General features: G+C 57.0%; 45 protein-coding genes (2 of these 45 only partly in view). 20 read left to right on the top strand and 25 right to left on the bottom strand.

The genetic code is table 11. The annotated features are described in order from the left end of the window. From tkt to EU556_RS13110, 7 genes are all read left to right on the top strand, one after another. On the top strand, window positions 1–1,029 hold the 3' portion of the coding sequence (tkt, locus tag EU556_RS13140) for a transketolase (RefSeq protein ID WP_135434549.1). The gene continues 1,023 nt to the left of window position 1, outside the view; only the last 1,029 of its 2,052 coding nucleotides appear in the window; its start codon lies off the left edge, out of view; the stop codon is at window positions 1,027–1,029. A gap of 180 nt (window positions 1,030–1,209) precedes the next feature. Continuing rightward, window positions 1,210–2,373 (top strand): MFS transporter, encoded by a 1,164-nt coding sequence (locus tag EU556_RS13135; protein ID WP_135434548.1) that lies wholly within the window; start codon window positions 1,210–1,212, stop codon window positions 2,371–2,373. Between the two features lie 186 nt (window positions 2,374–2,559). After that, complete coding sequence (locus EU556_RS13130) at window positions 2,560–3,132, top strand: RNA polymerase sigma factor (RefSeq protein ID WP_317128714.1); 573 nt, start codon at window positions 2,560–2,562, stop codon at window positions 3,130–3,132. Then, window positions 3,107–4,039 (top strand): zf-HC2 domain-containing protein, encoded by a 933-nt coding sequence (locus EU556_RS13125; protein WP_135434547.1) that lies wholly within the window; start codon window positions 3,107–3,109, stop codon window positions 4,037–4,039. The genes EU556_RS13130 and EU556_RS13125 overlap by 26 nt, the downstream gene beginning before the upstream one ends. Continuing rightward, window positions 3,987–4,883, top strand: a complete 897-nt coding sequence (locus EU556_RS13120; RefSeq protein ID WP_135434546.1) for a DUF4097 family beta strand repeat-containing protein — start codon at window positions 3,987–3,989, stop codon at window positions 4,881–4,883. The genes EU556_RS13125 and EU556_RS13120 overlap by 53 nt, the downstream gene beginning before the upstream one ends. Continuing rightward, window positions 4,880–5,713: a DUF4097 family beta strand repeat-containing protein gene (locus EU556_RS13115; RefSeq protein ID WP_135434545.1), complete on the top strand. Its 834-nt coding sequence runs from the start codon at window positions 4,880–4,882 to the stop codon at window positions 5,711–5,713. Before EU556_RS13120 ends, EU556_RS13115 begins: the two co-directional genes overlap by 4 nt. A gap of 325 nt (window positions 5,714–6,038) precedes the next feature. Beyond that, entirely contained in the window at window positions 6,039–8,606 is a 2,568-nt protein-coding gene (locus EU556_RS13110) for a DUF5916 domain-containing protein (RefSeq protein ID WP_135434544.1), read from the top strand. A gap of 211 nt (window positions 8,607–8,817) precedes the next feature. Here the strand turns inward: EU556_RS13110 and EU556_RS13105 are convergent, their stop codons facing one another. The 11 genes from EU556_RS13105 to EU556_RS13055 all read right to left on the bottom strand — a co-directional run bounded on the left by EU556_RS13105 (window position 8,818) and on the right by EU556_RS13055 (window position 28,075). Beyond that, window positions 8,818–10,674, bottom strand: coding sequence for an NPCBM/NEW2 domain-containing protein (locus EU556_RS13105; protein ID WP_210116275.1), 1,857 nt, complete (start codon window positions 10,672–10,674; stop codon window positions 8,818–8,820). Between the two features lie 89 nt (window positions 10,675–10,763). Further along, a complete protein-coding gene (locus tag EU556_RS13100) occupies window positions 10,764–12,536 on the bottom strand; it encodes a family 43 glycosylhydrolase (RefSeq protein WP_167855566.1) in 1,773 nt (590 codons plus the stop codon). A gap of 164 nt (window positions 12,537–12,700) precedes the next feature. Next, complete coding sequence (locus tag EU556_RS13095) at window positions 12,701–14,404, bottom strand: sodium:solute symporter family transporter (RefSeq protein WP_135434542.1); 1,704 nt, start codon at window positions 14,402–14,404, stop codon at window positions 12,701–12,703. Window positions 14,405–14,634: 230 nt separating this feature from the next. Then, window positions 14,635–16,125 (bottom strand): L-arabinose isomerase, encoded by a 1,491-nt coding sequence (gene araA, locus EU556_RS13090; RefSeq protein ID WP_135434541.1) that lies wholly within the window; start codon window positions 16,123–16,125, stop codon window positions 14,635–14,637. Between the two features lie 302 nt (window positions 16,126–16,427). Continuing rightward, window positions 16,428–17,129: an L-ribulose-5-phosphate 4-epimerase gene (locus EU556_RS13085; protein WP_135434540.1), complete on the bottom strand. Its 702-nt coding sequence runs from the start codon at window positions 17,127–17,129 to the stop codon at window positions 16,428–16,430. Beyond that, the gene (locus EU556_RS13080; RefSeq protein ID WP_135434539.1) at window positions 17,126–18,832 is read right to left on the bottom strand and encodes a ribulokinase; all 1,707 of its coding nucleotides are present in this window, start codon (window positions 18,830–18,832) and stop codon (window positions 17,126–17,128) included. Before EU556_RS13080 ends, EU556_RS13085 begins: the two co-directional genes overlap by 4 nt. Before the next feature lie 68 nt (window positions 18,833–18,900). Beyond that, window positions 18,901–20,118, bottom strand: a complete 1,218-nt coding sequence (locus tag EU556_RS13075; RefSeq protein ID WP_135434538.1) for an aldose epimerase family protein — start codon at window positions 20,116–20,118, stop codon at window positions 18,901–18,903. A 323-nt stretch (window positions 20,119–20,441) separates the two neighbouring features. Next, on the bottom strand, window positions 20,442–22,157 hold the full coding sequence (locus EU556_RS13070; protein WP_135434537.1) for a family 43 glycosylhydrolase: 1,716 nt from the start codon (window positions 22,155–22,157) through the stop codon (window positions 20,442–20,444). 44 nt (window positions 22,158–22,201) lie between these two features. Then, window positions 22,202–23,275, bottom strand: a complete 1,074-nt coding sequence (locus EU556_RS13065; RefSeq protein WP_135434536.1) for a glycoside hydrolase family 43 protein — start codon at window positions 23,273–23,275, stop codon at window positions 22,202–22,204. Between the two features lie 104 nt (window positions 23,276–23,379). Next, window positions 23,380–24,894, bottom strand: a complete 1,515-nt coding sequence (locus EU556_RS13060; RefSeq protein WP_135434535.1) for a RagB/SusD family nutrient uptake outer membrane protein — start codon at window positions 24,892–24,894, stop codon at window positions 23,380–23,382. Between the two features lie 64 nt (window positions 24,895–24,958). Next, window positions 24,959–28,075 (bottom strand): SusC/RagA family TonB-linked outer membrane protein, encoded by a 3,117-nt coding sequence (locus EU556_RS13055; protein ID WP_135434534.1) that lies wholly within the window; start codon window positions 28,073–28,075, stop codon window positions 24,959–24,961. A gap of 537 nt (window positions 28,076–28,612) precedes the next feature. On the opposite strand from EU556_RS13055, the gene EU556_RS13050 reads away from it, so the two are divergent. Beyond that, entirely contained in the window at window positions 28,613–29,041 is a 429-nt protein-coding gene (locus EU556_RS13050) for a response regulator (RefSeq protein WP_135434533.1), read from the top strand. Between the two features lie 351 nt (window positions 29,042–29,392). Here EU556_RS13050 and galB read toward each other — a convergent pair whose 3' ends face one another. Next, window positions 29,393–31,885 (bottom strand): beta-galactosidase GalB, encoded by a 2,493-nt coding sequence (galB, locus tag EU556_RS13045; RefSeq protein WP_135434532.1) that lies wholly within the window; start codon window positions 31,883–31,885, stop codon window positions 29,393–29,395. A gap of 240 nt (window positions 31,886–32,125) precedes the next feature. Here galB and EU556_RS13040 point away from each other — a divergent pair, with 240 nt between their 5' ends. From EU556_RS13040 to EU556_RS13025, 4 genes are all read left to right on the top strand, one after another. Continuing rightward, window positions 32,126–32,473: an ArsR/SmtB family transcription factor gene (locus EU556_RS13040; RefSeq protein ID WP_135434531.1), complete on the top strand. Its 348-nt coding sequence runs from the start codon at window positions 32,126–32,128 to the stop codon at window positions 32,471–32,473. A gap of 29 nt (window positions 32,474–32,502) precedes the next feature. Next, window positions 32,503–33,075, top strand: a complete 573-nt coding sequence (locus EU556_RS13035) for an ArsI/CadI family heavy metal resistance metalloenzyme (protein WP_135434530.1) — start codon at window positions 32,503–32,505, stop codon at window positions 33,073–33,075. 52 nt (window positions 33,076–33,127) lie between these two features. Further along, window positions 33,128–33,655 carry a GNAT family N-acetyltransferase gene (locus EU556_RS13030; protein ID WP_135434529.1) on the top strand — a complete coding sequence of 176 codons (528 nt, stop codon included), beginning with the start codon at window positions 33,128–33,130 and terminating at the stop codon, window positions 33,653–33,655. An 86-nt stretch (window positions 33,656–33,741) separates the two neighbouring features. Beyond that, the gene (locus EU556_RS13025) at window positions 33,742–34,170 is read left to right on the top strand and encodes an arsenate reductase ArsC (RefSeq protein WP_135434528.1); all 429 of its coding nucleotides are present in this window, start codon (window positions 33,742–33,744) and stop codon (window positions 34,168–34,170) included. Window positions 34,171–34,196: 26 nt separating this feature from the next. Here the strand turns inward: EU556_RS13025 and dgt are convergent, their stop codons facing one another. From dgt to EU556_RS12995, 6 genes are all read right to left on the bottom strand, one after another. Next, the gene (gene dgt, locus EU556_RS13020) at window positions 34,197–35,612 is read right to left on the bottom strand and encodes a dGTP triphosphohydrolase (RefSeq protein WP_135434527.1); all 1,416 of its coding nucleotides are present in this window, start codon (window positions 35,610–35,612) and stop codon (window positions 34,197–34,199) included. 75 nt (window positions 35,613–35,687) lie between these two features. Then, on the bottom strand, window positions 35,688–36,383 hold the full coding sequence (locus tag EU556_RS13015; protein WP_135434526.1) for a DUF1361 domain-containing protein: 696 nt from the start codon (window positions 36,381–36,383) through the stop codon (window positions 35,688–35,690). A 67-nt stretch (window positions 36,384–36,450) separates the two neighbouring features. Continuing rightward, window positions 36,451–38,052 carry a TolC family protein gene (locus tag EU556_RS13010; protein WP_135434525.1) on the bottom strand — a complete coding sequence of 534 codons (1,602 nt, stop codon included), beginning with the start codon at window positions 38,050–38,052 and terminating at the stop codon, window positions 36,451–36,453. Continuing rightward, window positions 38,049–39,452, bottom strand: a complete 1,404-nt coding sequence (locus EU556_RS13005; RefSeq protein WP_135434524.1) for an HlyD family secretion protein — start codon at window positions 39,450–39,452, stop codon at window positions 38,049–38,051. The genes EU556_RS13010 and EU556_RS13005 overlap by 4 nt, the downstream gene beginning before the upstream one ends. Window positions 39,453–39,561: 109 nt before the next feature. After that, on the bottom strand, window positions 39,562–41,289 hold the full coding sequence (locus EU556_RS13000; protein ID WP_135434523.1) for a peptidase domain-containing ABC transporter: 1,728 nt from the start codon (window positions 41,287–41,289) through the stop codon (window positions 39,562–39,564). 66 nt (window positions 41,290–41,355) lie between these two features. Beyond that, window positions 41,356–42,021: a TetR/AcrR family transcriptional regulator gene (locus EU556_RS12995; protein WP_135434522.1), complete on the bottom strand. Its 666-nt coding sequence runs from the start codon at window positions 42,019–42,021 to the stop codon at window positions 41,356–41,358. A 472-nt stretch (window positions 42,022–42,493) separates the two neighbouring features. On the opposite strand from EU556_RS12995, the gene EU556_RS12990 reads away from it, so the two are divergent. The 5 genes from EU556_RS12990 to EU556_RS12970 all read left to right on the top strand — a co-directional run bounded on the left by EU556_RS12990 (window position 42,494) and on the right by EU556_RS12970 (window position 48,350). Beyond that, window positions 42,494–44,500, top strand: a complete 2,007-nt coding sequence (locus EU556_RS12990) for an ABC transporter substrate-binding protein (protein WP_167855564.1) — start codon at window positions 42,494–42,496, stop codon at window positions 44,498–44,500. A 99-nt stretch (window positions 44,501–44,599) separates the two neighbouring features. Then, the gene (hemL, locus tag EU556_RS12985) at window positions 44,600–45,922 is read left to right on the top strand and encodes a glutamate-1-semialdehyde 2,1-aminomutase (RefSeq protein ID WP_135434520.1); all 1,323 of its coding nucleotides are present in this window, start codon (window positions 44,600–44,602) and stop codon (window positions 45,920–45,922) included. 194 nt (window positions 45,923–46,116) lie between these two features. Next, window positions 46,117–46,989 carry a hypothetical protein gene (locus EU556_RS12980; protein ID WP_135434519.1) on the top strand — a complete coding sequence of 291 codons (873 nt, stop codon included), beginning with the start codon at window positions 46,117–46,119 and terminating at the stop codon, window positions 46,987–46,989. A gap of 77 nt (window positions 46,990–47,066) precedes the next feature. After that, complete coding sequence (gene dcd, locus EU556_RS12975) at window positions 47,067–47,603, top strand: dCTP deaminase (RefSeq protein ID WP_135434518.1); 537 nt, start codon at window positions 47,067–47,069, stop codon at window positions 47,601–47,603. Window positions 47,604–47,831: 228 nt separating this feature from the next. Next, window positions 47,832–48,350 carry a hypothetical protein gene (locus EU556_RS12970; protein ID WP_135434517.1) on the top strand — a complete coding sequence of 173 codons (519 nt, stop codon included), beginning with the start codon at window positions 47,832–47,834 and terminating at the stop codon, window positions 48,348–48,350. Between the two features lie 72 nt (window positions 48,351–48,422). Here EU556_RS12970 and gldC read toward each other — a convergent pair whose 3' ends face one another. Continuing rightward, window positions 48,423–48,761: a gliding motility protein GldC gene (gldC, locus tag EU556_RS12965; protein ID WP_135434516.1), complete on the bottom strand. Its 339-nt coding sequence runs from the start codon at window positions 48,759–48,761 to the stop codon at window positions 48,423–48,425. Between the two features lie 92 nt (window positions 48,762–48,853). Then, on the bottom strand, window positions 48,854–49,978 hold the full coding sequence (gene dnaN, locus EU556_RS12960) for a DNA polymerase III subunit beta (protein ID WP_135434515.1): 1,125 nt from the start codon (window positions 49,976–49,978) through the stop codon (window positions 48,854–48,856). A gap of 253 nt (window positions 49,979–50,231) precedes the next feature. Here dnaN and EU556_RS12955 point away from each other — a divergent pair, with 253 nt between their 5' ends. Next, complete coding sequence (locus tag EU556_RS12955; protein WP_167855563.1) at window positions 50,232–50,675, top strand: BLUF domain-containing protein; 444 nt, start codon at window positions 50,232–50,234, stop codon at window positions 50,673–50,675. A gap of 283 nt (window positions 50,676–50,958) precedes the next feature. Here the strand turns inward: EU556_RS12955 and gldG are convergent, their stop codons facing one another. The 4 genes from gldG to EU556_RS12935 all read right to left on the bottom strand — a co-directional run bounded on the left by gldG (window position 50,959) and on the right by EU556_RS12935 (window position 55,240). Then, window positions 50,959–52,677: a gliding motility-associated ABC transporter substrate-binding protein GldG gene (gldG, locus tag EU556_RS12950; protein ID WP_135434513.1), complete on the bottom strand. Its 1,719-nt coding sequence runs from the start codon at window positions 52,675–52,677 to the stop codon at window positions 50,959–50,961. Between the two features lie 72 nt (window positions 52,678–52,749). Next, the gene (gene gldF, locus EU556_RS12945) at window positions 52,750–53,475 is read right to left on the bottom strand and encodes a gliding motility-associated ABC transporter permease subunit GldF (RefSeq protein WP_135434512.1); all 726 of its coding nucleotides are present in this window, start codon (window positions 53,473–53,475) and stop codon (window positions 52,750–52,752) included. An 81-nt stretch (window positions 53,476–53,556) separates the two neighbouring features. After that, complete coding sequence (gene gldA / locus EU556_RS12940; RefSeq protein ID WP_135434511.1) at window positions 53,557–54,465, bottom strand: gliding motility-associated ABC transporter ATP-binding subunit GldA; 909 nt, start codon at window positions 54,463–54,465, stop codon at window positions 53,557–53,559. Between the two features lie 82 nt (window positions 54,466–54,547). Further along, window positions 54,548–55,240 (bottom strand): SDR family oxidoreductase, encoded by a 693-nt coding sequence (locus EU556_RS12935; RefSeq protein ID WP_135434510.1) that lies wholly within the window; start codon window positions 55,238–55,240, stop codon window positions 54,548–54,550. Between the two features lie 12 nt (window positions 55,241–55,252). Between EU556_RS12935 and EU556_RS12930 the strand changes: the two genes are divergently transcribed. Beyond that, on the top strand, window positions 55,253–56,035 hold the full coding sequence (locus EU556_RS12930) for a GIN domain-containing protein (RefSeq protein ID WP_135434509.1): 783 nt from the start codon (window positions 55,253–55,255) through the stop codon (window positions 56,033–56,035). A 94-nt stretch (window positions 56,036–56,129) separates the two neighbouring features. Here EU556_RS12930 and EU556_RS12925 read toward each other — a convergent pair whose 3' ends face one another. After that, window positions 56,130–56,846 carry an SDR family oxidoreductase gene (locus EU556_RS12925; RefSeq protein ID WP_135434508.1) on the bottom strand — a complete coding sequence of 239 codons (717 nt, stop codon included), beginning with the start codon at window positions 56,844–56,846 and terminating at the stop codon, window positions 56,130–56,132. 115 nt (window positions 56,847–56,961) lie between these two features. On the opposite strand from EU556_RS12925, the gene EU556_RS12920 reads away from it, so the two are divergent. Further along, on the top strand, window positions 56,962–57,671 hold the 5' portion of the coding sequence (locus EU556_RS12920; RefSeq protein ID WP_135434507.1) for an MlaE family ABC transporter permease. It continues 22 nt past the right edge of the window; the window shows 710 of its 732 coding nt (coding positions 1–710); the start codon lies at window positions 56,962–56,964; its stop codon lies off the right edge, out of view.

Below are 57,671 nucleotides of genomic sequence, written 5' to 3'. Positions count from 1 at the left end.
GGCTGGGATGCCTCGCTGCCCGTCTTCACGCCCGCCGATGGGGCCATGGCTACCCGCCAGGCTTCCGGCAAGGCGCTTACTGCGCTCAAGAAAAGCGTACCCTTCCTGTTCGGGGGCTCCGCCGACTTGGCCAGCTCCAACGAGATGCCCACCGGCGGCGACGCCAGCTTCCAGCCCGGTGCTTATGAGCACAACAACATTTGGTTTGGGGTGCGCGAGCACGCCATGGGCGCGGCCATGAACGGTATGGCCCAGCACGGCGGCGTGCGCACCTACGGTGGCACCTTCCTCACCTTCTCCGACTACATGCGCGGCGCCATCCGCCTCACGGCCCTGGCTGAGTCGGCGGCCACGTTCGTGTTCACCCACGACAGCATTGGCCTGGGCGAGGATGGCCCAACTCACCAGCCGGTAGAGCAAGTAGCAGCCCTACGCACTATCCCGAACATTGTGGTGATTCGCCCCGCCGACGCCAACGAGACCGTAGAAGCGTGGCGCATTGCCATGACCACGCCGAAGTCGCCGGTGGTGCTAGTGCTTTCGCGCCAGAAGCTGCCCACGCTCGATCAGGAGAAGTACGGCTCGGCCCGCGAAGGTGTGGCCAAGGGTGGCTACATCCTCAGCGAAGCCGAAGGTGGCAAGCCCGAGCTGATTCTGCTGGCTACCGGCTCAGAAGTAGCCTTGGTGATGCAGGCGCAAGATCAACTCCAGCAGCAGGGCGTGCCTACCCGCGTGGTAAGCCTGCCTTCGTGGGAGCTGTTCGAGAAACAGGACAAGGCCTACCAGCAGCAGGTGCTTCCTTCCGATGTGCGCAAGCGCGTGGCCGTGGAAGCCGGCTCGCCCATGGGCTGGCACAAGTACGTGACCGACGAAGGAACCGTCATTGCCATGAACCGCTTCGGCGAGTCGGGCCCCGGTGAGGCTGTGCTGGAGTACTTCGGCTTCACAGTTGAGAACGTGGTGAAGCAGGCCAACTGGGTGCTGCAAGGCCAACCCGCTGACATCGAGAAGAAAGAGGTTCTTTCATAAATATCTAAGAGAACGTCATGCTGAGCTTGTCGAAGCATCTCTACCTCTGGCTAATCACTGGCCTAGCATTGAAGCGGTAGAGATGCTTCGACAAGCTTAGCATGACGTTACTTTTCATTGACACTGATAGTACTAGCGGGGAGCCATACTGTGGCTCCCCGTTTCATTTACCGCATTCTTATGGCTGAAATTACGCCTGCTCAGCGGCGCGTAGCCGTTAGTGCTCTGTTCTTTGTAGCAGGGTTGTGCTTTGCTTCCTGGGCCTCCCGCATTCCGGATATTCGTCTGAAGTTAGGGCTCAGTGAGGGCGAGCTAGGCCAGTTGCTGTTGGCCTTGCCGGTGGGCTCTATGCTGGCCCTGCCTGTGGCGGGGTGGATGGTGCATACCTACGGCAGCCGGATAGTGGTGGTGCTGGCCACCAGTTTGTACGCCATCTTCTTGCCGCTGCTGGGGTGGGCGCCGGGATTTTGGAGCTTGGCGGGTAGCCTCGTGCTGTTCGGATTTGCCGGTAACCTGCTCAACATATCCGTGAATACCCAGGCTATTGGCGTGCAACAGGCCTACGGTAAACCCATTATGGCCTCTTTCCATGGGCTCTGGAGCCTAGCGGGTTTTTTGGGCGGCGCGCTGGGCACCTTGCTAATTCGGTGGCAGCAAACCCCGCTCCGGCACTTCCTGTTGGTAATGGCGTTAGGCCTATTGCTGACGGTGTTGGCTCACCAGCGCACCTTGCCTCAGGATACCGGCGCTGAAGCCGGCGGCTCCGGTTTCCGTCGCCCCGAGCCTTACCTTTTGCGCATCGGGCTGATTGCGTTTTGCGGGATGCTCTGCGAGGGCTGCATGTTTGATTGGAGCGGCGTATACTTCCAGAAAGTAGTGCGCCCCGATGCTACGCTGGTTACGGCCGGCTACGTGGCGTGCATGAGCACCATGGCCCTCGGACGCTTCATCTCCGACTATTTCACGCACCGCTTCGGCACCAACCGCATGCTGCAGATCAGCAGCGCCCTCATTGCGCTAGGCCTACTCACGGCCGTGGTATGGCCGGCGTTTGTGCCGTCGGTAGTAGGGTTTCTGCTGGTAGGATTTGGTATTGCCTCTGTGACGCCCCTGGCCTACAGCGCCGCTGGGCAATCCACCACCGTCTCGCCGGGCGTGGCGCTGGCCATGGTTTCTACTATTGGGTATTTTGGGTTTCTGCTGGGTCCACCCCTTATAGGCTTCATTGCGGAGGTTTCCAGCTTGCGGGTGTCGTTTGCGCTGGTGGCAGGCCTAGGCGCGGCTATTGGAATATTAGCGGCCCTCCCCGCCGCTACCGCAAAGCCAGCTAAACAAGTGGCCTAGCGCACATTCTTTCGGGTTTACTCTTCGATGCAGCTGCTTCAGTTCCCGCTAATACTGCGTGAATTGAAGCAGCTGTTTTGCTTTATGCGGTAGACCTAAAAAAATATTTCGCCGGAAGCTGTAACCTTACCCAAAAGGCGAAGTTTCCACCGCCGAATACGCTCCCACACCTCACCGACCAAACGCTTGAACTCGCTTACTGACAACTCGCTCATGCTGCAAGTGAAGGCCGGCCAGGTCGAGAAGATGGGCCTGCTGTTCGAGCGCTACCACCGGCCGCTGTTTGCGTTTTTCTACCACTCCAACGGAAACGCCACGGCCAGTGAGGATCTGGTGCAGAACGTATTCTACCGGATGCTGAAGTACCGCCACACCTTCACCGGGGAGGGCGAGTTCAGAACCTGGATGTACCACTTGGCGCGCAACGTGCTAGCCGACGCCGCCAAGAAAGACAAACCCTCCCTCCACCACAAAGACGTGGCCGACTTAGCCGAGAAGATTGCCGGCGGCACCCCCGCCGACGGCAGTTTGCAGAAGTCGCAGGATGTGGAGCTGCTCCACCGGGCCATGGCCAAGCTAAGCCCCGACCAACGGGAAGTGCTCGTGCTGAGCCGCTTTCAGGAGCTGAAATACGAGCAGATAGCGCAGCTGCTCGACACGACGGTAGGAGCCGTGAAGGTGCGCGCGCACCGGGCTCTCTGCCAACTCAAGGATATTTATTTGAAACTGGAAAATGGAAGCAAAGTTCGTGAACTGTGAGGGTGTGCAAGAGGAGCTGATGGATTGGTTGGCGGGCACGTTACCAGCTGCCCAGCACCAAGCCGTAGAAGCCCACTTAACCCAATGCCCCGGCTGCCAGCAGGAGCTGGCCACGGTGCGGGCCCTCTGGACCAACATGGGCGAGCTGCCCGTACCCGACCCCAGCGAGCAGATGCGGCCCCGCTTCTACTCTATGCTGGCCGAGTTTCAGGTGGAGGAGCAGCGCAAGCAACGCTGGTCGGTGAGTGGCCTGCTGGAGCGGGTGCGCGAGTGGTGGCAGCCCGCCTACGGGGTGCGCCTGGCCTACAGCCTCGCCCTGTTGGTGGTAGGCCTAGTGGCTGGCTACGGATTGAAAGGCCGTTCGGAGACGTCTGAGCTAGCCGTACAGCAATCCGCGGCCAGTGCCCCTACTCCTACTGAGGATGACGTGCACCAGACCAACGTATTGGCCTTGCTAAATAACCCCTCGGCCGTGCAGCGCCTGCGGGCGGTGAGCTACGCCGAGGAGGTGGCGCCCTCTAATGAACGAGTGGTGGCGGCTCTGCTCAGCACCCTCAACCAAGACCCGAACGTGAACGTGCGCCTCGCTTCGCTGGAGGTACTCAGTGGGCTCTCCCAAGACCCCATGGTGCGCCAGGGCCTCGTTCGTTCCCTTCCCCTGCAGGAGTCACCCCTGGTGCAATCGGCGCTGGCCGATGTGATGGTGCGCCTGCAGGAGCGCCGCTCGGTGCGCCCCCTGCGCAAGTTGCTCCAGCAGGACAACCTGAATAAGCAGGTGAAAGACAAAATCGAGCAAAGCATTGAGACCTTGTCGAATGACCAGGCTCCCCAACCCTCTACTCCCTCGACCTACCATGAAACGCCCCCTCCTACTCAGCCTGATCTGGGCCCTTCTGTGGCTGCCTAGCTGCTCCCTCAAAGCCCAGGACCGCGAGGCCACCGAGAAAATCAACAAAGAATTTACCCTCACCGGTAGCGCCGGCAGCAGCACACTGGCCCTCTACAACATCTTCGGCTCCGTGACGGTGCAGGGCTACAGCGGCAAAACCGTGGTAGTGGAAATCACCAAGACCATAAAAGCGCCCAACGCCGACTTGCTGGAGCAGGGCAAGAAAGAAGCCCAACCCGGCTTTGAGCAGCACGGCGACAGTGTACTGCTGTACGTGGCTGGCCCCCAAGACTCGCGCCCCAACCGCGACCAACGGCGGAATGGCCGCTTCCAGGACAACTGGAAAAACAATGAGCGCCCCCACTACTCCTACCAATTTGATTTTGTAGTGAAAGTACCGGCCGGTATGGAGGTGCGCGCTTCCACCGTAAACGGCGGCAAAATGCTGGTGCAAGACGTAACAGGCCCCTTGCAGGCCCGCAACGTGAATGGGCCCGTCACCATCAAAAATGCCCAGCAAGCCACCGTGGCCCATACCGTGAATGGCGATGTAGATGTGACTTACGCCGTGGCACCTACTAAAGCGGCTTCCTACCACACCATTAACGGCAACATTCTGGTGAGCTACCCCGCCAACGTATCCGGCGACTTGTACTTCAAGAGCATGCATGGCGAGATGTTCACTGACTTTCCCAAAGCCGAAATACTCCCGGCCCGCGTGACGCAAAATCAGCAGCGCGATGGCCAGAATATCAAATACAAACTCAGCAAAGAGACGGCCGTGCGCTTGGGCAAGGGCGGAACCGATTTCCGCTTCGAGACCATCAACGGCAACGTCACCATCAAACAGCAAATCCGATGAACAAGCTCCTCTATAGAACCCTCTTGACCCTGCTCGCTCTGGCGTGGGTCCGGCCCACCGTGGCGCAACAGGCAGGTAAAGAACAACTCACGGTGGCCCTGAGCTCACCCGGTAAGCCCGGCACGCTTCACCTGAAACTAGTGGGCGGCTCCATTAAAGTAGAGGGCACCAGCGGCAAGGAAGTAGTCATTGACGTGGCCAACCGCGAAGGCCGTCGCGCCTCCAGCTCCTCTGATGAGCCCGGCCCCGGTGGCATGCGCCGCATTTCGCGGGTAAATGGCCTCGACGTGACGGCCCAGGAAAAAGATAACCACGTGTATATCAAAACGCAGTCGTGGCAGAACCCGGTGGATTTTGTGATTAAAGTACCCCGGCAGTTTTCCCTCCAGATTGGTACCGTAAACGACGGCAACATCTCGGTGCAAAACGTGGCCGGTGAGCTGGAAATCTCCAACGTCAACGGCTCTATTACGCTCGAAGATGTAGCCGGCTCCGCGGTGCTGAACACCGTCAATGGCAACATTATCACCGACTTTAAAGACATTACGAGCGGTGTGCCCATGGCTTTCTCCAGCGTGAACGGCAAGATTGACGTGAGCCTGCCCGCCAAAGCCAAGGCCAATATGAAGCTGAAATCAGACCGCGGCGAAATCTACAGCGACTTCGACCTGGCCGTGGACAACAACGCGCCCAAAGTAACCCGCACTGCTAAAGACGGCACCTACCGCGTGAGCGTGGATAGCTGGACCAGCGGCAAAATCAACGGCGGAGGCGCCGAGTTTATGATGAAGACACTTAACGGCAACATTTACATCAGGAAGGCGAAGTAAGTGAAGCCGCCTGCGGGGCCTCTAGCTGCAACTGGAGGCCCCACTTTTTTAAGAGCAGATTATACCTCCGATACCCTATTCCACAACTCTACAAAGCGTATCAAGCTGCCCATTTGCAGGTCAGCGTAGTGCCCTATTTCGTGGCTAGGCCAGTCAGTGCAGCATTTTTCACTTTGTCCCCCTGACGGCTGTAACGAATAGCCTTTTACCGAGTACTCCCCCAGCTTCCGGTATTGCACCCGCAGCGCGGCTTTAGCCGCTGCCAGGCCTCCCCTTGCCCAAATTTTTGGGTTCCCCCATCCATCCCTCCCACACCTCTAGGCGTATGTATCCTACTTCTATCCTGCGTTTCACCCTGGTGATACTTGGACTTATCAGTGGCCTAGGCCTAGGCCTAGCACAAGCCCAGGCACCGACCACACCGCCAGCCACCACGGGAGCCTCAACTGCGGCGCCTAAACGGCAGCTGCAAACCCTGCGCATCACGGAAGCCATCAAGCTGGATGGGGTGCTGGATGAAGCCATATGGCAGCAGGCGCCTATTGCCACTGGCTTTACGCAGCAACGCCCCAACCCCGGCGTGCCGGAAAAGCAAAAGACCGAAGTGCGCGTGCTCTACGACGACGCCAGTATCTACATCGGTGCCATTATGCACGATGTGTCGTTGGACTCCATCCCGCGGGAGCTGACTGCGCGCGACAACACTGGCAACTCCGATTTCTTCGGGGTGTTTTTGGATACGTATAACGACCACCTAAACGGTTACGGCTTCATTGTGACCAGCAGCGGCGTGCAGCTCGACTCGCGCTACTCGCCTGCTGGCGGCGAGGACTTCAACTGGAATGCCGTGTGGGAAAGCAGCACCTCCCTCCGCGGCACCGACTGGGTGGCCGAGATGCGCATTCCGTACTCCGCTATCCGGTTCAGCAACGCTCCGGAGCAACTGTGGGGCCTGAACTTCATGCGTCAGCGCAAGCGCGACAATGCTGCCTACTTCTGGAACGAGGTGAAGCCCGCCACCAGCGGCTTCGTGAATCAGTGGGGTGAGCTGCGCGGTGTGCGCGACATCAAGCCGCCCCTGCGCCTCTCACTCACGCCTTACGTTTCTAGCTACGTCAACCACAACCCGCTGAATGCAGAGGGCACGCGCCGCACTACCACGAGCTTCAACGGCGGCGCCGACGTGAAGTGGGGCATCAACGAGAGCTTTACCCTGGATGCTACCCTGGTGCCCGACTTCGGGCAGGTGCAGAGCGACAACCAAGTGCTGAACCTCTCCCCTTTTGAGGTGCAATTCAACGAGAACCGCCAGTTTTTCACGGAAGGAACCGAGTTGTTCAACAAAGGCAATCTGTTCTACTCTCGCCGGGTGGGGGCCACGCCCATGGGCTTCTACGCGGTGCAGCCGGGCGCCACGGAAAAGCTGGTGCGCAACCCCGCCGAAACCCGCTTGCTGAATGCTACTAAAGTATCGGGGCGCACCAAGAGTGGCCTAGGTATCGGGTTTTTCAATGCCCTCAGCAATGATGTGTACGCCACCCTGCGCGACACGGAAACGGGTAAGGAGCGGGAGGTAAAAACCCAGCCCTTCAGCAACTATAACATCATGGTGCTGGACCAAAGCCTGAAGAACAACTCCTACGTCTCGCTCATCAACACCAACGTAACCCGCGCTGGCAGCACCTACGACGCCAACGTGACGGGCGGCCTGTTCCGCTTTGCCAATAAGAAAAACGCCTATGCCGTGGACGGCAGCCTGATTTACTCGCGGCGGCGCGGCACGGCCTTTGGCTCCGATAGGCCTATTGACGACCAGGATGGCTACAAGTACACGCTGGGTGTGGGCAAGATCAGCGGCAACTTTACTTGGGGTCTGAACCACGGTATCGAGTCGGCCTCTTACAATCCTAACGACCTAGGCATCCTATTCGGTAACAACAACATCACACAGTCGCTGGACGTGGCCTACCGCAAGTATAAGCCCTTCTGGAAGGTCAACAACATGTCTTTCTTTGCTCAGGCTAGCCACTCGCTTTTGTACCAGCCCACGCGCTACCAAAAAATGAGCTTTTACCACGGCTTCAACACCACCTTCACCAAAAGCTTCCTGCAGATTGGCTATGATTTCGACATTAACCCCGTCAGCCACGATTTCTACGAGCCCCGCACGTTTCCGCTAGGCCAGTACTACGTGCGCGTACCTGGCAACACGGGCCTGGTGGTGTTCGTCAATGCTGATACGCGCAAGAAGTTTTCCTACGGCTGGAATCTCGGTCAGCGCGTGTACGCCCTCGATGAGCGCCTGCCCCGCTCACGGCGGATGCAGTACAGCGCCGGCTTTTACCCCCGCTACCGCGTCAACGACCACCTCACCTTCCGCTACAGCCTCGACTGGAGCCTGGCCAAAAATCAGATTGGGTACGTGAACGGCGGCATGAGCACCAGCGAGCCGCTCGACGAGCCCTTCCTAGGCCAGGTCGTGCTCGGGCGCCGCGACGTGTCTACTGTGTCCAACGTTGTATCAGTGGCCTACACGTTCACCAACCGCATGTCGTTCACGCTGCGTACGCGGCACTACACCAGCAACGTCCGCTACGCCGACTTCTCCCAACTCGGCCCCAACGGTCAGGAGACGCTGGTGGACTACCGCCGCAACCGCGACAACACGTACAACGCCTTCAACGTGGACGCCGTGTACTCGTGGTGGTTTGCACCCGGTTCCCAGATCAGCATCGTCTGGAAAAACGCCGGCTCCACTTACCTGCTGGCAGAACAGGCTACGCCGCTCTACTTCGATAACTTCAATAATACAATCAACACCCCGCACAATAACTCTTTGTCGGTGAAGGTGCTCTACTACCTCGACTACCTCACGTTCCGGAAGAAACGATAGGTCCATAACTCCAACTGGCCTAAAGTGTGCACACTATAAAAGCCCCTGCTAACTCAGCAGGGGCTTTTTAGTGCAACAGAGGATGTGTAAGAAATCGACTTACTTATTTACTCGTTTAGCTTCTCATCAAAATTGCGCTTGAGTGAGGGCAACACCTTAACGGCCTTGTGAATATCAGTTTTAACAAAGGAAAAGTGCACGTTGCGCTTGCCTACTGCTTCTTGACTCTGGAAATGCGGTACAACTTAGCTCCGTGCCGGCGTACATAAGGGGCAAACTCGCCGGTGACCTGGCCTAGTTCTTTTCCTGCCCACAGGTCGCGGACGGTGCACGGGCCCGACAGGCCTAGCTGAGTAAAACTGACGAGCACTTTAGCTGAGTCAGCGGGCATGGGCAGGTATGGGTTCTTGGTGTACACTAGAAACTGTAATGTGCCTCCGGTATTCTGCACTGCTCCAGCATTATCGAGGCCAGCGGTGGCTTGGAAGCGGGTGTAGCCAGCGGGCAGGTCGTACTCAATCATGGAGTTGGAATGGGTACCAATGCCGCGCTCGTACTTCTTGCCAGCCACCATCAACTCCGCTCCCGATACGCTTTTGTCGGCTGTAACATTGCCCCATCCCGCCGAGGCGGATTTCCAGGGCAACGTGCTTAATTGAACCGTTTTGCTGCCATTGGTGAGCACGGGGTTCAGCCAATCAGCGTGGTCCCAGGCAATGTCGTCGCCGCCGTCGCGCACGTTGAGGTAGAGCTTGGTGGCACCGGTAATATCCACGTCTAGTGCTTGGCTCTGGCCGGGCGTTTGGCGGGTGATGATGGTGCTGGCCCAGGCGGCTTCGCTGGCGGGGGCTAGCTCTTGGTCTTGGGCGTTAAACAGGGCAAGGAACTTGTCGCCGGTTTTGGGGTCGTCGGCGGTCCAGGCAATGAGGTTATCCTTGCGGAAAAGCTGGCGGTTGTTGGTGCTGTTATGGTGCACGGCCAGCACGTCCTGGTTGGTGAGCAAGGAGAGCGTAAAGGCATCATTGCTGGGTAAGTCGCCGCCGAACATAAGCGGGGAGCGGAAGATGCTCCACAGGCTCATGAGCGTATACTGCTCGTCGTGGGTGAAGCGGGTCATGCGGTCGTCGCCGCGCTCCGCCCGGATGCCCAGGCGGCCCAACGGCAACATATCGGCATCAGGAAAAGCACCCGGCCGGATGTAGGGCGACCAGCGGTTGCACACCTCAAAGTGCTCCTTCAGTTGCTCCCAACTGTCCCAGAAGTCGCCGACGGTGCGCCACATATTGGCGTGGGCCTGCACGTGCTTGGCTTCGGCAATGGGCGTCTCGCCGGGCGAAGTGCTCAGCACAATCTTGCGTCCGGAGAGGTCAATGGCCTTTCGAATCATTTCCACCTCTGGCTTATGATACGGCGACGACAAATCATCGACCTTCACGAAATCAACGCCCCAACTAGCGTAGAGCTTGAACAGGGAGTTGTAGTACTCCTGCGCCCCTGGCCTACCCGCTACTACGGTGTACATATCGTGCAGCCAGCCGGCTTGTCCTTCCTTGGAGTAGATGTCGGCCGCGGTGGCTTTACTTCCAAGAATGGGCAGTTTGCGCTGCACCGCTATTACCGGCACCCCGCGCATGATATGGATGCCAAACTTCAGGCCCTTGGCGTGCATGTAATCGGCCAGCGGCTTGAAGCCCTTTCCTCCTGCCGACGACGGAAAGCGGTTTGGGGCAGGCACAAAGCGGCCGTACGCATCAATATTCCACTCGGGGTTTTTCTCGTTGTAGCCGTGGGCGGTGTCGTTGCTCACGTACCACCGAATGTCGACTACCACGTACTCCCAGCCGCTGCTTTTGAGGTGTTGGGCCATGTAATCGGCGTTGGCCTTCACCTCAGCCTCGGTCACGGTGGGGCCGTAGCAGTCCCAGCTGTTCCAGCCCATGGGCGGCGTAAGAGCCCACTGGTGAAAGTCGGGTTTGGCGGGGGCTTTCTGGGCCGCCGCTGGCATGCAGGCAGCTCCGCATACGAGTATCGTAGCCGTAACTAGCCGTGAGAGTGTAGTTGATAGCATGATGAACAAGTCTCTATTAGGTAAAAAGGGCTGCGAATGGTCTGATATTCGCAGCCCTTTTGACCTGTACTGCTTTCTTACTCTAGTGCTTATTGCACCACTACTTTTTGGGTGTAAGTCCCATTAGCGTCACTAACTTGCAGTAGGTACAAGCCTGTTTGCACGTTGGCATTTATAGGAAGCGCGGTTTTGCCTGAGCTAGTAAGCGCATATACGCGGCGACCCTGCATGTCCGTCAGCACTACGTGCACAACAGTACCTTGCATCTGCGGGCCAAGTGACATGGTGAAATTACCCCGGGCGCTTGGGTTTGGATAGAGGCTGAACTGCGCCGTACTGGCGGGCCGCGCAGCAAGCACCCGGTTTGCGGTGGGCGGCGCAATGGCCCATTTCTGGCAATTATTGCCCAGGTAGTCGTAGAGGGCCAGTTGTACGCCGGCTGTGGTTGAGCAGCCAGGTACTTCTACCACCCGGTTTCCATTCACCGACGACAACACGTAGGAACCACCGCTGGCGCGCTCAATCTTAAAACGTTGGTTTGCGGCCCCATTGTAGGCGTACAGCTGCAGGGCCGCCCCGTTGTTGGGGCTGTTGCCGTACACGTCGGCCGCTAGGCCTGTCCCGACGGCCGATGTAATCTTGTACTCGCCATTGCCTACGGGCGTGAGGTTCCACTGCTGGCACGTGAGGCCGGCCGGGGTGCCCTGCGCAATGATCTGGCCCGAAGCGCCGGTGCAGCCCCAGGCATCCCACACTAGGCCACTGTTTTGGTTGGTAAGCGTGTAGCGGCCCGCCGCCACCCAGTCGCGGGTAATGAAGGGCCAGTTGGCGCCGTCCCAGCCCATGTTGCCCACGCACAGGCGGGCGCGGCCGTTTTGGTTGGCGTCGTAGTAGTGATGCGTGAGGTAGTTGGCGCCTCCTTCCTGAAACAGGCCTACGTGGCCCGGACCCACGTAATTGCCGCTGGTGGCAATGAGCGTGGTGCCCCCGTTGCGGTTGAGGTCTACCCCATTTTTGTCTAGATAAGGCCCCGTAATGCTGGTGGAGCGGCCTACCTGAATGTAATAGGTGCTGCTGGCCCCCTGGCAGCACGCACCCTTGTTGATGAACAGATAGTAGTAGCTGCCGTTGCGCACAATGTAGGGCGCCTCGCTGCCGCTGTTGTTGCGCGTTATGCCATCGGCGGCTACGTTGCCGGCCAGCCAGCTGAAGCTGGTGCCCGATCGTTTGCCGGTGGTACCATCCAGCCTGATCAGGCCTATGCCCTTGAAGAAAGAGCCGAAGCTCATCCAGAGCCCGCCGCTGGCATCCGTCACGATGGCGGGGTCGATGGCGTTGAAGGCGCTGCTGGCGTTGCTGGAAATTACCTCCCCCTGGTCTACCCATTGGTAGTTGGGGCTGGCGGGGTCCAGCGTGACGTTGGTAGCCAAGCCAATGGCCGACACGTTGGAGCCGAACGAGTCGGTTAGAGAGTAATAGAGATAAAACTTACCGTTGCGGTAGATGCACTCCGGCGCCCAGTAGTCGCCCTTGAAGTTAGGCGCTTTGGCCGCAATCCAGGCGGGGCGGGTGCCGTTGAACACGGTTCTAGGGCCCGATTCCCACTTCACCAGGTCGTAGGAATACATGGCGTAGATGTCGGTGCCCGTGGTGAAGACCCAGTACTTGTTGCCATCCTTAACGATGCTGGAGGGGTCGTGACAGTTATCGTTGCCTTGTAGGGCATAAGCGCGGGAACTGAGACCCGTAAGGAGGCCTAGCAGCAGAGCCAGCAGGCGTAGGCAGCGGCTGGCGGGATGGTTGGTGGCCGCTAAGCGGCGTGGGACCCCTGACGTGGGGCCGGCAGTAGAAATGGTGTTCATGGGTTGTGGGTATTTGGTGGGGAAAGCAGAGCGGGTAGAAACCAAAAACGGGAACATGACTCGTGTGCATGTTCCCGTTATGGTGAGAAGTGCTGCCCGGGCAGCACCGGCAATAAGACTAGTTTCTAGGCCACTTCTGCGAGTGGCCTAGCGCACTCGGTAGGCTACCAAAACTTGACGTAGAGGGCCGTAATCATGAGTAGCGTAACCACAATCAGGGACAGGGTTTGCGGGCTTACCTTGAACATGCGGGCGTCCACGTTAATGGAGCGCGGGTTGATAACCGGACCGGCCAGGCTCATGGCAATCATCAGCACGAAAGTGAAGGCAAATGAGAGGCCCATGCAGATCAGGAAGGGAATCTCGTAGCCGCCCTTGCCATTCGGGAAGGCCGTGTAGAACAGCGTTTCGTTGCCGAAAACCGCCGGGGCGTAGTTGTTGAAGAACACCGACAGGATAAAGCCCGACAAGATGCCCGCAATAGCAGCCGGCGCGGTGGTGCGCTTCCAGAACAGGCCTAGCACGAACACTGCCACAATACCGGGCGAGATAAAGCCCGTGTACTTCTGGATGTAGGTAAAGCCCCCCTCTCCGCCAATGCCCAACAGGTCTTTCCAGGTCAGCATGATGGCCAGAACCATGGCTGCGAAAACCGTCAGACGACCCACCCATACCAACTGCTTCTCATCCGACTCGGGGCGCATGTAGCGCTTGTAGATATCGAGGGTGAAGATGGTGGAGATGGAGTTAGCCTTACCGGCCAGCGAGGCCACAATGGCGGCCGTGAGAGCAGCCAGCGAAAGACCTTTCAGGCCATTGGGCAAAAAGGTGAGAATAGCGGAATACGCGTTGTCGGCGTTGAAAGCGCCCGTGGAGGCCATTTCGGCCTGCAGGCTGCCGTTTTTGTGCAGCACGTAGGCGGCAATACCGGGCAGCATCACAATCACGGGCATCAGGAGCTTGAGCATACCCGCGAACAGGATACCCGTGCGGGCCGTGTGCAGGTCGGCGCCTAGGGCGCGCTGGGTGATGTACTGATTGCAGCCCCAATAGTTCAGGTTTACAATCCACTGGCCGGCGGCGTACATGGCAATGCCCGGCACCATCAGGTATTTATTAACATCAACCTGCGGCGTGTTGGCCGTGGGCTTCTCAAAGATCATGTGGAAGTGGTCACCGGCATCGTTCATCATGGCATTGAAGCCGGCCAGCGCATCGTGCCCGAGCCCGAACTTCTCACTTACCAGCGTCAGGGCCAGGTAGGTAGTGGCTAGGCCACCCACAATGAGCACGGTTACCTGCACCACATCGGTGTAGCCCACTACTTTCATCCCGCCTAGGGTAATGATGAGGGCAAACACCGCCAGCGCCACCATAATCAGGTGGAAGCTTTCGCCCCCGCCCACCAGGTTGCTGATAGCCAGCGCCCCGAGGTAGAGAATGGAGGTCAGGTTCACCAGAACGTACAGGAACAGCCAGAAAATACTCATGATCAGGCTCAGGGCAGCATTGTAGCGCTGCTCCAGAAACTGCGGCATGGTGTAAATCTTCTGCTTGAGGTAAATCGGCATGAAGAACACCGCCACGATGATGAGCACAATGGCCGCTACCCACTCGTAGGCCGCTACCGCCACGCCCACCTGAAACCCGTTGCCCGACATGCCAATAAACTGCTCGGCCGAGATGTTGGAGGCAATCATGGACGCCCCAATGGCCCACCATGTCAGGGAGCCTTCCGCCAGGAAGTAATCTTTGGTGTCCATCTGCGCTTTTTGCTTGCGCTTATAGACGTAAAACCCGTAGGCCGATACGCCCAGGATGTAGACTAGAAAAACCGCCAGATCTAGCGTATTAAAGGCGTTTTGCATGCGAAGGGTGGGACTTCAGAAGGTACTTGTGGGAGAGCAGTAGGCTCGATTGTATAGGCAATAGCCAACCCGCCGAGGTGTATTTCACAGCTCGGGGAGGGCCGAATGAGTAAGGAGCATCAGCAATGCCTCCCGCGCTTGTTATGCCATGCCTTTGCAGCTGCACAGCACACGCGGGAGACACCGCTGAATCCCAGCTTCCCCACTCTTACTGGATGTAGTAGCGACTCTTAGCGCTGGCTAAAGGCCACGTCGTTGTAGCGCAGCTCGTTCTTGAAAGTGCGCAGCTTGGTTTCGTCGTCGATGATGACGTACTCAATGCCGGCCATTTCCGCGAAGTCCTCGAGGTACTCGGCGGTCAGGTTCTGGCTGTAGCCGGTGTGGTGCGCACCGCCGGCGTAAATCCAGGCGGCAGCGCCCACGCTCAGGCTGGGCTTCACTTTCCAGAGCACGCGGGCCACGGGCAGCTTGGGCAGGTCCTGCTCCGGTGCCACAGCTTCCACTTCATTCACCACCAACCGGAAGCGGTGGCCTAGGTCCACGATAGTGGCGTTCAGGGCCGGACCGGCGGGGCAGTTGAACACCAAGCGGGCCGGATCGGCTTTGCCGCCAATGCCCAGGGGGTGCACTTCTACTTTCGCCTTGCCTTCGGCGATGGTGGGGCAAATTTCCAGCATATGCGAGCCGAGCACCTGCTCGTTGCCGGGCTGGAAGTGGTAGGTATAGTCTTCCATGAAGGAGTTGCCGCCGGGTAGGCCACTGCCCATCACCTTCATGGCACGCACTAGGGCCGAGGTTTTCCAATCGCCTTCGCCACCGAAGCCGTAGCCTTCGGCCATCAGGCGCTGAGTGGCAATGCCGGGCAGCTGGGCTATCCCGTGCAGGTCCTCGAAGGTATCGGTGAAGCCGATGGCCTTGGTGTCTTGCAGAAACTTGCGCATGCCCACCTCAATTTTAGCGGCCTCACGCAGAGACTCGCGCTGGCTGCCGCCTTCGCGTAGGGTTTCGCCCAGCTCGTACTCCTGTTCATACGTAGCCAGCAGCTCGTTCACCTGCTCGTCGCTCACGGCATTAATAACGGCTACCAGGTCGCCGATGCCGTAGGTGTTCACGGAATAGCCAAACTTCAGCTCGGCCTCTACCTTGTCGCCCTCAGTTACGGCTACGTAGCGCATGTTGTCGCCGAAGCGGATGATGCGGGCACCCTGCCAGTCGGCCCAGGCGCAGGCCGCGCGGGCCCAGATGCTGAGGCGCTCGTGCACATCGGCGCTCTGCCAGTGGCCTACCACTACTTTGCGCTTCAAGCGCATGCGGGCGCCAATGAACCCAAACTCCCGGTCGCCGTGCGCCGACTGGTTGGTGTTCATGAAATCCATGTCGATGTCGCCCCACGGAATGTCGCGGTTGAATTGGGTGTGCAAGTGCGCCAGGGGTTTCTGCAGAATCTTCAGGCCGTTGATCCACATTTTGGCCGGCGAGAAGGTGTGCATCCAGGCAATCAGGCCCACGCAGTTCGGCGTGGTGTTGGCTTCCTGCACCAGCTTGGTAATGCCATCGGGGCCGGTCAGCACATCCTTGTACACTATTTTAATGGGCAACGCCTGGCCTAGGGCTTCGGCAATCTGCTGAGAGTGCTGGGCTACTTGCTCCAGGGTTTCGGGGCCGTAGAGGTGCTGGCTGCCGGTGATGAACCAGGCTTCGTAGTGCGAAATGTCAATCATGATATCGGAGGTGGAAACCCTTGAAGAGGTTTAGAAAATCGATTGTGAAAAGTTGGAAGGTAGGCTTGGGGTGTGCTAGTGTATGTGTTCAACTAGGTTCAACTGGCCTAGATGACCGTCATGTCGAGCTTGTCGAGACATCTCGCGTGCTGACGTTGTCAGACTATCTCAACGATTCGAGCGAGATGTCTCGACAAGCTCGACATGACGGGCGAGAGCAGCCATTCTAGGCCAGTCAACCACACTCTACTCCCCTCCGCTTGATGCGCGGAATCATCTGAGGAGGGGAATTAGGTCCTACTTCAGCTTTGTCCGTAGTAGGAATTTGCACCGTGCTTGCGCTCGTAGTGCTTTTGAATCAGGGCTTCTTTCAGGCGCGGCACATCGGGGCGGAGGGTGCAGCTGAGGTAGGCCATACGAGCTACTTCTTCCAGCACGGCACTGTGGTACACGGCTTTCTCCACGGTTTTGCCCCAGGTGAAGGGCGCGTGGTTGCTGAGCAGCACCATCTCCACTTCCTCGGGCGAGAGGCCCCGGCGCTGAAACTCGTTGATGATCTGCCAGCCGGTCTGGTGCTCGTAGTCGCCGGCAATCATATCGTCCGACATAGGCGGCGCGCACGGGATGTCGGCGGTGAGGTGGTCGGCGTGGGTGGTGCCCAAAATTGGGATATCCAGTTGCGCTTGCGCCCAGGCCGTGGCATAGGTAGAGTGCGTGTGCACGATGCCACCAATATGCTCCCAATGGCTGTAGAGGACGGCGTGGGTTTTGGTATCCGACGACGGACGCTTCGAGCCTTCTACAATGTTGTTGGCGAAGTCAACGATAACAATGTCCTCGGGCTTGAGCGTGGCGTACGGCACGCCGCTGGGCTTGATGGCAAATACGCGCCGCTCCCGGTCCACCACGCTGGCATTACCGAAGGTGAAGAGGACCAGCCCCAGCTCGGGCAGCTGCATGTTGGCCGCGTAGCAGGCCTGCTTTAATTCCTGAAATTGACTCATGCTTGGTTTACCAACTCAGTTTCGGCTACTTCTCCGGCCCGCAGTTGGGTAGCGTGTTCAACATACTGCCCGAAGGCCTGGTACTGCTCGTAGCGGCGCTGGTAGTCGGCCACACGGGCGGGGTTTGGCTCGTAGCTCTCGGCAAAACCGTTGCCCATGGCCTTTTGCGCGGTCACCACATCGGGGTGAATGCCGGCGGCTACTGCGGCGTACATGGCCGCCCCCAAAGCAGGCGCCTGATCCGACTCAGCCACTTTAATGGGGCGGTTCAGTACGTCGGCTAAGGTCTGCATCATGAAGGCCGATTTCTTGGCGACACCGCCTAGGCCTATCACTTGCTTGATTGGAATACCTTCCTGCTCGAAGCGCTCCACAATTTGCTTGGAGCCGTAGCAGATGGCCTCCACCAAGGCCCGAAAAATGTGTGGGGCAGTGGTACCCATGGTCAGATTCATGATGGCTCCCTTCAGCGCCTGGTTGGCGTCGGGAGTCCGGCGGCCGTTCACCCAGTCCAGGGCCAGCACGGCCGTTTCCTCGGGGTCGATGGCAGCGGCGGCTACATTCAGCTCGGCCATTATCTTGTCGCTAAGCTCATCGCGCAACGCCTGCTGCTGCTCCGTGCTCAACACCTGCGACTGGGGCAGCAACGTACGCAGCGGCCACTCAATCACGCCCCGGAACCAGGCCAGCAAGTCGCCCACCGCCGACTGACCGGCCTCTAGGCCTAGCATGCCCGGAATTACGGAGCCATCTACCTGGCCGCAAATGCCCGGTACCAGCTTCCCTCCTACTTCCTGCATGGGCGCTACCACGATGTCGCAGGTAGAAGTGCCCATTACTTTCACCATGGAGTAGGCTTCTATTTCACCCGCCACGGCACCGGCGTGCGCATCAAACGAGCCCACGGCTACTACGGTGTTCGTGGTCAGACCTAGGCGCTGAGCCCATTCCTCGGAAAGATGTCCGGCTACTTCGTCGGCGGTGTAAGTTTCCTGGAACAGCCGCTCGCGTAGGCCACCCAGTTTGGGCTCCACTAGCGTCAGGAAGTCTTCGGAGGGTAGCCCGCCCCAGTTCTCATGCCACATGGCCTTGTGGCCCGCGGCGCAGCGGCTGCGCTTGAACGTGGCCAGGTCGCCGCCGGTAAGTAGCAGCGTGAGCCAGTCGCAGTGCTCCATCCAGGAATGGGCGGCGTTGGCTACGGCTTCATCTTCGCGCACTACGTGGGCAATCTTGGCCCAGAACCACTCCGAGGAGTAGATGCCACCCTCGAACTGGGTGAAATCTTCCCCGCCCCAGGTGCGGGCTTTCTCATTGATTTCAGCAGCCTCGGGCAGGGCCGTATGGTCCTTCCACAGCACAAACATGGCGTTGGGGTTCTCCTCGAAGCCCGGCTTCAGCGCCAGCGCTACGCCGTTTTCATCAACGGGGCCCGGTGTAGAGCCGGTGGTGTCAATGGCTAGGCCTACGATTTGCGCGGCGGGTACATTCTGGGCTACGCGGCGCACCGTGGCCTCCAGGCCCTCAATGTGGTCGAGGGGGTGCTGGCGGAATTGGTTTTTTGCCGCGTTGCAGTAGCGCTGCTCTTTCCAGCGGGCGTAGTTGTGCACGGCTTGGGCTACTTCAGCGCCCGTGCGGGCATCTACTAGCAGGGCCCGTACAGAGTCGGTGCCGTAGTCGATGCCAATGACGTATGATGAATCCATGGTGAGGTATTCGGGAAAATGTGGCCCGATACTTTCGCACCGGGCCAACGGTTGTTTGCTAGAGTGCCCTATTTGCGCACTCCGAACTGATAAGTAGTAGTCGACTGCAGCGTCTGGCCGGGCTTCAGAATGGTGGTCGGGAAGCTAGGCTGGTTGGGCGAGTCGGGGAAGTGCTGGGTCTCCATGCAGAAGGCAGCGTGCTTGCCATAGGTCAGGCCGTTCTTGCCTTTGAGGGTACCATCGAGGAAGTTGCCGGTGTAAAACTGCAGGCCGGGCTCAGTGGTGCGCACTTCCATAGTGCGGCCCGTGGTGGGCTCGTACACGGTGGCGGCGGTGTGCATGCCGCTGGTCTGGTTCAGGATCCAGTTATGGTCGTAGCCACCGGGCACCTGCGCAATCCGCTCCCCGATGGTGTGCGCCGTGGTGAAATCGAAGGGCGTACCCTTCACCGCCTTCAGCTCACCCGTCGGAATCAGGCCGGCATCTACTACGTTGTAGCGGTCGGCGGCAATAGTTACCTCGTGGCCCAGGATGTCGGGCTTCTGGCCTAGGGCCAGGTTGAAGTAGGCGTGGTTGGTCAGGTTGACGGGCGTAGCCTTATCGGTGGTAGCCGAGTAGTCAATCTTCAGCGCGTCATCGTTGGTGAGCGTGTAGGTTACCGTCACGTTCAGGTTGCCGGGGTAGCCCTCCTCCCCATCCTTGCTCAGGTAAGTAAGTTTAAGGGTCTGGCCATCGGCAGAAGTGCCGGGCTCAGCCTGCCATACCACTTTGTCAAAACCCTTCTTACCACCATGCAGGGTGTTTTCGCCGTTATTTTTGGCCAGCGTGTACTGCTTGCCGTCCAGCGTGAACTTGCCACCCTTGATGCGGTTGCCGTAGCGCCCAATCAACGCCCCAAAGTACGGGCCCGACTTCACGAACTCGGGGCTCTGGTAGCCGCTTACGTTATCAAACCCGAGCACTACGTCGCCCAGCTTACCGCTCTTGTCGGGTACCATCAGGCTGGTAATGGTGCCGCCGTAATTGGTAATGCTCACTTTCAGACCGTGGGCATTGGCGAGGGTGAATAGCTGTACCTCGGTGCCATCGGTAGTTTTACCAAAGGAAGCCGAACTAGGTGCCGTGCCGGTAGTGCCAGTAGTGCTCTGGGTTGAATCGGTCGTAGTCTGGGAAGTTCCGGCGGCCTGTTCAGTAGTGTTTGACTGATTACAACCTACGAGAAGGAGCAAGCTGGCTAGGCCAGTGACACTGCTGGTCCGGATGCCGGCACGAGAAATAGTGGTCATGAGCACGCGAATTGGGAGGTTTTGATGGGAGATGGTTGGAATGACGAAAACGGCTAAAGGATGCGGAAGGTGTATGAAGGGTTGCCAGCCGCGCAGTTTACTGTACTGGCCTAGAGCACCTGTCTTCACCTTACACCCATAGCAGCTTCATCTAACGAGCTAGATACACTGCGGAAACGGAGCGTAAAGTAGAAAATCATTTTCTAAATGCACAATCGTTTGTGTGTTATTGTTACGCATTAGCTAAATCGATTTGCCATACGACTACCTACCATTTACCTGCCAGCATACCCTACTTTTTACCTACCGCCCGAGCAAAACGCCTAGAGTATCACTAGTTTCTGCCTTGTAGCTGAATTGCCGCGCCGCACTTCCACCTGGTACACGCCCGGGGGCAGCATAGCGTCCACCGTAAGGGTTGTGAGTTGTTTGCTGAACTCCCGGCGGTACACCGTAGCGCCCTTCAGATCCGTCACCACAATGTGCGTGGCCTCCCCTATTTTCGGGCTGCTCAATTCAACTGTGAATCCCCGCGTAGAAGCTGGCTGCGGATATACGCTCACGCCCGAGAGCACCTTACGGTTGGCACTAGCCAGCACGCCCACGTTGGTAAGCGACCAGCGCTGACACGCGCAGCCGTTGTAATCCCAGAGGCCCAGTTGCTGCCCCACTGTAGTTGAGGCATTCGGCACTTCTACCACTCGGTTGCCATTTACCGACGCAAATACCAGTGTCCCGTCATTGGCCCGGTCAATGGTAAAGCGCTGGCAAGAGGTGCCGCTGTACGTATCCAGCTGCAGCTTAGCCCCAGCTGCGGCCGAGCAGCCAGCCACGTTGGCGGCTAGGCCACCCATGGCATTGGTAATTTTATACTCTCCGTCGCCCAAGGCAGTGAAGTCCCAACGCTGGCAAGTAAGGCCCGCAGGTGTGCCCTGAGCCACCATTTGCCCAGCCACGCCCGTGCAGCCCCAGGCGTCCCAAATCAGGTTACTGTTCTGGTTCTTTATTTCATAGCGACCCGCCGCCACCCAATCGCGGCTCACGCTAGGCCACCCTGTGCTGGTCCAGGTCAGCTTAGCCAAACCTAGCTTAGGAGCCCCATTGTCTTCCCCATCGTAATAGTGGTGAGAGAAATAGCTTACTCCTCCTTCCTCCAAAATGCCAGTATGACCGGGCCCCACATAACGACCGGAGACGTTTAACACCAGGGTCCCGCCCCCATTATTTAAGCTTACACCATTCTGATCTAAGAAAGGGCCAGTGGGAGAAGTAGAGCGACCTACTATGATGTAATAAGTGCTATTCACTCCATTGCAGCAGGCTCCTCGGTTTATAAACAAGTAGTAATAGCTGCCATTTTTTGTTAGGTAGGCCGCCTCAGGGTTTTCATTAGCTATGGCGTAGGTGGTGTTACCCAAGGGCTTACCCGTAGTGCCGTTGAGTTGGGTAATACGAATGCCTCCGAAGAAAGAGCCATACGTAAACCAGACGTCGTTATTAGAATCTCGGAACACTGCTGGGTCAATAGCATTCACGTCGCTGCCGGCGTTGGTAGAGACTACCTCACCCTGATCTTCCCATTTATAATTAGGGCTGCTCGGATCTAATGTGACATTAGTGGCTAGACCTATGGCCGACACCTTGGAGCCAAACGTTGAGCAGGAATAATAGAGGTAATATTTCCCATTCATGAATATGCACTCAGGGGCCCAAAAGTCACCCGTAAAGCCTGGCACTTTAGTAGTAATCCAGCTAGGAGAAGCGTTGTTAGCGAAGACTGGTCTGGGTCCAGGGGTCCAGTTCACCAAGTCAGTTGAGTACATGCTGTAAATGCCTCGCCCGGTGGCAAAAATCCAGTATTTGTTACCCTCTTTCACAATGGTGGAAGGATCGTGCACGCCTGTAAAGCCCTGGAGTGCATAAACCTTTTCGCTAGGCCACCCTAGTAACACAAAAAGCAAGGCTTTAAGCTGAAATAGGCGGCGCAGTTGGCCACCCTTGATGGGCGATTGCATGGATATAAGTAGGTCTTCAGACATAGTCGGTGGTTTTAAGAGAAGAGCTCTAGTATTTAGGTGATGTACTACTCACCACTTGGTTTGGCAAGCGGCGAGCTAATTGCAGCTGGCACACCGAAATTGGGCGTACCATCTGCATTCCAGGAGAACTTTTGCATGCGCGGGTTCCGCTTCTCTATACAGCCCTCATTGGGGTTAGAATTGGCATGGTAGATAATCCAGTCCTCTTGCCCATCCTTGGATTTGAAGAAAGAATTATGCCCAGTGGCATACGCCCGGTTGGCCGGACTTTGCGAAAAGACAGGCTTATCAGACTTGCTCCACGACGCGAGTAGCATGGGGTCGGCAGTAGCATCAGCAGCGAGCAAGCCTAATGCGTACTGATCGGTGCCGCAAAAGCTGGCTGAATACACCAAGAAAATTTTATTGCCGTGTTTCAGAATTTCTGGCCCTTCGTTTACGTAAGGTGGGCCTGCATTTTCCCAGGCGTGCTCGGGGTGTGAGAGCTCAACCCGCGGTCCTATTAGCGTCCAGGGGTTGCTCATTTCTGAGATGTAGAGGCGCTGAATGGCGTCTATTCCATTATGTCCAGACCAGATAAAATAGCGTTTGTCATTCTGCTCTAACACGGTACCGTCAATAGCCCAATAGTCTTCGGGCGAGCTAAAGATTCGGCCCTTGTCAACCCAGGTTCCAGTAGTCGGGTCGGCGGCTGAATTCTCTAATACCCAAGTTCTCTGCCTACCTAGATCAGTTCCCCTAGGGCCAGCAGAGTAGTAGATGTACCACTTCCCATCCAGAAAGTAGAGTTCGGGCGCCCACAAGTTGCCAGATGCATTCCCGCTGCTGGGAGGAGACCACACTGTTTTGCTGACTGTACTGCCTAAGCTAGACATAGCTGCTGTTTTCCAGATTGCTAGTCTATCATTCAGGGTGTGCATGTAGTAGTAAAAGCCATCTTTCTGATACACCCAAGGGTCTGGACCTGAAGCCAGAAGTGGATTGACGAACGTGGTGGCAGTAGCTGGTGGCGTAACTACTGGGGGCACAAATGGCGCAGGCTTACTTTTCTGACACGCTGAACCAGCCACTAGCAACCACCCTAGTAGGCCATAAGCCAATAGCGAAGCTTTTATCATACTACAGGTGTATCAAGGCAATGATGACTGTTGCTTGTCTGGGAAGAAAAACAGCCGCTCCATATCGGTGCCTGGAGCGGCTGTTTCCATCATTGCCTTACGAGTTAGTAACCTGGATTTTGCTTGATGCTGCGGTCGATATCAATATCAGTCTGTGGAATAGGCAACAGCTTAGATTTGCCTAGCACAAAGTTATTGAAGTCGGCGTCGCGGGTTTTTAGCTCGTCTATGCCAGCCTGGTTATCGAGTAATCCATAGCGGTTGATATCGTACCAGCGCATGCCTTCGCCCGACAGTTCTGTTACCCGCTCGTGACGAATCTGAGTACGCATCTGAGACTCAGTTAGCGTGGTGGCAATGGGGGTCAGGCCAACTCGGGCGCGCACCTGGTTTACCAGCGGGGCGGCTTCAGCAGGACGCTTGAGTTCATTAAGAGCTTCAGCCTGCATCAGCAGAATGTCGGCGTAGCGAATCAAACGGATGTTGATGCCAGAGAAGAAGTTTTCTGTTGTTTTGGTACGGTCATTCTGGTATTTGCGCCAGAAGAAGCGAGACGGGTTCAAATTCAAGCCGTTCAGCCCAGTCCCGAAGGGGCGGCCGTACACTGTAGGTGTACCCACGGCGCTGAACAAGGTCACCTCTCGACGGGGGTCAACACCTCCGGTTGTGGTTTTATCCGTGAATTCGTCAAAAATCCAGCGTCGGGCTTCCACATCGGTGTAGCCGATGCCAGGAGGGCCAAAAAACTGGGCCCGCTCATTCCCTTCGCCAGCGCCAGCAAAGTCTTGACCAGGCGTAGTAGAGATATCCGAGAACTGGACTTCAAACAACGATTCGCTGTTGTTCTCGTTGGCCATCGTAAAGTTATCGAGGTAGTTAGGAACCAGCGAGTACTGACCCGAGCTGATTATCTCTGCAAACTGCGCCGATGCCTCAGCCCACTTGCGCTGTTGCATGTACACGCGGCCTAATAGCCCGGCGGCGGCTCCACGCGTAGCATGGCCTTTGTCATTAGCTCCATACGAGAGGGGCAAGTCAGGCTTGGCAGCCAACAGGTCCGTAATTACCTGGGCCTGCACCGACTCTACTGTGCCTTGCGGAACGCGGGTAGTGGCGTCGGCTACCGTCAGGTTCAAGGGCACGTTGCCGAATGTCATCGACATATCATAGTAGCAGAGGGCCCGCACAAAGCGAGCTTCGGCCAGCAGGCGCTTCTTTAGCGTCTCGTCCATGGGGATAGCCGGCACGCGTTCCAGCACCTGGTTGCACCGGAATATGGCCCGGTACATATCAATCCACATGAAGTAAGTATACTCGAATGTGGTATTGGGCTGAATGAAGCGAGTATACTGGGCCAACTCCACGTAAGGGCTTTGGCTGAAGGCTTCATCGGAGCGTGGAACGGTGGCGAAATGCCAGCGTTGTCCATACGTGCCAATAACCTGCAGCCCGCCATACATACCGGTTACGGCACGTACAGCATCGTTTTCGGTTTTCCAGAATTGGTCTGTGTTCGGTCGGTTGGGGTTTACCTTATCGAGGAGGTCTTTCTCACAGCCAGTCGCTCCGAGCAATAGGCCTGACGCCAACAGTAAGGTGGAAATTTTATGGGGTTTCATACGAAGAAAGCAAAGAGTGGGAACTGAGCCCCGTAGCCTCAGGGCACGGCGGCGTCAAGAAGTGTTAGAAATTTACCTGCAAGCCGCCGGTGTAAGAGCGCACGTTGGGGTAGCTGCCGTCATCTACGCCGCGGCCAAAAGCGCCAATGCCTGGCGTCTCGGGGTCGAAGCCCGTGTAGTTAGTCAGCGTGAAAACGTTGCGGCCCGTTACGTACACCCGCACACTGCCGAGCCCCGGCACAAGGCTGCTCACAGTTTTAGGCAGGGTGTAACCAAGCTGAATGTTGCGCAGACGCAGGTAGCTTCCATCCTCTACCCAACGGGTAGTTTGACGCAGGGTATTCTGCCCGTTGCTACCACCGTTCACCAGCCGCGGAGTGGTGTTTGAGCGATTTTGCTCGGTCCAGGGCTCTACATCGCTGCGGAAATTGGTTTGGCCGTCTAGCTGGTCAAGCGAAGCCCGCGTTGAGTTGAACACGTCGTTGCCACTCACGCCCTGAAAGAAAACACTGGCATCGAATCCTTTGTAGGCCGCAGTCAGGTTAAGGCCAAACTGCAGCTTAGGGAATGGGTTACCAACAAAGCGCCTGTCTTTATCGGTGTTAATTACTCCGTCACCGTCTACATCTTCGTATTTCACGTCGCCGGGCTTGGCAGTAGGCTGAATAACCCGGCCGTCAGCGTTTTTATAGTTATCAATTTCTTCCTGCGACTGGAAGATGCCTAGCATTGGAATCAAAAATAGGCGACTGATAGGTTGACCTACTGTGGTGCGAGTCACATTTAGGGCGCCAGGAATGTTGGGCTGCAGCTCCGACAGGGCTAAAACCTCGTTCTTAATAGTCGTCAGCGTCAGGTCGGCACCGTAGGTAAATGCTTTGCGGTTTTCGTGGTAGCCCAGCGCAAATTCGAAACCCTTATTCTGGATTTCGCCCAGGTTAGTGAAGGGAGCTGTGTCGAAAATACCCAGATACGTTGGCAGCGGTGGATTAACCAGCGCATTTTTGGTCGTCGAGATATAGTAATCGGCTGATAGGCTCACGCGGCTGTCAAGCACGTCCAAGTCGAAACCAACGTTCTTAGTGTAGCGTGATTCCCAGCGAATGTCTTTGCTTTCTACACCTATCTGGATAGCACCATTCGTCACTACCTGCCCCGTGCCAAAAACGTAGTTTACATTCTGGTTTACAGTGGCTTGGTACAGGTAAGAGCCGGGCAGGTTGTCGTTGCCATTCACGCCGTAGCTGGCCCGTAGCTTCATGTTGTTCACGAAGGGCAAGGCGCTCTTAAAGAACTGTTCTTCGCTTAAGCGCCAACCTACTGAAGCCGCGCCGAAGTTTCCGTACTGGCGGGTTCGGTCGAAGCGCGACGAGCCGTCGCGACGGAAGCTGCCCGTAATCAGGTAACGGTTTTTGAAGTCGTAATTGGCCTGCGCGAAGTACGAGCGTTTTGCCCACTCGTCCTCGCCCCCACCTACGGTTGGTGTGGCGTTGGTGCTGGCGCTTTGTACAAAGTAGTATTGTGGAACAGACTGGAAACCCGTGGAACGAGCCGAGGTGTTATCGCCACGGTACGCCTGCTCTGAATAGCCTAATACGGCGTTTACGCCATGCTCGCCAAAACGCTTGTTGAAATTAAGAGTGTTTTCTACCAGGAGTGTGCTCTGGAAACCCCGGTTTTCGTTTAAGTAGGTTTGGTCAATGTCGGGGTCTCCGAGACGAATCCGACCTTCCTTGCGCGCATCTTTATCAAAGTACAGATGCCCTTCTAAACCTAAGTTTAACCGATACGATAGAAAATCGGTGAAGCTAAATTCGGCATTGGCGCTAGCTTGCAAACGCTCGTTGCGCTGGGTACGAGTCAGAATTTCCTGGGCCGCGATGGGGTTGACAGAGTAATTGAACAGTGCCGCGTTACCGTATCCATAGCCACTGGTAGTAGAGGGGTCACGCACTGGAATACCCGGTAGCATGGTCAGCACATCCACGAAAGCTACGTTGTTAAGTAGCGTAGTATTTACATGGGTCAGCAGAGCACTTTGGCTCAATTTCAGGCGGCCGCGTGTTAACCCCGAATTTAGGCGCAGGCTATATCGCTCAAAAGAAGGTCCTTTTACAATTCCTTCCTGATTGAAATAACCGGCTGAAATCAAAAAGTTGCTGGCGCTCTTTTCACCCTGATTACCGCCCGAAAACGAGAGGTTATAGTCTTGTACGCGACCAGTCTGGAAGAACTCTTTCTGCCAGTCTGTATCTATGGCGTTAGTAAACGTTCCTCCGGCTTTGTTGGCACCGGGCAGTGGTGGCAAACCAGCATTAGCGTAGGCTAAGGCACTACGGTCAGCCCATTCACTGTGGTTCACCATGTCGTAGCTCCGGTAAATGCTTTCCGTCCCTACATACCCGTTGAAGCTCACCTTGGGCACTCCAGATACACCGCGTTTGGTAGTAATCACGATAACTCCATTGGCACCTCGCGACCCGTACACTGCCGTTGAAGAAGCGTCTTTCAGCACGGTCGTCGACTCAATGTCGTTTGGGCTTAGGTCGCGGATATTGTCCGTCCATAGCCCATCAATCACATATAATGGGTTGCTACCGTTAGAAAAACTTCCAATACCTCGGATAACAATATTGGGCACAGCACCCGGAGCACCAGAACCTTCTACTTGAACGCCTGGCGTGCGACCCTGGATAGCTTGAGCTAGAGTAGGCACAGGAGTCTTGTTCGCTTCGCGTACGTCTAGGCTGCTAACTGCGCTAGTGACATTCTGCCGATCCTCCGTCAGGTAGCCAACCACCACTACCTCAGACAGGGAGCGGTTATCAGGCACCAGACTAATGTTTACGGAAGTGCGGCCGCTAACAGGTACCTCTTGCGAGGTATATCCCACGAAGGAGAACACAATGGTCCCGTTATCGGGGGCCGTAAGGGTATAGCGGCCTTCAATATCGGTTTGGGTACCGGTGGTAGCCCCTTTCACCACTACGTTTACGCCGGGTAGGCCCGCTCCTTTTTCATCTACCACACGTCCTGACACGGTTATGTCGGGCTGGGCGACTGTTACGGGTAAGGTTGCGCGCAGCGTTGGCGCGGCTTCTGCCAATGCTGACTGAAGCGGTAGGCAGCACATGAGGGCCGGCAGGGTCATCCGGCGCATTTTGGGTATGGGCTTTCTCATGAGAAAAAAATTGTGGGAATTGAGGGTTAGTAACACAAACGATTGTGTGTTAGGGGAATTTCACAAACGATTGTGTGAAGAATCAAAAAAAAGAGATTTGATAAAAAGTGGCCTAGCAAAGCCCTGAGGCGCTATTTCCATGAACGGGCACCTCATCTGCACAGCAAACTTCCCGTTAGGTGAGTAAGGTTAATAAAATCGTAACAAATAACCAATTAATTATTGCATGCTCAACGGTTTCGGCGGTAGCTCGTTCTGCAACTGGTGTACTAAGATAAGGTAACAGCAAACTCGCTCAATGAAATATGTCATGTGAATTCCTGCTCACTACTGGTGCACAACATTCTTTATCTATACCCACTGGTTATCTTATCCACCTAGTCACAACTCGACAAGTACACAATTACCACGTCTTAGCGTATAGGGTGTTTGCGTGGTATGATGTCGTAGCTGCCCTTTTGTGCGTTACAGGTATGCACTGCCTTGCGAGGACAGCTCTGGTGTTACCTGCCTTTACCTTCTACTCATCACTTATTTATGCCTAAACTCCCTTATATAGTATTAGTAGATGACGACCCAACTGCAAACTACCTGCATCAGAAGCTGCTGGCTAAACTAGACGTTACCGATCAGCTGTTAGTGGCGCACAATGGCCATGAGGCCCTTGCTTTACTTGATCAGCTCCAATCTATTCCTGAGCATTCCTATCCTGCACTTCTGCTTCTAGATATTAAAATGCCTTCCATGGATGGGTTTTCATTCCTGGAAGCGTACAAACAGCTTCCAGCCACGAAACAAGCTGGTATTTTAGTAGTCATGTTATCGACTTCCCTGCAACCCGAGGAGGTTCATCGCGCTCAGCAGTTGCCCATTGCCGCTTTTCTGAACAAGCCCCTTACCAATGAAAAAGTGAGGCAGCTTCTGCAGCTTTGCTACAACCACCCTGTTTCCCAAACGGCTAAATAAAGAGCGGCAGTATATAGTTGCGTTGCTCCACTAGGCGACTAACTGGCGCCAAGGCATGAGCTACTATGAGTAGCAAATCAAAGCAAGGCGGCAAGCGAGAGACAGACCTAGATACCCTGTCTTCCGCTTGCCGCCTTGTTTTTAGCGTAGTGCACTGCCCAGCACCTCTATTACCACATTCTCAGGGTGGGCAAAAGCTTTTCTACAACAGAAACCAGCTTAATATAGGCTCACGCGCTGTATAGCTTAGGTCGTGCACACCGTCTTATTAGCTGTATGCTCTAGGCCACCTTCAGGACCGCAACCTGAACTGAGTTGGCAGCCACGCTTTGCCAGTTGAATTGTAGGGCACTACAGCTTCGCTTGATTGGTAGCACGCTCTGCCTGAAGAGTAACAACCGCGCTTTTCAATCCTTTGCCAGTCACTTTTAGCTGTATGGGGCCCGTTTGGCTGGTAGCTTGCACCAGCGCCATTACCTGCCCTTGAAAGGCTTTCATCCGAGGTTCGTGGAACAGCTCTAGGCTAGCGGCATTTCCATTAGCAGCGGCTCGGAAACGGCCGGCCCCACTAACCGAGAATTGCAGCTGATTGGTAGCTTCCGGGCACAGAGTACCCTGCGCGTCCTCTACTCGGGCCGTCACGTAGGCCAGGTCCTGCCCATCGGCAGTCAGGGCAGTGCGGTCGGTAATCAGCCGGATATGGTGGGGCTGGCCGGCAGTTTTTACTTCCTCTTCCGCCACTGCCTTGCCTTGAGCATCGTAGGCCACTACCTTGATGCTGCCGGGAGCATACTTTACGTCATTCCACATCAGGCGGTAGCGGGCTTGCGGAGTGCCGGTAGTTGACTTGGTTTGGCGTCCCTGGCTTTTACCATTCACAAACAGCTCAGCCGAGGGGTAGTTGGTGTAGCAAAATACGGGCGTCGTTTGACCTTCGCGGCCGGGCCAGGTCCAGTGGGGCAGTACGTGCAGGGTTGGTGAAGACGGATTCCAGCGCGCACGGTACAGGTAGAACCGGTCTTTGGGCATGCCCGCCAAATCCATAATGCCGAAATACGAGCTGTGCGAAGGCCACTTCTCATCGTAGGGCGTAGGCTCGCCCAGGTAATCAAAGCCCGTCCACACAAACTCGCCCAGCACGTACGGTAGGTCATCCTGCACCACAAACTCTTCGTCGGGCGTCTGCGACCAGTTGCAAACTTCTAGGTCGTAGGAAGAGGATTGGTTGTCGTCGTACTTTTTGTCTTTGGCATTTACTACCGGAAACTTATACACGCCGCGTGAGCTAACAGTAGAAGCCGTTTCGGAGCCCAGCAGGAAGCCCTGGGGCAATTTCCCGTTGGCTTCGGGGTAGCGGTGCGGCTTGTAATTGAAGCCCGGAATATCCAACACAGAGGCGAAGTTGTTCTTGATGGCGTCGTCGATGCGGTCCATGCCCGCCGTTACTGGCCTAGTGGGATCTTCGCGGTGCACAATGTTCTGCAGCTGCTTGGCCAGCTTGTTGCCGCCGGGCATGCTCTGGTCGGGCACCTCATTGCCAATGCTCCACATAATTACGGAGGGGTGGTTTCGGTCGCGGTGCACCATGTTCACGAGGTCTTTTTCCGCCCACTGATCAAAGTATTGGCTGTAGCCATTCTTTACCTTGGGGGTTTTCCACTCGTCAAATGATTCCACCATCAGCATAAAGCCCATCTCATCGCAGAGGCTCACCAGTTCGGGCGCGGGCATGTTGTGGGTTGTCCGGATGGCATCGCAGCCCATGTCCTTCAGCAGGGTAAGCTGTCGGCGCAGCGCGGCTACGTTGATGGCCGTCCCCAGCGGGCCTAGGTCATGGTGGTTGCAGACCCCTTTAAACTTGCGCGGCTGCCCATTCAGGGTAAAGCCGGTAGTAGCGTCGAACTTAAAGGAGCGAATGCCAAACGGGGTGCTATACTCGTCGCGCAGCTCTTCGCCGGCGTAGAGCTTGGAGTAAGCGGTATAGAGCACCGGAGTTTCCGGCGACCAGAGCTTGGGGGCCTTCACCACCAGGTTTTGCTCAAACTCCTGCCCGTCGGTAGCCGTGAGTGGGGTAGCTACGGTAGCCACTACTTGCCCGGCAGCATCCCGTATTTCTGTTTGCAGCCGCAATGGTGCAGTAGCACCGGCTGTCATTTCCACCCGCGTTTTGAGCTTTACCTTGGCGTACTCAGCGTTGATTTCAGGGGTAGTTAGGTAAGTGCCCCACACCGGAATGTGCACGTCGTTGGTCACAATCAGATGCACATTTCGGTAGAGACCCGCGCCAGGATACCAGCGCGACGACTCGGCCTGGTTCTGCAAACGCACGGCCAGGGTATTGGCAGTGCCCGGCTGCAAAAAGGAAGTAATATCGAAGTAAAAGGAATTGTAGCCATAGGGCCAGGAGCCTACTTCACGGCCATTCACGAACACGTGGGCATCGCTCATGGCCCCATCAAAGAGCAGCACGGCCCGCTTACCGGCGGCAAAGCCCGGCACGGTCAGCTGTCGGCGGTACCACCCCGTCCCGATGAAGGGCAGCCCCCCCGTGCGTCCTGCCTTCAGGGTTGCTTTCTGCTCATTGTTTTGCTCAATCTTTACGGCCTGCAGGTCATTATTACCGTCGAAAGGACCGTAGATAGCCCAGTCGTGCGGAATAGACACTTTCTGCCAGCTGGCATCTTTGAAGGTAGGCTTAGCGGCCTCCGGAAAGTCGCCTTTTGTAAACCGCCAATCGGTGTTCAGGAGATATTCTTGCCGGGCCTGCGCCGAGGCCGCATGAGTTGTTAGCAGCAGAAACACGGAGCAAAGCGCCGCGGCCCGCCAAGAGCGTACTAGGTTCATGAGAAGCAGTAGGGGCTGGCCATGCCAACCGTGAAGGGAAAGCTATAGGCTGAAAACAAGCCATAGGACGCCCGAAAGCTACTGCATCAGCAAGAAAACACCTAGCCTTAATAGCGTAGGCCTATCAAGCACGCTAGGCCTCTTATAACAATCAGACCAAGATTACTAGAAAAAAACATCTATGACGCATACATACGGCATGAATAAGACGTATATTTACGACATACTACATAACAACTCATGACATACGCCAAAACCAGCGCATTTACGGAAGAGCAACAGCAGCTAGCCCGCGTGGCCAAAGCATTGGCTCATCCGGCCCGGGTGGCTATTATTCAGCTGTTGGCCTCTAAAACCACGTGCATTTCCGGCGATATTGCCGCTGAGCTTCCCCTCTCCCGCACTACAGTTTCGCAGCATCTGCAGGAGTTGAAAGCTCTAGGCCTCATCAAAGGAGAGATTGATGGTCTCACCGTGTGTTACTGCCTCAACACCTCGCTACTGCAGAAGGTACAGCAGCAGTTCACGGCGTTTTTTCAGGAAGCATCCGCCTCGTCCGTGTGCGCCTCTGATGATTCCTGTTGCTAACTCAGTAGTTCACCTTTTCCCCCTACCCTATGGAAACTCCTGTCTTTCCCCGCATGCACGTGTCGTTGTACGTGTCTGACCTTACTGCCACAGTTAATTTCTACACGGCCTTTTTCGGCCAGCCCGCCGTGAAAGTGCGACGCGGTTATGCTAAGTACGTGCTTGACAAGCCTGCCCTCATTATTTCCTTCGTCGAAAACGCCGAGCGGGTAGCTAGCAACTTTGGCCACTTGGGGTTTCAGGTTGAAACCGTTGCTGAGATGGAACAACGCTTAGAGCAAGCCCGCAAGAGTGGCCTAGTAGCCCGTGAAGAAATAGGAACCAACTGCTGCTACGCCAAGCAGGATAAGTTTTGGGTAAATGATCCGGATGGTGTGGAATGGGAAGTGTACTACTTCCACGAAGATGCGGAGTTTAACGACCCACGCTATCAGCAAGAGTACGACCAAGCTGCCAGCAGCCAGTGCTGCATTGCTCCTGCTAAAGCTGAAACTCTTGGCGAGGACGCTGAGCTACTCACCACCGCCCCAATGGCTTTCACGCTGGTAGAGACTGCACCGGCTCCTGCCCCTGCTTGCACACCGGGCGGGGGGTGCTGCTAATTGCGTGCACGAGCAGGCAATACACAACAGCGACTCTTAACTTACCCCCTGTATGGAACTCCAACCCCTTACGGCGGCACACTGGCTGATGGTGCGCGCTATTTATGAAGCAGGTATTGCCACGGGCAACGCCACCTTTACTACGCATGCACCTACCTGGGACGAGTGGGACCAGGGGCATCTTCGGCATAGCCGGCTGGTTGCGGTAGGTGCCAATGGCCATGTGCTGGGCTGGGCAGCCTTGTCACCGGTATCGGGGCGCTGCGTGTACGGCGGGGTGGCCGAGATAAGTGTGTATGTGGGGGCCTCCGCCCGCGGCCAAGGAGTAGGCCAGGCGCTACTGGCAGCGCTCATAACTGAGTCAGAAGCTAATGGTATCTGGACTTTACAGGCCGGAATTTTTCCGGAAAACACGGCCAGCATCGCCATTCACTCTAAAGCTGGCTTTCGGGAAGTGGGCCGCCGCGAACGAATAGGTCAGCTTCACGGCGTATGGCGAGATACGGTGCTGCTGGAGCGCCGCAGCACCATGGTGGGTAGCGAGTCAGCTTATACGCCAGCCGCCCCAGATTCATACTAGCTCCTGAAACTTTCGGGCGGCCCGAAAGGAATGCTGTACGCAAGCGCTCAAGTTTGACCTGAAGCCTGGTTCATTCTATTCCTCCTATGTCAGACAAAAAAAATGTATTGGTGCTGTGCACCGGCAACTCCTGCCGCAGCCAACTTATGCATGGCTATTTAGAGCAGTTCCTCCGTGACAAGGCTATCATTTACAGTGCTGGTGTAGAAACACACGGTGTAAACCCAAGAGCGGTTCAAGTGATGCGGGAAGACGGAGTTGACATCTCCCACCACACCAGCAACCACATGGATGAATACACACAGGTACCGTTCGACTACATCATTACCGTCTGCGACAACGCCCGCGAAGCCTGCCCGGTGTTCCCCGCCTCGGCGGTGCAGTTGCACCACAACTTTCCTGACCCGGCCAAAGCCACCGGTACCGAAGATCAGGTTCTAGGCCAGTTCCGCAACGTCCGGGACCAGGTGAAAGAGTATGCGCAAAATTTCGCCCAGCAATATTTCAGCAGCTAGCCAAGGGCACTTTTTAGAGCGGATGCTTAGTAGCCATTCGGCAGCTCAATTCCGCGGATGTTGCGAAACAGGCTGAGAGCGTTCTGGTCGGTGAGGCCACCAATGTAATCGGTGAGGAGAATGATTTGCTCGTAGGCCGAAACCTCCTCTTGGTGGCCTAGCGCCCTAAATTGCTCGGGCAGCAGTTGGAGCAGCTTGCGGGAGCGGGGGCCGCCGTAGGGGTCGAAGGTGGCGTGAAGTAGCGCGTCGAGCAGGCCGGCCAGCACCTCAAAGCCGGCGGCCTCAGTTTCCAGCACGGGGCGGCTCCGGTACAGGTGGTCGAGGGTGAGTTGATGCACGCGCTGCAGCTGCTCCCAGCAGTCGAGCTGGCGCACCAGGGGCTCGTCGGAGCGGCCGCGGAGCAGGTCATCGGAGCGGTCGGCAAAGAGGCGGGCGGTTTGCTGCACGAGCCGGTTGATGAGGCGCGCCCGCAAGTAGCCAAGTTCTTCGCGCCAGTCGCGCCACTCTACGGAGCCGCGCCGGCCGGGGGCATCACCAAGCATATCGCGCAGAAGCTGCAAGCCTTCCTGGCACGGAATCAACCCGAGCTTTAGGCCATCCTCGAAATCAATGATGCGAAAGCAAATATCATCGGCGGCTTCTACTAGAAAAGCCAACGGATGCCGGTGAAAAAAGCCGCCCGTATCCGTGCCCGGAGGCTTGGGCAAGAGGCCTAGCTCGCGGGCTACCTCCTGAAACCGGACCGCCTCCGTCTGGAAGTAGCCGTATTTCTTCTCACTGGTGCCGCGCGTTAGGCCCGCCTCTTCCACTATAGATGGCCGCGGGTATTTGGTAAAGGCGCCCAGCGTAGCGTAGGTGAGCCCTAGGCCTGCCGAGCCGCTGCTGTGGGCCGCGTAAGTGTGCGTCAGAATCCGGAAACCAGCGGCGTTACCCTCAAACTGCTGTAGGTCGGCGCGCTGAGCGGCATTGAGCACCCGCACAAATGGCTCGGCGGCGGCACTGCGGAAGTATGCCGAAATAGCATCCTCACCACTGTGGCCAAACGGCGGATTCCCGATGTCGTGGGCCAGGCAGGCTGCGGCCACAATATCTCCAAAGTCGCTATCAAGATGAGGCAGACTTTTGGCCAAACCTTCCGTTTCTTCCAATAGCAGGCGCCCGCCCAACCGGCCCAGGGAGCGGCCTACGCAGGCCGTTTCCAAGGAGTGCGTGAGGCGGGTATGCACGAAGTCGGTTTCCGGCAACGGCATTACCTGGGTTTTACGCTGCAGCCGCCGGAACGCAGAGCTAAACACAACCCGGTCGTAGTCGGCAACGAAGGCGCCGCGCACGGGGGGCGCATCGGTCACTACGTGTAGTTGGGGCTGGTCGGGGTAGCGGCGGCGGCTCAGGAGCCGCTCCCACGTCATGGCAGGTGCGTCGGAACTGGTAAGGTGCATCATCAGTGGCCTAAGGTACAAGGCCGTCGCAAATCAGCCGATGCTCTCTGCAAGATTATACAGTCTACCCCAACCATGCTAGGCCTGGACGGGCTCCTCCCCCATGCGGCCTAGCAGGCGCACAGTGGCATAGCCCAGCAACAAGAAGGCCCCGTACAGCAGCGTTACGCCCCAGGTGCCCAGGTGCGCAGTAGGGTACAGAATACGGTTGATAATGTCGTAGAACAGCGTGAGCGGGTTGGTGAGAATATCCCAGCTGTTGAAACGCAGGTAGCGCCCCAGGTAAATGCCGAAGGAGCTCAGCAGCAGCGCCACGGTTGCAAACGCCCAGCCGGCCCCCCACCCCAAGCGCCGGGCCACAATGGCCTGCATGTCGGTGAGGGAAGCATAGGCCAGCATCAGGCCATTCCAGGCGCAACTCAGAATCAGAGCCAGGTCGTACCAGTACGGGGCCCCGGCCCGCGGCTCCAGGTGAAATAGGTCGGTGAGGATATAGGGAGCGTTTGGGAAGAACAATAGCCACACCGCACCCACGGGCAGCAGCACCCGCGCCTTCACCCGCCCGGCCGTCAGCCCCAGCATGGTGCTAAGCCCGAACGGAATGATGGCCAAAAACAGATTCCAGAGCAGAAAGGCAAACAACACCTGGTGCGATAGAAACACCCGAAACGTAATCAGCAGCACGCTCAGCGTCAGCGAAGCCCCCAACAGTAGCATCAGGTTGAGACGGTGGCGAATCTGCGGCAGGGATAGGTTGGCAATAGACATCAGCATACCAATACGTTCGGGGTTGTAAACCAGCGTTCCTAACGGAAGGTTGCGCCGCTATATTGCCGCCGGCCTATAAATCGGTGCTGGTTGGGCCGCCCGCCGCCCAGCGCAGTGTGGCCTGGGTCTGCGCATATTTAGCTTGCAACTCAGCCAGTTTCACGCGCGCCGACACCAAGCTGGCCTCCCGGGAGTTGATTAGAAAGACGGAACTCTCCCCATTCTCAAACCTGATTTGCTCACCGTTGCGCAGGATTTCGGCGTTGCGCACCACCTGCTGTTGCAAGGCCAGCTGCGTCCGCAAAGCCTCCCAGTCGTTGGCTACGGTGCGCAGGGTGGTTTGCACTTCGCGGGAGTCCTGCTGCAAGTCCAGCTCGGCCTCCCTGATCTTCAGCCGGTTCAGTTGCAGCTTGGCTCTCTCCTGGCGTAACAGTAGCGGGTAAGCAAAGCTCACGCCCAGCTTATAGTTGTTTTGCAGGTACGCCCCACTCAGGCTAGCCGACTTTTCAGGGTTGAAGGGCTGGCCGGCTTGCAGCAGGTTATAGTCGAGGGTGAGCTTGGGCAGGAGCTTGTTGTTGAGCAGGCGCCGCTCTACTCCCAGCTGGCTGATTTTTGCGCGGTTCTTCAGCAGCTCCGGATGAATTTGCTGGGCTAACTGGGCTAGCACGGCAACAGAATCGGGATTAAGGGTACGCCAGGCGGCGGGGCCGGGCAACACCTGAGGCCGCGCCGTTGGGGGCAGGTCGCGGGGTTGCTGCTGCTCGTCCCAGAGGTAATTACTGAGCAGCAGTGTGGCGTTGCGAAACTGCACCCGCGCCTGCGCTAGGGTAGCCTCCCGGTTTTGCAGTTCGGTGAGGGCCTCCACCGAGTCGATGGCGGCTAGGTCGCCGAACAGCACGCGCTGACGTATTGCGCTGAGGCGCACGTTGGCTAGGCCTGTATTGCGGTCAAGCAGTTGCAGGCGCTGGTAGTTTAGGCTCCAGTCCCAGTAATCCTTGGCGGCTTGCAGCAGGAGCTTGTTCAAGGCGCTCCGGCGTTCCGCTTCGGCCAGCCCCTGCAGGGCCTGGGCTTGGCGCACAGCCGCCCGGCGCTCATCAATCAGCAAGCCTTGGGCCAGCGGCACTGAGAGGCCTATGTAGCTTAAACCGTAGGGAGCGGTGTAGTTTTCGGGGTTGATGTACGTGCCCGTGCCGCGCTCAAAGCCCGCTTTCACATCGAGGCCATACCACACCGGAATTCGCAGCTGCGAGTCCCAATCGTGGAAATATTCCTTGCCCCCGAGGGTCTTGCCGTAGTATTTGCTGGTGGCAGCCGGATCAAACAAGCCTCGGGCGTAGCGCACCTCTTGTTGGGCGCGCTCGGGCAGCAGCCCCGCCTGGCGCGCTACTGGGTGGCGCAGGGCCACGTAGGTTAGTAAGTCGGTAAGCGTAAACACCTCCCCCGAGTCGGCGGGCACGGCCGCGGGCCGGGCTTCCACACCCCGTACACTGCCGCCATCCGGCTGGGCCACCACCATCGGGGCTGGCTGGGTGGCCGGGCTTTGTAACCTAGTGGCCGGCGTCAGGGCTGGGCTGGCAGGAGCTACCGAACGGCGAGGTGGACTAGCTGTTTGCGCAGAGGCCGGTTCGGTCAGAAGCAGCCCCAGACTTAGCCAAGTCAGAATAAGCTTCTTCATTTCTTCTCCTCCTCTTCCTCGCTGGCTATTGAGCCTTTATCGGCCTTCTTGGCGCTTTTTGCATCTTTGCCCCCTTCGCCGGGCGCCCCCACAAAGTTTGGGGGGAAGCCATTAAGCTGCCGCCACAGTTCATACCAGATAGGAACATTATCCAGCAGGGCCCAGCCATATACACCGGAACCTACGCGCAAAGGCTTCGGCCAAGGCTCCAAGTCGGGGTCGGGCGTCACCAGAATGCGGTATTGACCCTGGGAGTCAATATTGTCGATAACTGCCACGCGGCCCCCGAAGGTACCAAAGCTGGTGCCTGGCCAACCGCTGAATACCAGTGCCGGCCACCCGTCAAACTGCAGGCGCACTTTGCGCCCCACGCGCAGCAACGGAATATCCATGGGCTTCACGTACAGTTCGGCGGCCAGGGCCGGGGTATTAGGCATTACGGTTACAATGGCCTCCCCTTCCTTCACTATTTCGCCTAGGCCTTGTTTCAGGGCGCGCACCACGTAGCCGTCCTGCGGAGCCGTAATACGGTAGTAGCCCGAGCGGATGCTCAGGTTGGCCAGCTCGTTGCGCATTTTGGCAATCTGCCCCTCAGTATCAAACTGGTACGCGGTAGCCGAGCGGCGGTCCGACTCCGACTTGGCCAGCTTGTCTTGGTACTCGGCCTGCAACGACGACAGCTCCAGCTGGGCATTGATCAGCTCCTGCTGACTTACACCCAGCTTGTTTTCTGCCGACTGACGCTTGGCAGTGCTTTCCTGAAATTTCAGGCGGCGCTGCTCGAGCTCGGTCAGGCTTTTCAGTCCCTGCTGATAGAGAGCTTCCTGGCGGGCCAACTGCTGACGCGCAATATTAAAGTCGTTATCAGCGGCGCGCAGCTCAGCTTGATCAGAGTTAAGCTTCAGGCGAGCTTGCGACACTTTGTTGCGGGCCTTATCCAAGCTCACGCGTAGGCCACTGCGCAGGGCTTCCTGCTGATCACCCAGGGCCACGGTCTTGCCCCGGTTTTCTTCCAGCGACGCAATCTTGGCCGCTAGTTGCTCACGGGTGCGCTGCAACAGCTCGGGGTCAAAATATTTCTCCTTGATTTCGACAATGGAAACCAGGGTATCGCCGCGTTTTACCTGCTGGCCTTCGCGCACGTGCCAGCGCTCAATGCGACCGGCAATGGTGCTGGGTACGGTTTGCGGACGGTCTTGGGGACGCAGGGTGGTGAGCTGGCCGCTGGAGCGGATGTTCTGCGTCCAGGGCAGGAAGCCAGCCAGCAGGACTATCACGCCTAGGCCACCGAGCCAGCGGGCCAGGGTGCGGCCCGCGGTGGGCGTTTGCACCCGCCCAAACGAGCGGAATTTGGCCGTAAGCGGGTTGGTTTCTTCGAGGGGACGTTCAGCAAAAGGCATAGTATAAGGAGTGCTGATAAGTGAGTGGAAGCGTTCTGATGGCCGAATACTGGCGGCGAAGCGCGCTGGGAGGTCCTATCCTCCCTGCGCGCTTCGCCGCCACCCGGCATTACATCAGTTCGCGGAGTTCCGGCTGCTGCGAAACAATTTCGAAAGGCCCGTCGGCAACGAGGCGCCCCTCGCGGAGCAAAGCCAAGCGTGGGCACAGGGAAAGCACCCGCACGTCGTTGGAGGCTAGCACCACGGTCCAGGTCTGTTGGGCATCGAGGAGGCGCTGCAGAATGCGCAGACGCTCGGCGGGCTCTACGCCGGGCAAGAAATTATCGAGCAGCAGCAGGCGTGGCCGCCGCACCAGCGCCCGGGCCAGCAGCAGCTTTTGACGGACGCTGTCCGACAGCGGGGTGCCCACCCCAAGCGGGGTGTTCAGGCCTTGCTTACGGCCGTAGAGGTCGTCGCGCAGGCCTACCAGCTCCAAGGACCAGGTTACATCGTCGGCACTGATGTAGGACTGGTCGAGGGTGATATTCTGGAGCAGCGTGCCCTCGAAGATGTTCTGGTGGGAAATGTTGTCGCCGAGGTAGCGCCCCAGGGCATTGCTGGAAATGTCTTGCAGGGCCAGTCCGTCGTAGGCTACCACGCCGGTGTAATCCTCCAAAAGGCCCGCCAACACGCGCAGTAAGGTGGTTTTGCCGGAGCCATCGGAGCCCACCAGCCCTAGGTGCTCCCCTGCCGCCAGCATCAGCGACACATCCTGCACCGGCTGCTTTTCCCCGCCTGGGTACTGGTAGCTCAGGTGGCGCACCTCCACTCGTAGGCCAGCCCCGGCCGCGGCCAATGGCAGCTCTACGCCCACGTGCGGCTCCAGTACCGGCAGGTCGAGCACGTGGCCAATTTTGTCGAGGGAAGTGAGGGCATCATACACTACATCCAGCTTCAGCAACACTTTCTCCACGGCCGAAATGGTGAGGATGATAACAATTTCAGCGGCTACAAACTGCCCGATGTTGATCTGCTTGCTAATGAGCAGCCAGCAGCCAATGATCAGCAGGGCCGCCGTAATCAGCGTTTTAAAGGCCACAAAGCTCCAGAATTGGGTCAGAAGCACTCGGAAGTGGCTTTGCCGGGCCACTAGGTAGCCTTCCACCAGTCCATCGGTGCGGGAAATGGCTACTTCCTGGCGGGGGGAGTGCCGGAAGGTATGCACCGTGCGGGCCACGTCTTCGAGCCAAGCCACTACCCGGTACTTGTACTTCGACTCGGTAAGACTTGTAGCCAGGCCCTTAGAACCTGTGAAACGAATCATCAAGGCCAGCAGCAAAACGAGCAGCAGACCAAACGCAATGAAGATGGGGTGGTAAAACGAGAGCAGAATCAGGCCGAACAGAATTTGCAGGGCTGCCGCCGAAAACTCCACCAGCAGGGTTGCCAGCCCTTTTTGCAGGGTGGGCGTATCGAGCAGGCGGTTCATGAGCTCGGGCAAATACTGCCCATCCAGCGACTCGGTCCTGACCCGCGGCAGGCGCACGGCAAAGTCGAAGCTTACGCGGGCAAACAGGCGCTGCTGAATGAACTCGACCAGGTACAGCTGCATCACCTGCAGGGCCCCCACCAGAAATGTTCCGAAGACGATAAAGCCAATCAGTACGATAAGCGAGGTGCTGACATCGCCGCTGCTCACAAACCCTATAACCGACTGCACGCCCAGTGGCAACGTGAGGCTGATCAGGCCGGCCAAAGCCGCATATACATATAAGTAGGTAATGTCGCGCCGTTCGGCGGCCAGCAGGCGCAAGAGGCGCTGCCCGGGCGTAAGAGAAGATTCGTGCGAAGTGGCCATAGCCGGAGGTGTATGTTGCGAGGAGAGAGAAAAGAAAGCCTAGCCAAGGCGGCAAGCAGGCCTTGGCTAGGCCAGGGCGTTAAAGGCCAGACTTTCTAAAAATGAGTAAATGACCTGTTCCGTGGGCTCGCCAGTGGTATCGGTGCAGGAAGGCAGGTGCTGCGCGAAAAACAATTGTTTGCGAGAGGCTTCAAGCAGGGTGCTGGCCAGGGCGTGCGGATACGGATACCCAGGGCGTATCTCGGAGACAACCGCCGAGATGTGCGCCACCAGCTGCTTGTACTCCCGAAACAACCCGGCTTGGTCGTCTTGGTCTACCCCACGGGTGAGGTAAGATTTCGACGCCTCATTCACCACGATGCGATACAGCGCGGCCTCATCTAGGCCAGTGGTTGTGGGGTCATCGTGGTGGGCACGGGTAAGAATACCCAGGATGAGCCGCAGCCGCTGCATGGGGCTGGGCACGTTATGAGTATGAAACCGAATCTGGTAGTACAGCCAGGCCCAGTACCACGACACCAGATACACCAGTAGCCGGTGCTTGTTCTCGAAGTAGCGGTAAAGCGAGGCTTCCGTTGACTCCATCCGCTGGGCCAGCTTCCGGAAGGTGAACTGCTCCAGCCCGATTTCATCGATCAGCCGGACGCTTTCCCCAATGAGCCGGCGTCCCAGCTCCGTCTCCTGCGGATCGCGCAGAAAAAGGCGTTCGTTTAGATGAATGTTTCTCAGCATGTTGCACGGTGTATTGCCCAGCCTAGGAAGTATTACTTCAACCTGTGATAGTCTTACTTACAATCTCGGGAGCACAAGGCCCAACCTCGACTGTAGTAGCCGCAGATGTCACTTCCAGACTTCGACACAAAGGTACCGCGCCACCCAACCGCCTAACTTAAGGCCGCATTAAATGCAACTTAATTTTCGATTAAAAAGCAGAGCCCACAGCTATATCTGCACACATTTAGGGCCTTTTGGTATGCGCCTGCGTCCTTGCTGTGCGGCACGGATAGCCCTTAGCAAGTAGGCTAGGCCACCTCCGGGCAAGACACCCAGAGCTCATGGTAGCGGATGGTAAGTAGGGCCCTCTGGGGGCATGGAGTTTGCTACTCACTACCATCCCGGCCGTATCTACGTACCTTTGCACGGTGGGCCGCCGACTGGTGGCTCCCCTATTCCTCCCGCCTATATTCCCTGGCCCTCTCGTTCTATGAGGTGTTTCTCCCTCCTGCAACTTGCTTCCTTGTGCACTGGCCTAGCCCTTTCCGGCTCGGTCCTGGCTCAGCAACCTACGGTTAAGCCTACCACACAGAAGCCGGCCGCACCGCGTGCTACCGCCGGCAAACCTACCACACCCGCTAAAGCAACAACAGCCCCTGCTACCGGCAAGCCGGTAGGTGGCGCGGCTACCAAAGGTGTAACAGCCACTTCCTCTGCGGCCGGCGCTAAGCCTACCACGGCTCCGGCCAAATCCGTATTGGTTCCTGCCAAGGCAACTCCGGCACCGGTTAAATCTTCGGCGGCTCCGACCACTACTAAGCCAGCGGCGGCGCGGCCTAGCGGACCGCCGTTGCCAGCCAACTTGGGTTCTTCTGACCCTAACATGCGCTACAAGAACGGCAAGGTCCTCCTCGACCAGACTCGTTACGACTTGGCCATGCAGGAACTGGAACCACTCACGCGGCCCACTGCCAAGTTTGAGCGGGCCCCCGAGGCGGCGTACTTGTATGCCGTAGCGGCTAGTAGGGCCAAAAAATGGGTCGAGGCAGAGCAAATGCTGAACCTGGTGCGCAACGAATATCCGCAGTGGGCTGGCCTACCAGAAGCGTTGTTTTTGCAAGGCCAGGTGTCGTTTGAGCAAAATGACTTCGACAACGCCCTGAAGGTTCTCAGTATGCTCCCTCCCGAGCGCTTGACGACGGAGCGAGAAAATATGAAGGCGGTTTATTTGCCTCGTATTAAAGACAAGGCCACTTTCCAAAGCCTGCTAAAAACCTACCCACGCGAGGCTGCCTTGGGCCGGGCCTATGCCGACAAGCTCGCTAATGGCGGCTGGTACACCGACGCAGACAAAGGCCAGCTCAACGACCTGATTGCCCAGTTCTCGCTCGACCGTACCCGTTATACTCCTCGCCCAAGGGCACAAAAGAAAAGCACGTATAACATTGGGGTGCTCCTGCCCTTTGAGTTCAACGACCCGAGTTGGGAAAAACAGCGCAAAAACCAGTTTGTAACCGACTTATACGCCGGCATGCGTCTGGCCCAAGACTCGCTACAGCGCGAAGGCCACCCGGTGCAACTCTTCGCCTACGATACCGGTGCCGATACCCTGCAGCTTAAAAGTGTGCTTGCGCTGCCCGAAGTAGCGTCCATGGATATGCTCATTGGGCCGGTATACAAGTCAGGCAGTAAAATTCTGGCCCGCTTTGCTCAGCAAAAGCAAATCCTGTGCGTAAATCCACTGTCGCAAGATGGCGACCTAGTGGAAGATAACCCCTGGTATTACTTGTTTGAGCCGAGCGCCGAAACACAGGCCAAGCAGGCAGCTCAGTTTGCCTTTGCCCGCCTCGGGGGCCCACGTACGGCCGTTGTGTTCTACGAAGACTCCAAGGATGACTCCTCCTTCGGCGAGGCGTACAAACAGGCCTACGAAGCCCTGGGTGGTAAAGTAGTAGAGCTACGCCGCATTAACTCTGACGTGGAAGAGTCATTATCGGCGGGCTTCACGGGGGTAGACCTAAAGTCGGTAGGCCACTTGGTGGTAGCCTCGGATCATAAAAAAGCCGGCCCTTATACGTTTGGTGTTATGCAGGCGCAGGCCGCCCGTCCAGCCCTCATCACTTACGCCTCTTGGCTCGACAATAACCGTGTGGGCCTAGGCCAGCTGAATGCGCGCAGCGTATACTTCGTGCAGCCCAAGTTCATCGACAAAACCAACCTGGGCGTGCGGCGCTTCCGCCAGCTGTATACGCAGCGCCAGAACCTACCCCCATCGGTGTTTGCCTTCTCGGGCTTCGAGATGCTGTACTACTTTGCCTCGCAGCTACACCAGTATGGGCCGGCTTTCCAGCAAGAGCTGGCTAATAACGGCCCAGTATCGGGTGCTCTTTTCCAAGGCATTGGCTACCCGGCCGGCACCCACGACAACCAGTATGTGCCCATCACGAAAATGGAGCATCTAGAGGTTGAAGTCTTGAACCCTGTGGGCATTCGGTAGGTTAGTTATATAGCCTGCCACTCTGTGGCTCGCGCCCGCTAGGCCACCCTCCTATTGATGTTTAACGCCGTTGGCGCCTGCCAACGCTACCTACTTTTCATGTCTGAATCTCTGACTGCTCCCGACCTGACGCTCACCACCTCCGATGCCTTATTTACCCGCGCCAAAGACCACATTCCGGGTGGAGTAAATTCTCCCGTACGCGCTTTCCGGGCCGTGGGTGGACATCCGGTGTTCATGCAGTCGGCTAAGGGAGCGTGGCTCACGGATGTTGACGGTAACCGCTACCTCGACTTTATTAACTCTTGGGGACCCATGATTCTGGGTCACGCTCCCGATCTGGTGCTCAACGCCGTGCAAGAAGCCATCCAAGGCTCGTTGTCGTTTGGTGCTCCCACCCGCCGCGAGGTAGAAATGGCTGAGCTTATCAAGCAGATGGTGCCTAGCATCGAGAAAGTGCGGCTGGTAAACTCCGGCACCGAGGCTACTATGTCAGCCATCCGGGTGGCACGCGGTTACACGGGCCGGAACAAGATCATCAAGTTTGAAGGCTGCTACCATGGACATGGCGACTCGTTCCTGATTGCGGCCGGCTCGGGAGCCCTCACCCTTGGCGCCCCCGACTCACCCGGCGTGACCGAAGGCGTAGCCCAGGATACTCTCACCGTGCCCTACAACGACCGAGCCGCCGCCGAGCAGGTTGTTCTGGCCAATGAGGGCCAGGTGGCTGCTCTCATTCTGGAGCCCGTAGTAGGCAACATGGGCTTGGTAGCCCCACAAGAAGGCTACCTGCAAGGCCTACGCGACCTGTGCACGCAGCATGGTATTGTGCTTATTTTCGATGAGGTGATGACCGGCTTCCGCCTCGCCCGGGGTGGCGCGCAGGAGCTCTACGGCATCACGCCCGATATGACGACGCTGGGCAAAATTATCGGGGGTGGCATGCCCGTGGGCGCCTACGGAGGCCGAAAAGACATTATGGATCAGGTAGCTCCTGCTGGCAAAGTGTACCAGGCCGGTACACTCTCCGGCAACCCCATTGCCACCGCCGCCGGCATTGCCCAGCTCACGTACCTGCAGGAGCACCCCGAGCTCTATGACCAGCTTAACCGCACTACCACGCGTATTGCCGATGGCACCCGTCAAATTTGCCAGGAGCTAGGCCTGAACTACACCGTGAACCAAGTAGGCTCCATGTTCAGCGTGTTCTTCACGGATAAGCCTGTTACTAACCTGGAAGAAGCCAAGCAGTCGGATACCGAAGCCTTTGGCCGCTACTTCCGCGCTATGCTTCACCGGGGCATTTACCTGGCGCCCGCGCAATACGAGGCGCTGTTTGTAAGCACAGCCATTACCGATGAGCTAGTTGACACCTACCTCACTGCCTGCCGCGAAGCCATGCGGGAGGCACACGGTCTGTAGGCCACTTCTCTCACAAGCAGAATAGAGTAAAAGCCCCTACCGTCCTCACCTTCAGCAGCTGCCCTAGCTCTGATGAGGACGATGGGGGCTTTTATCTTTCTAGGCCACTTGCTCACCACCCCGCTCCTTTTCTCACTTCTCTCACTAAACCCTGGTAGCAACCGGCTACCTTTGCGGCAAATCTATTTGCTGCCATGCCCCGATTTTGTTCGTTTCTTCCATTGCTCTTGCTGCTGTGGCTCGCCATTCCCGGCGCGCTCCTCGCCCAAACGGAAACTCCGGCGGCAGCCAACAAACGGTTGTTCGAGCGTACCGTCGATGAGCTAAACTTCCGCACCATGGAAACGGTCTACGACAAGACCTTTGCCCGTGGCAAATTCCCCTCGAACCTGCGCAGTGCCAAGGCCCGTCGCGAATTTGACAACTTCCCCGGCCGCCCCGACCTGCAGAAGCTATTTCATAACTACAACGACGTATCGGAGCGCTTCAAAAACAAATTCGGCTCGGGCCGTACAGACCTGATTGAGTTTGAGAAGCAGCTAAATACTGTACTGGTAGATAAGAACTTTGAGTTTTTTGTGCGGGTGTTGCCCCGCGACGAGCGGGTAGCTCTCATTCGGGCCCTACAGCGCGTTATCAAGCAGGGCACTGCGCAGTTCAACGCCTCCCAGGACCCCGCCCCTGAGGAGTTGGCCGCCGACGGTGCCGCCGTGCCACCCGCCGCCGACGGCGAAGTAGCCACGCCCAGCAACGCGCCTACCGGCGTGGCCCAGGAAGATGTACAGCCCGCTCCTGAAGGTAACCTAGCCTCGGCTCCTACCTCCTACCCTTCCCTGCGCCCATTGGATGTAACGCCCCGCCACGACTGGGTGGATTACCTCACGCTGCTGCTGGCAGGCAGCTCTCTGCTGCTCACGCTTTTCCTGATTACTGGCCCCTTGGCCGATCTGCGCAACCGCCTCGATGCGCTGAACGACGAACTAGAAGAGCGCAAATCTGGCCCCGCTGCACGTCGCCGCACGAGTACTTTACCCGAAGACCGTTACGAAGACGGTGATGACGAGTAAAGAGGCCCTAATGCTGTGCTAGGCCACTCGGGCAGTAATCAGCTTCCTCTTCGCTTCTACTTTTTAACTGAATACGCATGATTCTCACCGACCAGCAGATTCTCGCCGAAATTGAGCGGGGCAACATTGTTATTGAGCCCTACGATCGGACCTGCCTCGGCACCAATTCCTACGATGTGCACTTGGGCCGCTACCTGGCCACTTACCGCGACGCCGTACTGGATGCTCGGAAGCACAACGAAATAGATGTATTTGAAATCCCGGAGGAAGGCTTCGTGCTGCAGCCCGGCACGCTGTACCTGGGCGTAACGGAGGAATACACCGAAAGTCACGCCCACGTGCCATTTCTGGAAGGCAAGAGCAGCGTCGGCCGCCTCGGCATAGATATTCACGCCACGGCCGGCAAAGGCGACATTGGCTTCTGCAATACCTGGACATTGGAAATCAGCGTATCGATGCCCGTGCGCGTGTACCACCTCATGCCTGTAGGCCAGTTAATCTACTTTGCCGTGCAGGGCGACGTGGAAACCTTCTACAACCGGAAGGCAAACGCCAAATACAATGAGCGCACTGTGAAACCAGTAGAATCGATGATGTGGAAGAACCGCTTCTAGGCCACTAAGGCTCAGGCAGTACACCTTATATCATTTGCTTAAACCCAAGCGCACCAATGGTTGCGTTTGGGTTTGTTGTTTTCAGCGCACTTACTGGCTTATGTTTTTGGCTCAGAATAAACTCGCTGGCACAGTTTTTCGTTATAATCAAGACAAGCTGCCTGGTTCTGACCAGTTCATAATCGGGAGGCTGACGCTGATTGTTGATCAAATAACGTGCAGATACTGATGAGAAAGCAACTTGCCACCGCTGCCCTGCTCCTTGCCGCTACCGTCGGCTCGCAGGCCCAGCAGAAACCGTCTCTAACTCAACCTCAAGATAAAACCAAGCCCTCGCCCCGTCTGAACCCCGTACAAGAGCGTGCCAAGCGCCTCTCCGATCAGATGGCCCGCGACCTTCGTTTGAATGGTTACCAAGCCACTAAGCTCCGGGCTATCAACGAAGATAAGGTGGCTAAAATGGCGGCTATCGAGCAGAAGCACGCCGGCAACCAGAAGCTCATCACGGAGCAGTGTGATGCCGTGTGCAAAGAGCGTGATAAGGAGCTCCAAGCGGTACTCTCCACCGACCAGTACAGCAACTACTACGACTCTCGCGCCACTTTCCGCAAGTATGACCGCGACTACGCGGCAAAATCTGCGGATGCCATATTCGTAAACTCTGTGCAAAACCCGCTGCCAGCCAGCAGCCGGGGTGCCACCATTGGCCCAGCCCGGACGACTACTCCAGCTCCCACTGCTCGCTAAAAATAGTGGCTTAGATATAAAAAGCCCCACCGGATAACTCTGGTGGGGCTTTTCTATGTTCAATCAGGTGTATTAACGCTGCTTGCGCTCTTCCTCCTCGATATGGTCCATCAGCACACGGCATAGGTCGCGCATTTTGGTAGCCATTACCGAGTCGTTGGTAGCCGTTACGATGCTCTCGGCCATGGCGCCCATGGTATCTACGTAGAAGCGCTTCATCTCATCAACGGGCATCTCCTTGGTCCATAGGTCGATCTTCATGGTGCCACGCTCATCCCGGTCCCAGAGGGCAATGTTGATGGCTTTGGCGAAGTGGATATCAGGACCCGCGTCGGTGGCCGACCAGCTAATAGCCTCGGGCACTTTCTGATCGTCGAGGGCAATGCTGAAGCGGATTTCAGATTTTTTCATGCTGCGAAAGATTAAAAAAGAACGTCATGCTGCGCGAGGGTAATGCTTCGCGCAGCATGACGAACTACTTGAATTGTTCAGTCAAACCGAGATTACACGTAGTTGTTCAGCATCACTGGCATCACCAGCATCAGGATGTTCTCGTTGTCGTCGGGAGTGGTCGGCATCAGCAAACCAGCACGGTTCGGGGTGCTCAACTCCAGGGTAATTTCTTCGGAGTCAATGTTTGAGAGCATCTCGGTCAGGAATTTGGCGTTGAAGCCGATTTCCATATCCTCGCCATCGTACTGGCAGGCTAGCTTCTCGTTGGCTTCGTTCGAGAAGTCAAGGTCTTCAGCCGATACCGTCAGCTCCGAACCGGCCAGGCGCAGCCGTACTTGGTGGGTGGTTTTGTTGGAGTAGATGCTGATACGCTTTACCGAATTCAACAACTCCTGACGGCTAATGATGAGCTTATTGGGGTTGCTAACCGGAATTACGTTCTCGTAATCGGGGTAGCGCTCATCAATCAAGCGGCACACGAGGCGCATCTGGTTAAAGCTGAAGAAGGCATTGGAGTTGTTGAACTCTACGCGCACCGTGGTAGCCTCCGAGGGCAGCGCACCTTTCAACAGATTAAAGGCCTTGCGCGGAATGATGATGTTAGCGGTCTGGCCGGCGCCTACGTCGGAGCGGCGGTAGCGCAGCAAGCGGTGGCCATCAGTAGCCACGAAGGTCACTTGGTTGTCGGCTAGCTGCACCAGAATACCCGTCATGGCAGGGCGCAACTCGTCGGTGCTTACCGCGAAGATGGTCTTGTTGATAGCCCGCGACAACGATGACGACGGAATTTCAATCGGCGTGGAGCCTTTCACTACCGGCACGCGGGGAAAATCGGTAGCATTCTCGCCGGCCAGCTTGTAGCGACCGTTGGAGCTGGCAATTTCAATGGTATACGTTTCCTCGTCCAGGGTGAAAGTCACGGGCTGGTCGGGCAGGTTCTTTAAGGTATCGAGCAGGATGCGAGCGGGAGCAGCAATGCGGCCACTTTCGCGGGCCTCTACGGGCAGTTCCGTCATCATGCTAGTCTCCAGATCGGAGGCCGTGATGGTGAGTTTGCCCTCCTCAATCTCGAAGAGAAAGTTCTCCAGGATCGGTACCACGGGGTTATTCGTGACCACGCCATTGATGCTCTGGAGTTGTTTGAGCAAGGCGGAAGACGAAACGATGAACTTCATAAAAGAGGCAGGGTTTGGGCTGGTGTAGAAGACGACAAAGATAGGAAATGGGAGTCGGTTTGGAAACCCTGGGAAGGTAATCGGAGCGTCATGGCATGCGGGTTAACAACAACCCGAATTTGTCTTATCAGCGGCATTATTCAATTATAAAATGGTATATATAGTAGTTGGCATAAGCTCAACTATTGCTTTATCACGAGCAAAAGAAGTACTTCACTGCACAACCTTTTTTGCTTCTTATTTTGCTTGCCTGATGTCGTCTGCCAGTCTTTACCACTTGGTTTATCATAGCACCGCCACCACCCCCTTCAACGAGGCCGACCTCACCGCCATTTTAGGACAGGCGCGCAACTGGAATGAGGCGCATGACTTGACGGGTATTTTACTATACAGCCAAGGCGATATTATTCAGGTGCTGGAAGGCACACAAGAAGAGATACAGTACATCTTTGGGCGCATCAGTCAGGACCAGCGCCACTTTCAGGTGGTGAAGCTCTCCGACGGCCCCATCCGGGAGCGTAACTTCTCGCAGTGGTCTATGGGCTTCCGGGTGGTTAATGCTCATGACTTCGCCCAGCTACGAGGCTATACCAATCCTGAGTCTGACACGTACCTGGCTACGTACTCCGAAAACGAAAACGTGTCGTTGCACTCCCTGCTTTCCACATTCATCACGGAGGAAGAAGTACGGTTCTAGGCCTATTTGTGCAGCCAAACCGATAAAGGCACCCCTATCCACAGGGCCAAGAGCAGAAGAACAACAATGCCTTGTACCAACTTGGTTAGAACTGCGCTACCTGCTGCAGAGTATTTGTTACCATACTGCTCCGCTAGTACTTGCCGTACCCGCTCGGTATTCCAATAGCGCAGATACAGAAACACAAAGCCCACAGCGCACCGTATTGCTTTACTCAGTGCATCTGCTATGCCCTCTAGTATTGCGTCTCCTAGCAGTTCTGCTAACATGCGTTCTGGCCAGCTTAGCTAAACGAGGCGTACCGCCGCTTCCGGCGCCAGGCGCGCACGGCCCCGAACAGGCCTAGCAGCGCCAACGGCGCCACCAGATTCAGCCACTGCCAGCGGCGGCGCTCGGCAATTACCCGCAGCTTATCGAGGGGGCGCAAGGTGATTTGCTTGCTACGCACGGAGATAAGGCCGCTTTCGTCCAGCATGTAATCTACGGCATTCAGCACCAGCTCACGGTTGGCAAACTCAGTGTTGGCGAGGCGGTCAAAGCCCAGGCGGTAGGGGCGACCGGTTTTGGGGTCCAGCTCCGAGCGCACGAAGTCGCCATCGGAGAGCACCAGCACCTTAGCTGGCCTAGCCAGCTGGGAAGTCTCGGGGAGGTACTGCGTGGTGCCGGGCTGGGCGCGGTTGGCGTAGAGAGACCGAAACTGCCCCTCAAGCAGGTAGCCCACGGGCTTGAACTGGTCTTTGTAGAGCTTCTGGTCGGGCTCCAAGCGGGCATCGTTGAGGTTGACGGGCACCGGCGAGGGCAGCACGCGGGTATAGCGCGAGGTAAATAGCAGCGGCGTTTTGCGGATGCCCGCAGCCTTCACCGTGTCAATGCTACTGATAAACTTGGTGTACACCGCATCGAGGTTGCGGGTAATGGGGTGCTGGCTAAAGTTGTTGATGAGTGGATAGAACTGCCAGGGCATGGGCTCTACCTTCGGCTTCTCCCCTTCTAGGCCAGTCACCATCGGGATGACTCCGGAGTTAAGGTCCAGAATCAGGTCGGGGTTTACGCGCACGCCGTATTTGAATAGCAGATCCTCCAGGTTGAGCTGCAGCGGGAATGAGAGCATGCCACCGCGGTTGGCACTATCGAGGTTCACGCGCATAGCGTCCACGAAGAACAGCGCGTTGCCGCCCTGCGTGATGAACTGATCCAGCTTAAATTTCTCTGGCTCCGTATAAGCGGTGGCGGGCTTAGCCACAATGATGGCGCTGAGTGTTTTCAGGTCTTGAGGCCGAGCTTGGTTGAGGTTTACCCGGAACACATCATAGTACTGCTGCAGGGAGCCAATCAGGTCGCCGGCTTCGGCGTTGTTTAACTCGCCGTGGCCTTCCAATACGCCAATGCGCTTGCGTGTTCCGGGGCTGAGTTTACGGATGGCGCTGGCTATTTCGTACTCCAACCCTTCAATGCTTTGGTTGAGGCGTACATCGGAGGGAACGGCTTGATTGCCGCGCAGCAGCAGCACCTGCTGCTCTTTGCCACCCGAGGCGACCGTGGCCCACGGGAAAATAATTTTCTCGACGCGTTTGCCGTTCTCGTTGGCGCCCAGGTTAGTGGGGCGCAGGCCTTTCTTCAGCAAGGTGGCGTAATACTCGTTACGGGCTTTTTCGGTACCGGCCGCCGAGGGGTCTACGAACACGTAGTGCAGGTTAGAGCCGCCGTACACCTGCATCTCGTTCAGCGTTTCGTGCACCGACTGCTGCAGCCGGCGAAAGGCCGGCGGAAAGTCTCCCTCTAGGTACACTGTCACGGTTACGGGCTGCTTCAGATTCTCCAGCAGCGTTTTCGTGGCCCCCGACATGGTGTAGCGCTTTTCCTCCGTCATGTCAAACCGAAAGAAGTAGAGCGCGCCCAAAAAGTTGAGGAGCAACAGGCCTAGCAACGCCAGTCCGAAGCGCGTTAGGTCGCGGCGCTTGCGCACGTTGGCAGGAGACGAAGCAGAAGAGGAAGAAGCCATAGAGTGGCAGATGGATTGAAGCGAAGCTCCCCTCCTCAGCGGAGGAGGTGGAACTAGGTATAGTAGAACAGATTACCAGTTGCGGCTTTGCAGCACTAGCCGCGTGCCCAGCAGTAGGCAGGCAATCAGACTAAAGAAGTATAATAGGTCGCGGGAATCAATAAGGCCTTTGCTTAGGTCGCGGTAGTGGGCGGCAATGCCAAGCTGGCTGATGTAATAGGCAGGCGCCCCATCAAATACCGAGGCCAACGAATCAAACCCCGAGTATACCAGGAAGCACCCCACCACAGCCACCAGAAAGGCAATGATCTGGTCGCGGGTGATGGCGCTAGCGAAGATGCCAATGGCGGCAAACACCGCCGCCAGCAGCGCTAGGCCTAGGTAAGAACCCACTGTCGCGGCCGAATCGATATTGCCTTTGGGCGCGCCCAGTTGATACACGGAATAATAGTAGAGCAGCGTTGGTACCAGAGCCAGCAATGCAAGGAGCAAGCACGCCAAGTACTTCCCTCCTATAATCTGGCTATCAGTCAGCGGACGGGTTAGCAGCAGCTCAATGGTGCCGGCCTTCTTTTCCTCGGCGAAGGTGCGCATGGTAATGGCCGGAATCAGGAACAGGAAGATCCAGGGAGCCATGTTGAACAGCGTTTGCAGATCAGCATAGCCGTAGTCAAGCACACTGCTGTCGGGGAAAACCCACACGAACAGACCCGTAGCTACCAAAAACACCCCAATTACCACGTAGGCCACCGGGGAGCTGAGGAAGGCATTAAATTCTTTGCGAAGTATGGCGTACATCTAGGAGTGATGTGCTGGTTAAATGGTTAGGTTGGTCAAGCCTCAGTAAGCTAGACCCAACGGACTGGTGGGGAGCATTAATCACTTAGTCAGGGTTTGGAAAACCTGCTCCAATGATTGCTCTTCCTGCCGAAGACCAAGGAGCACCCAGCCTTGCTGAGCTGCCAAGCGTGAAATAGCGCCGCGTTGGTCGGAGCCCGCGGCAGCCCGAATGCGGTACGTATTACCACTCTCCTGCTCCACCCGATTGATGCCCGGCAGTGCCAACAAGGGCTCAATAGTAATGGGCTGCTCAAACTCGGCCCGGATGATGGTCTCGCCGGCCGCCTTGGCACCCAGCTCCGACACGGGTGAGTCGGCTACCAGCTGACCGCGGTTGATGATAACGGCCCGGCTGCACAAGGCAGCCACTTCGGGCAGAATATGGGTGGAGAAGATTACCGTCTTATCTTGGCCTAGCTCCCGGATTAGGGTGCGAATTTCGCCAATTTGGTTGGGGTCTAGGCCAGTGGTCGGCTCATCGAGGATAAGTACACCAGGGTCGTGGATGAGGGCCTGCGCTAGGCCTACGCGCTGGCGGTACCCTTTCGAAAGCGCCCCAATTTGCTTGTTCTGCTCGCGGCCTAGGCCTACGCGGTCTACCATTTGGCTGGCCCGCTGGCGCAGGTGGCTACCCTTCAGGCCGTGCACTGAGCCAATAAACTCCAGGTACTCGTGCACATACATATCCAGGTAAAGCGGGTTGTGCTCAGGCAGGTAGCCCACGCGGCGGCGCACCTCCAGCGGAGCCATCTGCACGTCGTAGCCATCTACCACCACCGTACCTGCCGAGGGCGGCAAATAACCCGTAGCAATCTTCATGGTGGTGGACTTACCCGCCCCGTTCGGCCCCAGAAAACCCAGAATCTCGCCTTTACCCGCCGTGAAGCTGATGTTGTTCACCGCCGCCTGGGCGCCGAAGGTCTTGGTCAGTTGTTGTACTTCTACCATGTGCTGTGTATTGGTGGCTGGTTGTCAGTAGTTAATTGTGGAACATAGTTGCAGCAAGATTCTGTCAACCAGCAATCAACTACTACTTAGGCTGGGTGGGGCGCATTTGCAGTTCCGAAATCATAACGGTTTGCGGGGCCTCCAGCGCGTGCACAATGGCGGCGGCAATATCCTCGGGTTGCATCTTGTGCGGGTCGGGCTCTTGGCCGGGGGTAGCGCCGTTGAAGTTCGTTTCCACGGAGCCGGGCATAACGCATGTCACGCGTACGCCGTCGGGGCGTACTTCCTTAAACAGCGCGTCAGAAAAGCCTCGGATGGCATACTTTGTGGCGCAATATCCGGCCAAGTTGGCGGTGCCCGCCGTACCGGCCAGAGAAGCTACGTTGATGATGTGGCCTAGCTTCTGCTTTTTCATCTGCGGCAACACCGCCTTTGTGCAGTAGAATACGCCATGCACGTTGGTGTCAAACATTTCGTGCCAGTTATCGGAGGAGAAACCATCCACGGGGCCGAAGTGGCCTAGGCCAGCGTTATTTACCAGTACCTGAACTTCCAGGCCTAGCTCCCGCTGGGTGTTGGTGTATGCCTCCTGCACGGCTATTTCGTTGCGGATGTCGCACTCGAAAAACTGGAAGCGCTCATGATCCAAGCCCTCCGGTGCCGTTCGGCCCCAGCCCGCTACAATGGCTCCTTTGGCTAACAATGCCTCGGCGGTAGCCCGCCCAATTCCTTTGCTGACGCCTGTGATAATGGCTACCTTGCCGCTTAGGTCCATCGTTTCGGGTATATGTCTTGGTGTGAAATAGGGCCGCAAGTTAGTGCCCTCCGTCGGCTTTTACGTGTAACTGCGCTAGGAGTAGCGGCTTTCGGCAGCTTCGTCTCGTGCAGCAAAGAAAACGAAGCCGGCTGCTTTACCAGTACGGGCAATATTGTCACGGAGCGTCGCGCCCTCGCTCCCTTCCGAGTGCTCACCACCTACGACAACATTACCGTTACGCTGGTGCAGGACACTGAAACGTATGCTGAGGTGCGGGCAGGCAAGAATCTGCAGGAGGATATCCGTTTGGAAGTCACAGGCAATCAACTAGTCATCCGTAATACCAGCCGTTGCAACTGGGTGCGCCGCTATAACACGCCCCGCGAGGTGACGCTGCACACCCCCCGCATCCACGACATATTCCTGCGCGGCCAGTCTGATATTCGCACCACAGGCACATTCCGGGCCGACACACTCTTCGCCCACCTCATTGGCTCCGGCGACTACCATCTCAACCTGCAAAGCCAGTACTTGAACATGGACCAGTACGAACTGGGCGACATTCATTTGGCCGGCCGCACGCAAGAGCTGCACTTAACCATTGGGGGCAACGGCAGCACCTATGCCACTGGCCTACCCGCCAGCCGTATCTATCTGCGCGGTAATGCATCTACCAATGGCGACGGGCATTTCACCGCTACAGAGTCACTAGTAGGCACGCACGCGGGCACCGGCACTATCTTCTACAGCGGCATTCCGGCCAGCAGCGCCAGTTTGCAGATTACGGGCAAGGGCAAGCTGGTGCGAGAGTAGGCCCACAACATCAGCAGTAGTTGCCGATTACTGATGCAGTCAGACGGTCGGGCACATATGGTGGCATTGTGAACTTGCCGTTTACTCTAGTGGCCTACAAGTCGCCTAGCTGCGGGCGAATCAGTAACTCTTCCACCACCGCCTGGGGAGAAAGACTGAAGGTGCTGAAAATGGCATCGGCCACATCCTCGGCCTTAATGAACCGCTCAGCCGGCAGATCTACTCCCTCCCAGCTGGCCGTGAGCGTGGCACCCGGCAGCACGGCCGTCACCCGAATGTTGTGCTGCTTCAGCTCCTCGCGCAGGTTTTTGGTCATGCCCAGCAAGGCAAACTTAGCAATGCCGTAGGAGCCACCATTGGGGTAAGCCATGAGGCTGGCCGTGGAACAAATGTTGAAAATATGCCCGCTGCGGCGAGCAATCAGGCCGGGCAGCAGAGCCAGCGTAACATCGTAAGCGCTAAGCAGGTTTACATCCAGCATGTGGCGCAGCTGCGAGCCATCGGCGGGCTCATCCTGTAAGCGACCCGGCACAAAGGAACCAGTGTTGTTGATGACCACTTCTACCGCTTGGCCTAGGCCACTCACAAACTCGGTGAAGCGGCGGGTTTCGCTCTGCTGGCTTAGGTCGGCCGCGCAGGTGTGCAACTTCGCCGTAGGCAGCTCGGTGGTAACGGCGGTTTGCAGCGCGCCCAGGTCGGCGGCCGAACGGGCACAGGTGGCTACGGGGTAACCAGCGCGCAGAAACCTGAGTACCAGGGCCCGCCCTATTCCTTTGGTGCCGCCGGTAATCACCACGATATTTTTTTGCATTCCTTTGATTGCTGAAACTGTTTTTACGTAAGTGAAGCGGGCAAGCGCTGCTGTACCGCAGCAAGTGGCCTACCCGCCTGCAAGTACTCGCTTTTCCTTCTTCTCTGCCGCTTTTATGGTCAAGTCATTTGGCGAATTTCTGCTCTTCATTCAAAGCATGCTCTTCCGCAAAGAGCGTTTTGCCGTCCTCTGGAGCCGTACCGTTGATGAGTGCATCATCATCGGGGTCAATTCCATTTTCATTGTATCTATTGTTTCGGCCTTCATCGGCGCAGTAACCTGCGTTCAGATTGCCTATAACCTGGTCAACCCCCTCATCCCGAAGAGCACTATTGGCTACATGGTGCGCGAGATGACCATTCTGGAGCTAGCACCTACCATTACCAGTATTGTGCTGGCCGGCAAGGTGGGCTCGAGCATTGCGGGTGGCCTAGGCACTATGCGCATCACGGAGCAGGTTTCAGCCCTAGAGGTAATGGGTATTAACTCGGCCTCTTATTTAGTGCTGCCCCGCATCGTAGCTGCTATGCTCATGTTCCCGCTGCTAGTAATTCTGGCCATGTCGCTTTCAATTATCGGGGGCTACTTGGCTGGTTCTCTCACGGGTGCATTGTCGGCTCAGGAGTATATTGAGGGCATTCGTACCGATTTTGTGCCGTACAACATCGTGTTTGCACTCATCAAATCGGTGGTGTTTGCCTTTTTGGTGTCAGCTATTTCAGCTTTCAAAGGCTTCTTCACTTCAGGTGGGGCACTGGAAGTGGGCGCCGCCAGCACCGACGCAGTAAACAACTCCATCATTGCTATTCTAGTAGCCGACTTCGC

This window comes from Hymenobacter fodinae, from assembly GCF_004745825.1.
In the GTDB taxonomy this organism is placed as follows: domain Bacteria; phylum Bacteroidota; class Bacteroidia; order Cytophagales; family Hymenobacteraceae; genus Hymenobacter; species Hymenobacter fodinae.
This window is presented reverse-complemented; position numbering and strand designations above follow the sequence as displayed.

Coding starts and splice junctions, on each gene's coding strand:
- EU556_RS13110 (WP_135434544.1), top strand. CDS start 6,039: ATGTATCCTACTTCTATCCTGCGTTTCACCCTGGTGATACTTGGACTT.
- EU556_RS13005 (WP_135434524.1), bottom strand. CDS start 39,452: ATGCCTTTTGCTGAACGTCCCCTCGAAGAAACCAACCCGCTTACGGCC.
- gldG (WP_135434513.1), bottom strand. CDS start 52,677: ATGGCTTCTTCCTCTTCTGCTTCGTCTCCTGCCAACGTGCGCAAGCGC.
- EU556_RS13120 (WP_135434546.1), top strand. CDS start 3,987: ATGAAACGCCCCCTCCTACTCAGCCTGATCTGGGCCCTTCTGTGGCTG.
- EU556_RS13025 (WP_135434528.1), top strand. CDS start 33,742: ATGTCAGACAAAAAAAATGTATTGGTGCTGTGCACCGGCAACTCCTGC.
- dgt (WP_135434527.1), bottom strand. CDS start 35,612: ATGATGCACCTTACCAGTTCCGACGCACCTGCCATGACGTGGGAGCGG.
- EU556_RS13080 (WP_135434539.1), bottom strand. CDS start 18,832: ATGGATTCATCATACGTCATTGGCATCGACTACGGCACCGACTCTGTA.
- dcd (WP_135434518.1), top strand. CDS start 47,067: ATGATTCTCACCGACCAGCAGATTCTCGCCGAAATTGAGCGGGGCAAC.
- dnaN (WP_135434515.1), bottom strand. CDS start 49,978: ATGAAGTTCATCGTTTCGTCTTCCGCCTTGCTCAAACAACTCCAGAGC.
- EU556_RS12925 (WP_135434508.1), bottom strand. CDS start 56,846: ATGCAAAAAAATATCGTGGTGATTACCGGCGGCACCAAAGGAATAGGG.
- EU556_RS12955 (WP_167855563.1), top strand. CDS start 50,232: ATGTCGTCTGCCAGTCTTTACCACTTGGTTTATCATAGCACCGCCACC.
- EU556_RS13055 (WP_135434534.1), bottom strand. CDS start 28,075: ATGAGAAAGCCCATACCCAAAATGCGCCGGATGACCCTGCCGGCCCTC.
- hemL (WP_135434520.1), top strand. CDS start 44,600: ATGTCTGAATCTCTGACTGCTCCCGACCTGACGCTCACCACCTCCGAT.
- araA (WP_135434541.1), bottom strand. CDS start 16,125: ATGATTGACATTTCGCACTACGAAGCCTGGTTCATCACCGGCAGCCAG.
- EU556_RS12990 (WP_167855564.1), top strand. CDS start 42,494: ATGAGGTGTTTCTCCCTCCTGCAACTTGCTTCCTTGTGCACTGGCCTA.
- EU556_RS13010 (WP_135434525.1), bottom strand. CDS start 38,052: ATGAAGAAGCTTATTCTGACTTGGCTAAGTCTGGGGCTGCTTCTGACC.
- EU556_RS13125 (WP_135434547.1), top strand. CDS start 3,107: ATGGAAGCAAAGTTCGTGAACTGTGAGGGTGTGCAAGAGGAGCTGATG.
- EU556_RS13115 (WP_135434545.1), top strand. CDS start 4,880: ATGAACAAGCTCCTCTATAGAACCCTCTTGACCCTGCTCGCTCTGGCG.
- gldA (WP_135434511.1), bottom strand. CDS start 54,465: ATGGTAGAAGTACAACAACTGACCAAGACCTTCGGCGCCCAGGCGGCG.
- EU556_RS13065 (WP_135434536.1), bottom strand. CDS start 23,275: ATGATAAAAGCTTCGCTATTGGCTTATGGCCTACTAGGGTGGTTGCTA.
- EU556_RS12930 (WP_135434509.1), top strand. CDS start 55,253: ATGTCTTGGTGTGAAATAGGGCCGCAAGTTAGTGCCCTCCGTCGGCTT.
- EU556_RS13015 (WP_135434526.1), bottom strand. CDS start 36,383: ATGCTGATGTCTATTGCCAACCTATCCCTGCCGCAGATTCGCCACCGT.
- EU556_RS13095 (WP_135434542.1), bottom strand. CDS start 14,404: ATGCAAAACGCCTTTAATACGCTAGATCTGGCGGTTTTTCTAGTCTAC.
- galB (WP_135434532.1), bottom strand. CDS start 31,885: ATGAACCTAGTACGCTCTTGGCGGGCCGCGGCGCTTTGCTCCGTGTTT.
- EU556_RS12995 (WP_135434522.1), bottom strand. CDS start 42,021: ATGCTGAGAAACATTCATCTAAACGAACGCCTTTTTCTGCGCGATCCG.
- EU556_RS13050 (WP_135434533.1), top strand. CDS start 28,613: ATGCCTAAACTCCCTTATATAGTATTAGTAGATGACGACCCAACTGCA.
- EU556_RS12935 (WP_135434510.1), bottom strand. CDS start 55,240: ATGGACCTAAGCGGCAAGGTAGCCATTATCACAGGCGTCAGCAAAGGA.
- EU556_RS13035 (WP_135434530.1), top strand. CDS start 32,503: ATGGAAACTCCTGTCTTTCCCCGCATGCACGTGTCGTTGTACGTGTCT.
- EU556_RS13105 (WP_210116275.1), bottom strand. CDS start 10,674: ATGCTATCAACTACACTCTCACGGCTAGTTACGGCTACGATACTCGTA.
- EU556_RS13100 (WP_167855566.1), bottom strand. CDS start 12,536: ATGAACACCATTTCTACTGCCGGCCCCACGTCAGGGGTCCCACGCCGC.
- EU556_RS13000 (WP_135434523.1), bottom strand. CDS start 41,289: ATGGCCACTTCGCACGAATCTTCTCTTACGCCCGGGCAGCGCCTCTTG.
- EU556_RS13030 (WP_135434529.1), top strand. CDS start 33,128: ATGGAACTCCAACCCCTTACGGCGGCACACTGGCTGATGGTGCGCGCT.
- EU556_RS13040 (WP_135434531.1), top strand. CDS start 32,126: ATGACATACGCCAAAACCAGCGCATTTACGGAAGAGCAACAGCAGCTA.
- EU556_RS13070 (WP_135434537.1), bottom strand. CDS start 22,157: ATGTCTGAAGACCTACTTATATCCATGCAATCGCCCATCAAGGGTGGC.
- EU556_RS13075 (WP_135434538.1), bottom strand. CDS start 20,118: ATGACCACTATTTCTCGTGCCGGCATCCGGACCAGCAGTGTCACTGGC.
- EU556_RS12970 (WP_135434517.1), top strand. CDS start 47,832: ATGAGAAAGCAACTTGCCACCGCTGCCCTGCTCCTTGCCGCTACCGTC.
- EU556_RS13135 (WP_135434548.1), top strand. CDS start 1,210: ATGGCTGAAATTACGCCTGCTCAGCGGCGCGTAGCCGTTAGTGCTCTG.
- gldC (WP_135434516.1), bottom strand. CDS start 48,761: ATGAAAAAATCTGAAATCCGCTTCAGCATTGCCCTCGACGATCAGAAA.
- gldF (WP_135434512.1), bottom strand. CDS start 53,475: ATGTACGCCATACTTCGCAAAGAATTTAATGCCTTCCTCAGCTCCCCG.
- EU556_RS13060 (WP_135434535.1), bottom strand. CDS start 24,894: ATGAAACCCCATAAAATTTCCACCTTACTGTTGGCGTCAGGCCTATTG.
- EU556_RS13085 (WP_135434540.1), bottom strand. CDS start 17,129: ATGAGTCAATTTCAGGAATTAAAGCAGGCCTGCTACGCGGCCAACATG.
- EU556_RS12980 (WP_135434519.1), top strand. CDS start 46,117: ATGCCCCGATTTTGTTCGTTTCTTCCATTGCTCTTGCTGCTGTGGCTC.